Origin of the sequence: Halorubellus sp. JP-L1 (assembly GCF_011440375.1) — an archaeon.
Lineage (GTDB): Archaea > Halobacteriota > Halobacteria > Halobacteriales > Natrialbaceae > Halorubellus.
Genome location: NZ_JAAOIR010000003.1, coordinates 1 through 54,730 on the forward strand (window position 1 = coordinate 1; position 54,730 = coordinate 54,730).

61 protein-coding genes (1 of these 61 cut by a window edge) are annotated in these 54,730 nt (G+C 67.4%); 34 read left to right on the top strand and 27 right to left on the bottom strand.

Translation table 11 applies throughout. The annotated features are described in order from the left end of the window. Together G9C85_RS18965 and G9C85_RS13775 are read left to right on the top strand one after the other, a co-directional pair. Positions 1–292: hypothetical protein (locus tag G9C85_RS18965; RefSeq protein ID WP_240148902.1), on the top strand; the 292-nt coding region annotated here is incomplete at its 5' end. Positions 293–855: 563 nt separating this feature from the next. Further along, the gene (locus tag G9C85_RS13775) at positions 856–1,128 is read left to right on the top strand and encodes a hypothetical protein (RefSeq protein WP_166041003.1); all 273 of its coding nucleotides are present in this window, start codon (positions 856–858) and stop codon (positions 1,126–1,128) included. Between the two features lie 167 nt (positions 1,129–1,295). Here the strand turns inward: G9C85_RS13775 and G9C85_RS13780 are convergent, their stop codons facing one another. Further along, a complete protein-coding gene (locus G9C85_RS13780) occupies positions 1,296–1,937 on the bottom strand; it encodes a helix-turn-helix domain-containing protein (RefSeq protein ID WP_166041005.1) in 642 nt (213 codons plus the stop codon). Positions 1,938–2,248: 311 nt separating this feature from the next. Here G9C85_RS13780 and G9C85_RS13785 point away from each other — a divergent pair, with 311 nt between their 5' ends. The 4 genes from G9C85_RS13785 to otsB all read left to right on the top strand — a co-directional run bounded on the left by G9C85_RS13785 (position 2,249) and on the right by otsB (position 5,595). Then, positions 2,249–2,752, top strand: coding sequence for a hypothetical protein (locus tag G9C85_RS13785; protein WP_166041007.1), 504 nt, complete (start codon positions 2,249–2,251; stop codon positions 2,750–2,752). Between the two features lie 197 nt (positions 2,753–2,949). Further along, positions 2,950–3,129 carry a DUF1328 family protein gene (locus G9C85_RS13790; RefSeq protein ID WP_166041609.1) on the top strand — a complete coding sequence of 60 codons (180 nt, stop codon included), beginning with the start codon at positions 2,950–2,952 and terminating at the stop codon, positions 3,127–3,129. A 125-nt stretch (positions 3,130–3,254) separates the two neighbouring features. Beyond that, the gene (locus G9C85_RS13795; protein WP_166041009.1) at positions 3,255–4,802 is read left to right on the top strand and encodes a trehalose-6-phosphate synthase; all 1,548 of its coding nucleotides are present in this window, start codon (positions 3,255–3,257) and stop codon (positions 4,800–4,802) included. Continuing rightward, positions 4,789–5,595: a trehalose-phosphatase gene (otsB, locus tag G9C85_RS13800; protein WP_166041011.1), complete on the top strand. Its 807-nt coding sequence runs from the start codon at positions 4,789–4,791 to the stop codon at positions 5,593–5,595. The genes G9C85_RS13795 and otsB overlap by 14 nt, the downstream gene beginning before the upstream one ends. A 36-nt stretch (positions 5,596–5,631) precedes the next feature. Here otsB and G9C85_RS13805 read toward each other — a convergent pair whose 3' ends face one another. The 4 genes from G9C85_RS13805 to G9C85_RS13820 all read right to left on the bottom strand — a co-directional run bounded on the left by G9C85_RS13805 (position 5,632) and on the right by G9C85_RS13820 (position 8,229). Beyond that, complete coding sequence (locus G9C85_RS13805) at positions 5,632–5,967, bottom strand: hypothetical protein (protein ID WP_166041013.1); 336 nt, start codon at positions 5,965–5,967, stop codon at positions 5,632–5,634. Positions 5,968–6,121: 154 nt separating this feature from the next. Beyond that, positions 6,122–6,655 (bottom strand): hypothetical protein, encoded by a 534-nt coding sequence (locus G9C85_RS13810; RefSeq protein ID WP_166041015.1) that lies wholly within the window; start codon positions 6,653–6,655, stop codon positions 6,122–6,124. 38 nt (positions 6,656–6,693) lie between these two features. After that, entirely contained in the window at positions 6,694–7,242 is a 549-nt protein-coding gene (locus G9C85_RS13815; protein WP_205254369.1) for a hypothetical protein, read from the bottom strand. Positions 7,243–7,377: 135 nt separating this feature from the next. Next, positions 7,378–8,229 carry a YihY/virulence factor BrkB family protein gene (locus G9C85_RS13820; RefSeq protein ID WP_166041017.1) on the bottom strand — a complete coding sequence of 284 codons (852 nt, stop codon included), beginning with the start codon at positions 8,227–8,229 and terminating at the stop codon, positions 7,378–7,380. Positions 8,230–8,406: 177 nt separating this feature from the next. Between G9C85_RS13820 and G9C85_RS13825 the strand changes: the two genes are divergently transcribed. The 7 genes from G9C85_RS13825 (at position 8,407) to G9C85_RS13855 (ending at position 13,579) form a co-directional block, all read left to right on the top strand. Continuing rightward, positions 8,407–9,375, top strand: a complete 969-nt coding sequence (locus tag G9C85_RS13825; protein WP_166041019.1) for a sugar phosphate isomerase/epimerase — start codon at positions 8,407–8,409, stop codon at positions 9,373–9,375. Between the two features lie 91 nt (positions 9,376–9,466). After that, complete coding sequence (locus G9C85_RS13830) at positions 9,467–9,781, top strand: hypothetical protein (protein ID WP_166041021.1); 315 nt, start codon at positions 9,467–9,469, stop codon at positions 9,779–9,781. A 73-nt stretch (positions 9,782–9,854) separates the two neighbouring features. Next, the gene (locus tag G9C85_RS13835; protein ID WP_166041023.1) at positions 9,855–10,940 is read left to right on the top strand and encodes a hypothetical protein; all 1,086 of its coding nucleotides are present in this window, start codon (positions 9,855–9,857) and stop codon (positions 10,938–10,940) included. A gap of 143 nt (positions 10,941–11,083) precedes the next feature. Next, a complete protein-coding gene (locus G9C85_RS13840) occupies positions 11,084–11,353 on the top strand; it encodes a hypothetical protein (RefSeq protein WP_166041025.1) in 270 nt (89 codons plus the stop codon). A gap of 24 nt (positions 11,354–11,377) precedes the next feature. After that, complete coding sequence (locus G9C85_RS13845) at positions 11,378–12,163, top strand: formate/nitrite transporter family protein (protein ID WP_166041027.1); 786 nt, start codon at positions 11,378–11,380, stop codon at positions 12,161–12,163. Between the two features lie 167 nt (positions 12,164–12,330). After that, positions 12,331–12,540: a DUF1328 domain-containing protein gene (locus G9C85_RS13850; RefSeq protein WP_166041029.1), complete on the top strand. Its 210-nt coding sequence runs from the start codon at positions 12,331–12,333 to the stop codon at positions 12,538–12,540. Positions 12,541–12,715: 175 nt separating this feature from the next. Beyond that, the gene (locus tag G9C85_RS13855) at positions 12,716–13,579 is read left to right on the top strand and encodes a phosphatase PAP2 family protein (RefSeq protein WP_166041032.1); all 864 of its coding nucleotides are present in this window, start codon (positions 12,716–12,718) and stop codon (positions 13,577–13,579) included. A 57-nt stretch (positions 13,580–13,636) separates the two neighbouring features. On the opposite strand, the gene G9C85_RS13860 is transcribed toward G9C85_RS13855, so the two are convergent. From G9C85_RS13860 to G9C85_RS13870, 3 genes are all read right to left on the bottom strand, one after another. Then, on the bottom strand, positions 13,637–15,145 hold the full coding sequence (locus G9C85_RS13860) for a glycoside hydrolase family 68 protein (RefSeq protein ID WP_166041034.1): 1,509 nt from the start codon (positions 15,143–15,145) through the stop codon (positions 13,637–13,639). Between the two features lie 164 nt (positions 15,146–15,309). Next, positions 15,310–16,758: a glycoside hydrolase family 32 protein gene (locus G9C85_RS13865; RefSeq protein WP_166041035.1), complete on the bottom strand. Its 1,449-nt coding sequence runs from the start codon at positions 16,756–16,758 to the stop codon at positions 15,310–15,312. A 451-nt stretch (positions 16,759–17,209) separates the two neighbouring features. Continuing rightward, positions 17,210–18,784, bottom strand: coding sequence for an HAD-IIA family hydrolase (locus G9C85_RS13870; protein WP_369680824.1), 1,575 nt, complete (start codon positions 18,782–18,784; stop codon positions 17,210–17,212). Positions 18,785–19,024: 240 nt separating this feature from the next. On the opposite strand from G9C85_RS13870, the gene G9C85_RS13875 reads away from it, so the two are divergent. Next, positions 19,025–19,873, top strand: a complete 849-nt coding sequence (locus tag G9C85_RS13875) for a manganese catalase family protein (RefSeq protein WP_166041622.1) — start codon at positions 19,025–19,027, stop codon at positions 19,871–19,873. 97 nt (positions 19,874–19,970) lie between these two features. Here the strand turns inward: G9C85_RS13875 and G9C85_RS13880 are convergent, their stop codons facing one another. Further along, positions 19,971–21,350: a CDP-glycerol glycerophosphotransferase family protein gene (locus G9C85_RS13880; RefSeq protein WP_166041037.1), complete on the bottom strand. Its 1,380-nt coding sequence runs from the start codon at positions 21,348–21,350 to the stop codon at positions 19,971–19,973. Beyond that, positions 21,337–22,122 carry a sugar phosphate isomerase/epimerase gene (locus tag G9C85_RS13885; protein WP_166041039.1) on the bottom strand — a complete coding sequence of 262 codons (786 nt, stop codon included), beginning with the start codon at positions 22,120–22,122 and terminating at the stop codon, positions 21,337–21,339. Before G9C85_RS13885 ends, G9C85_RS13880 begins: the two co-directional genes overlap by 14 nt. Before the next feature lie 219 nt (positions 22,123–22,341). On the opposite strand from G9C85_RS13885, the gene G9C85_RS13890 reads away from it, so the two are divergent. Together G9C85_RS13890 and G9C85_RS13895 are read left to right on the top strand one after the other, a co-directional pair. Then, entirely contained in the window at positions 22,342–22,875 is a 534-nt protein-coding gene (locus G9C85_RS13890) for an iron transporter (RefSeq protein WP_166041042.1), read from the top strand. A 291-nt stretch (positions 22,876–23,166) separates the two neighbouring features. Further along, the gene (locus tag G9C85_RS13895) at positions 23,167–24,240 is read left to right on the top strand and encodes a Gfo/Idh/MocA family protein (RefSeq protein WP_166041044.1); all 1,074 of its coding nucleotides are present in this window, start codon (positions 23,167–23,169) and stop codon (positions 24,238–24,240) included. Between the two features lie 135 nt (positions 24,241–24,375). On the opposite strand, the gene G9C85_RS13900 is transcribed toward G9C85_RS13895, so the two are convergent. The 3 genes from G9C85_RS13900 to G9C85_RS13910 all read right to left on the bottom strand — a co-directional run bounded on the left by G9C85_RS13900 (position 24,376) and on the right by G9C85_RS13910 (position 27,293). Next, on the bottom strand, positions 24,376–25,374 hold the full coding sequence (locus G9C85_RS13900; RefSeq protein ID WP_166041046.1) for a hypothetical protein: 999 nt from the start codon (positions 25,372–25,374) through the stop codon (positions 24,376–24,378). 91 nt (positions 25,375–25,465) lie between these two features. Then, positions 25,466–26,293, bottom strand: coding sequence for a ZIP family metal transporter (locus G9C85_RS13905; protein WP_240148903.1), 828 nt, complete (start codon positions 26,291–26,293; stop codon positions 25,466–25,468). Between the two features lie 16 nt (positions 26,294–26,309). Further along, on the bottom strand, positions 26,310–27,293 hold the full coding sequence (locus G9C85_RS13910; RefSeq protein WP_166041048.1) for a TIGR03557 family F420-dependent LLM class oxidoreductase: 984 nt from the start codon (positions 27,291–27,293) through the stop codon (positions 26,310–26,312). A gap of 306 nt (positions 27,294–27,599) precedes the next feature. Here G9C85_RS13910 and G9C85_RS13915 point away from each other — a divergent pair, with 306 nt between their 5' ends. Both G9C85_RS13915 and G9C85_RS13920 read left to right on the top strand, forming a co-directional pair. Then, positions 27,600–28,652, top strand: a complete 1,053-nt coding sequence (locus G9C85_RS13915) for an AI-2E family transporter (RefSeq protein ID WP_166041050.1) — start codon at positions 27,600–27,602, stop codon at positions 28,650–28,652. 129 nt (positions 28,653–28,781) lie between these two features. Beyond that, positions 28,782–28,934, top strand: coding sequence for a hypothetical protein (locus G9C85_RS13920; RefSeq protein ID WP_166041052.1), 153 nt, complete (start codon positions 28,782–28,784; stop codon positions 28,932–28,934). Positions 28,935–29,015: 81 nt separating this feature from the next. Here the strand turns inward: G9C85_RS13920 and G9C85_RS13925 are convergent, their stop codons facing one another. Next, positions 29,016–30,242, bottom strand: a complete 1,227-nt coding sequence (locus tag G9C85_RS13925) for a S1C family serine protease (RefSeq protein WP_166041054.1) — start codon at positions 30,240–30,242, stop codon at positions 29,016–29,018. A gap of 330 nt (positions 30,243–30,572) precedes the next feature. Beyond that, positions 30,573–31,889, bottom strand: coding sequence for a hypothetical protein (locus G9C85_RS18970; RefSeq protein WP_166041056.1), 1,317 nt, complete (start codon positions 31,887–31,889; stop codon positions 30,573–30,575). A 256-nt stretch (positions 31,890–32,145) separates the two neighbouring features. Between G9C85_RS18970 and G9C85_RS13935 the strand changes: the two genes are divergently transcribed. Then, positions 32,146–32,463, top strand: a complete 318-nt coding sequence (locus tag G9C85_RS13935) for a hypothetical protein (protein WP_166041058.1) — start codon at positions 32,146–32,148, stop codon at positions 32,461–32,463. Between the two features lie 34 nt (positions 32,464–32,497). On the opposite strand, the gene G9C85_RS13940 is transcribed toward G9C85_RS13935, so the two are convergent. Further along, positions 32,498–33,427 (bottom strand): diacylglycerol kinase family protein, encoded by a 930-nt coding sequence (locus tag G9C85_RS13940; RefSeq protein ID WP_166041060.1) that lies wholly within the window; start codon positions 33,425–33,427, stop codon positions 32,498–32,500. A 127-nt stretch (positions 33,428–33,554) separates the two neighbouring features. Between G9C85_RS13940 and G9C85_RS13945 the strand changes: the two genes are divergently transcribed. Beyond that, positions 33,555–34,202: a TVP38/TMEM64 family protein gene (locus G9C85_RS13945; RefSeq protein WP_166041062.1), complete on the top strand. Its 648-nt coding sequence runs from the start codon at positions 33,555–33,557 to the stop codon at positions 34,200–34,202. Between the two features lie 63 nt (positions 34,203–34,265). Here the strand turns inward: G9C85_RS13945 and G9C85_RS13950 are convergent, their stop codons facing one another. Continuing rightward, positions 34,266–34,619, bottom strand: coding sequence for a hypothetical protein (locus G9C85_RS13950; RefSeq protein ID WP_166041064.1), 354 nt, complete (start codon positions 34,617–34,619; stop codon positions 34,266–34,268). A gap of 192 nt (positions 34,620–34,811) precedes the next feature. Between G9C85_RS13950 and G9C85_RS13955 the strand changes: the two genes are divergently transcribed. Next, a complete protein-coding gene (locus G9C85_RS13955; RefSeq protein ID WP_166041066.1) occupies positions 34,812–36,467 on the top strand; it encodes an FAD-dependent oxidoreductase in 1,656 nt (551 codons plus the stop codon). Positions 36,468–36,504: 37 nt separating this feature from the next. Here G9C85_RS13955 and G9C85_RS13960 read toward each other — a convergent pair whose 3' ends face one another. Beyond that, positions 36,505–37,143: a phosphatase PAP2 family protein gene (locus G9C85_RS13960; RefSeq protein WP_166041068.1), complete on the bottom strand. Its 639-nt coding sequence runs from the start codon at positions 37,141–37,143 to the stop codon at positions 36,505–36,507. Positions 37,144–37,343: 200 nt separating this feature from the next. Here G9C85_RS13960 and G9C85_RS19270 point away from each other — a divergent pair, with 200 nt between their 5' ends. After that, complete coding sequence (locus G9C85_RS19270) at positions 37,344–38,075, top strand: DUF4112 domain-containing protein (RefSeq protein WP_369680825.1); 732 nt, start codon at positions 37,344–37,346, stop codon at positions 38,073–38,075. Between the two features lie 66 nt (positions 38,076–38,141). Here the strand turns inward: G9C85_RS19270 and G9C85_RS13970 are convergent, their stop codons facing one another. Together G9C85_RS13970 and G9C85_RS13975 are read right to left on the bottom strand one after the other, a co-directional pair. Beyond that, positions 38,142–39,221 carry a S46 family peptidase gene (locus tag G9C85_RS13970; RefSeq protein ID WP_166041070.1) on the bottom strand — a complete coding sequence of 360 codons (1,080 nt, stop codon included), beginning with the start codon at positions 39,219–39,221 and terminating at the stop codon, positions 38,142–38,144. Continuing rightward, positions 39,214–39,411 (bottom strand): DUF4177 domain-containing protein, encoded by a 198-nt coding sequence (locus G9C85_RS13975; protein WP_166041072.1) that lies wholly within the window; start codon positions 39,409–39,411, stop codon positions 39,214–39,216. The genes G9C85_RS13970 and G9C85_RS13975 overlap by 8 nt, the downstream gene beginning before the upstream one ends. Positions 39,412–39,576: 165 nt before the next feature. On the opposite strand from G9C85_RS13975, the gene G9C85_RS13980 reads away from it, so the two are divergent. After that, a complete protein-coding gene (locus G9C85_RS13980; RefSeq protein ID WP_166041074.1) occupies positions 39,577–39,894 on the top strand; it encodes a hypothetical protein in 318 nt (105 codons plus the stop codon). A 103-nt stretch (positions 39,895–39,997) separates the two neighbouring features. Here the strand turns inward: G9C85_RS13980 and G9C85_RS13985 are convergent, their stop codons facing one another. Further along, on the bottom strand, positions 39,998–40,606 hold the full coding sequence (locus tag G9C85_RS13985; RefSeq protein WP_166041076.1) for an FxLYD domain-containing protein: 609 nt from the start codon (positions 40,604–40,606) through the stop codon (positions 39,998–40,000). A 228-nt stretch (positions 40,607–40,834) separates the two neighbouring features. Here G9C85_RS13985 and G9C85_RS13990 point away from each other — a divergent pair, with 228 nt between their 5' ends. The 3 genes from G9C85_RS13990 (at position 40,835) to G9C85_RS14000 (ending at position 42,629) form a co-directional block, all read left to right on the top strand. Continuing rightward, on the top strand, positions 40,835–41,569 hold the full coding sequence (locus G9C85_RS13990) for a GNAT family N-acetyltransferase (protein WP_166041078.1): 735 nt from the start codon (positions 40,835–40,837) through the stop codon (positions 41,567–41,569). 195 nt (positions 41,570–41,764) lie between these two features. After that, entirely contained in the window at positions 41,765–42,067 is a 303-nt protein-coding gene (locus tag G9C85_RS13995; protein ID WP_166040999.1) for a hypothetical protein, read from the top strand. Positions 42,068–42,284: 217 nt separating this feature from the next. Continuing rightward, entirely contained in the window at positions 42,285–42,629 is a 345-nt protein-coding gene (locus G9C85_RS14000; RefSeq protein WP_166041080.1) for a HalOD1 output domain-containing protein, read from the top strand. Positions 42,630–42,979: 350 nt separating this feature from the next. Here G9C85_RS14000 and G9C85_RS14005 read toward each other — a convergent pair whose 3' ends face one another. Both G9C85_RS14005 and G9C85_RS14010 read right to left on the bottom strand, forming a co-directional pair. Continuing rightward, positions 42,980–43,927, bottom strand: coding sequence for a hypothetical protein (locus G9C85_RS14005; protein WP_166041082.1), 948 nt, complete (start codon positions 43,925–43,927; stop codon positions 42,980–42,982). A gap of 296 nt (positions 43,928–44,223) precedes the next feature. Beyond that, positions 44,224–44,949, bottom strand: coding sequence for a hypothetical protein (locus G9C85_RS14010; RefSeq protein WP_166041084.1), 726 nt, complete (start codon positions 44,947–44,949; stop codon positions 44,224–44,226). 36 nt (positions 44,950–44,985) lie between these two features. Between G9C85_RS14010 and G9C85_RS14015 the strand changes: the two genes are divergently transcribed. The 7 genes from G9C85_RS14015 (at position 44,986) to G9C85_RS14045 (ending at position 50,230) form a co-directional block, all read left to right on the top strand. Continuing rightward, positions 44,986–45,480: a CBS domain-containing protein gene (locus tag G9C85_RS14015; RefSeq protein ID WP_166041086.1), complete on the top strand. Its 495-nt coding sequence runs from the start codon at positions 44,986–44,988 to the stop codon at positions 45,478–45,480. 343 nt (positions 45,481–45,823) lie between these two features. After that, positions 45,824–46,717 (top strand): ParA family protein, encoded by an 894-nt coding sequence (locus tag G9C85_RS14020; protein WP_166041088.1) that lies wholly within the window; start codon positions 45,824–45,826, stop codon positions 46,715–46,717. 2 nt (positions 46,718–46,719) lie between these two features. Further along, a complete protein-coding gene (locus G9C85_RS14025; protein WP_166041090.1) occupies positions 46,720–47,361 on the top strand; it encodes a hypothetical protein in 642 nt (213 codons plus the stop codon). 125 nt (positions 47,362–47,486) lie between these two features. Further along, a complete protein-coding gene (locus G9C85_RS14030) occupies positions 47,487–47,792 on the top strand; it encodes a CGCGG family rSAM-modified RiPP protein (RefSeq protein WP_166041092.1) in 306 nt (101 codons plus the stop codon). Positions 47,793–47,905: 113 nt separating this feature from the next. Further along, on the top strand, positions 47,906–48,232 hold the full coding sequence (locus G9C85_RS14035; protein ID WP_166041094.1) for an Htur_1727 family rSAM-partnered candidate RiPP: 327 nt from the start codon (positions 47,906–47,908) through the stop codon (positions 48,230–48,232). Beyond that, on the top strand, positions 48,233–49,441 hold the full coding sequence (locus tag G9C85_RS14040) for a TIGR04347 family pseudo-SAM/SPASM protein (protein WP_166041096.1): 1,209 nt from the start codon (positions 48,233–48,235) through the stop codon (positions 49,439–49,441). It abuts the gene before it with no gap. Between the two features lie 468 nt (positions 49,442–49,909). Further along, positions 49,910–50,230 carry a nickel-binding protein gene (locus G9C85_RS14045; protein WP_166041098.1) on the top strand — a complete coding sequence of 107 codons (321 nt, stop codon included), beginning with the start codon at positions 49,910–49,912 and terminating at the stop codon, positions 50,228–50,230. A 126-nt stretch (positions 50,231–50,356) separates the two neighbouring features. On the opposite strand, the gene G9C85_RS14050 is transcribed toward G9C85_RS14045, so the two are convergent. From G9C85_RS14050 to G9C85_RS14060, 3 genes are all read right to left on the bottom strand, one after another. Beyond that, entirely contained in the window at positions 50,357–51,178 is an 822-nt protein-coding gene (locus G9C85_RS14050) for a winged helix-turn-helix domain-containing protein (RefSeq protein ID WP_166041100.1), read from the bottom strand. Positions 51,179–51,509: 331 nt separating this feature from the next. Then, complete coding sequence (locus G9C85_RS14055) at positions 51,510–52,031, bottom strand: halocyanin domain-containing protein (protein ID WP_166041102.1); 522 nt, start codon at positions 52,029–52,031, stop codon at positions 51,510–51,512. Positions 52,032–52,268: 237 nt separating this feature from the next. Further along, entirely contained in the window at positions 52,269–53,216 is a 948-nt protein-coding gene (locus G9C85_RS14060) for a DUF4268 domain-containing protein (RefSeq protein ID WP_166041104.1), read from the bottom strand. A gap of 277 nt (positions 53,217–53,493) precedes the next feature. On the opposite strand from G9C85_RS14060, the gene G9C85_RS14065 reads away from it, so the two are divergent. Then, positions 53,494–54,183: a YqjF family protein gene (locus tag G9C85_RS14065; RefSeq protein ID WP_166041106.1), complete on the top strand. Its 690-nt coding sequence runs from the start codon at positions 53,494–53,496 to the stop codon at positions 54,181–54,183. On the opposite strand, the gene G9C85_RS14070 is transcribed toward G9C85_RS14065, so the two are convergent. Then, a protein-coding gene (locus G9C85_RS14070; protein WP_193570766.1) for a hypothetical protein crosses the window boundary here: on the bottom strand, positions 54,135–54,730 show its 3' portion. The gene runs 70 nt beyond the window's last position; only the last 596 of its 666 coding nucleotides appear in the window; its start codon lies beyond the right edge, outside the window; its stop codon occupies positions 54,135–54,137. The two genes, G9C85_RS14065 and G9C85_RS14070, sit on opposite strands and share 49 nt — an antisense overlap.

Below are 54,730 nucleotides of genomic sequence, written 5' to 3' on the forward strand. Positions count from 1 at the left end.
CGTGCTGGCCCTGCTGACCGTGCTGGCCCTGCTGACCGTGCTGGCCCTGCTGACCGTGCTGGCCCTGCTGGCCCTGCTGACCGTGCTGGCCCTGCTGGCCCTGCTGACCGTGCTGGCCCTGCTGGCCCTGCTGACCGTGCTGGCCCTGCTGGCCTCGCTGGTTCTGTTGGCCGTGCTGTCCCTGCTGATGTTGCTGGCCCTGGCCTTGCTGGTGTTGCTGTCCCTGCTGACCCTGCTGGCCGTGCTGTTCGTGTCCCTGGCTTCGGTCGCGCGAACTCGATCGGTTTCGTGATTGGTATCGTCTCATGGGTGTATTGGGTGGCGTTATCGCGTGCGATGGACTGAACCCACCGCCGTCTGGGTATCTGACGCCATCGCGTCGTACGGCCAGAGCCAGTATATTCATTATGTGCCTAACGAGCAGCTGGCCTGGGGTAGTCTCCAATTTGGGACAGTGAACGGTTCGGACGAACCCGTGAACGGTCGGGGTTAGAACGATGGATGACCGGGGAACGGCCCTCGATCGTGGGGGCGTTACGGTGGTCATGAGGACATTACGGCGTGCTACCGTTCGGGAAACCGTGGGTTACGCTGCTCGAAAGGCATCTGGATCCCGCATCGGCCGTCCAGAGTGACGTGCCCGTCACCCCGGAACCAGCGCGGCGAGCCATCGGCCGTCGAGCCGTGGCGACGACTCCGTCGACGGAGTCGGCTCGTGCACCGGCGGCCACCTACAGGCTCGAACTCGCTCGAATCCACTCGCCCGTACCCCTAGATCGACTCGTGGACGGGGCTCGGGGACAAGCACACAGGCCCAACAGTCAAGGTGGAGTCCCGCGAACGGTGACGTGTATCATGCCCATCTGTGACGGGTGCGAACAGAAGGTCCCGTATCAGGATCTCGACACCCACCAGCGGTACTGTCGTGGGTCGCAGAACGACGATGACCCCACCACGGCCGAGCGCCTCGATGCGCGAAAGGCCGTGTTCGAGGAGTGCCTCGAACTCGCGAAAAGACGGCTCGCGGAGCGGCTCGACGAGAGGGGCCGAGCGCGTCAGCTACCGGACGACCCCGCGGGAATCGAGGGATCGAACCTCAGGTACACGCGACCACCGAGCCGACGGTAACTCGCGCTCGAGCTGTTCGATCGCGACGGTGCGGTCACTCGGTGTCGACGAGTGGCGACGCCAGCAATCTGACCGCGCGACTCTCTACTCGAGTTCCAACGAGAAGATCGCGGACAGGCCCCCGACAGCGCCAATTATGCGGCGGTTCTGCGTCGTCGCACTCGTCGTTACTTGAGCGTCTGCTGGATGAGCGTTCGATGGCCGCGGCGGAGTCGTTCCGAGAGCGCCTGGTGCGAGATGTCGAGTTCGTTCGCGAGCTCCTCCAGGCTACGGCCACGGGGGACGTGATAGTAGTCGGATTCGATCCCGGCGGCGAGGGCCTCGTACTGTTTGTCCGTGAGTTCCTTCCCGGTCCGGTCTATCGACTCGACGACGCCCTTCACGCGGTGGATCGTGAGGTCGACGCCGTGCTGCTGGCAGATGTCGTACGTGGCCGACACCGAGTCGTGCGACGGGAACAGGATGCGGAGTTCCCACCGGCCGTTCTCGCCGCGTGCGTCGAGGAGCGTCCCGTCCTCGACGCCGAGGAGGTAGACGACGATGCGGATGCGAGCCTGCCACGTGACGTGGTAGAGCGAGCGGTCTTCCTTCTCGAGGAGGCGCTCGACGTCGCGCGTGGAGGAGTCTGCTTCGAGCGCCTCGTGGACGTCGTCCATGTCGGAGGCCGACAACCAGACGAAGGGTGCGACGCTGTCGTCGTCGTTCGCGACGAGCTGGACGGTCTCGCATTCGACGTCGGGGAGTTGCGCGAACGTGTCCGCGAGCGCGAACTGGTCGGCGGGCATGGTTGCATCGACGATTGTTCCCATGCCTTGGTCGTTGGCCGATGACGGGGATTACTATAGGGATGATACTTGTGAACGACGTCGGCGTGGAAAGTACCCGGCTCCGAAAGAGGTGCTTTGCGCTGGTTTCGGTCATCATAATTCGCGTGAATGCCTGTGGCCCGTGATTTCGGCGACCCATCTTGCCAATAACCTGACTGTTCGACCGACGGTACGTGGTGATTTTCCGGGTAAACGAACCGGTTCCGGGCGGGGAGCCGTCCCCGCGGGAGGCGGTCGGGACTGCGGTGTGCAAGCCCAATGGTCTTGGGCGACGCCCGGGTACCTCCGGCGGCATGAACACGCTTGGATCGCAGCGGCCGGCGACCGAGGACGCAGCGGCATCGACGGCGGAGCGACTGCGAGAATCGGCGAAGAAAGCGACGCTCGAAGCACTCGAGGCCGCGGAATCCGTCGAACTCGAGGCCGCGGACGTCCACGGCGGGGTGAGTCGTGGCCGAGCGGGCGACCGTGGGGACTCCTCGCGGAGTCCGAGTGACCGCGACTCGTCGCGTGGGTCGGGCGGATTCCTGTCTCGCCACCCGGGCTTCGGCGCGCTGCTGGCTGGTCTCGGCATCGCGGCTGTAGTAGCGTTCGTGCGCCGACGGCGGTCGTCGAGCCACGACCACGACGACGACGGTGGGGTCGCGGCGACGGTCCCGATCACGGACGACGACGGATCCGGGTCCGCCGACGATGGCAGCGGGACAGGGCCGTCCGACGCCGACGGCGGCGCGGCCGGTGCGACGACCGATCCGGTTCCGGACGACGACACCACGCGGACCTCCGACGACGAATAGACGCGGACAGCGCGACCCAACGGACTCCCGGAAGAGAGGAGTGCGCGAGTACGGCGCAACGAGGTGGTCGCTTCCCTATCGGACTCGGTATCCTGGCAATAACTAACGGTTCGGGGTTGGATGGGAGAGACGAACCAATGTTCATCGAGAGGTTCACTGCCGTCGACCGTGTGGCGTCGCACACAGTACTCCAGGCAATGGAGGGGATCCCGCTCCAGTTCACGGGAGACTTCCTGTACCTCGCCGTCGCGTTCTTCGTGCTCGCGCTCGTCGCCGGGCTCCTCGGCGCGCGAGGGGTCGCCGGCATCAGCATGGAGATCGCTCGGATCTTCATCATCCTCTTCATCATCCTCGCGGTCATCGCGCTCCTCCTGTAGCGGGCGGAGCGGCGCCCGTCACGCGGTCCTGGGGCGCCGAACCTGCCCCTGCAGGCGTCACGGGTTTCCATGGAAGCCCGCTCTCTCCGACAGAGCGCTCGCTGGAGCGCGTGAGTTCCATATCCATGCAACAGGACACGCCGAACGGTAACGCGACAGCGACGGACGAGTTCGGAGACGACGACGCGAGATCGGTGCTCGCGGGACGGGACCTCGTCGTCGTTTCGAACCGGCAACCGTACGCGCACAACTACGACGATGGCGAGGTCGTCGTCGACGCTGCGACGGGCGGCCTGACGAGCGGCCTCGACCCGTTCCTGCGCGAGTCCGGTGGAACGTGGGTGGCGTGGGGCGACGGCGACGCGGACCGCGAGGTCGTCGACGCGGACGACCGCGTGCGCGTTCCCCCGGAGGACCCCGCGTACGACCTGCGGCGCGTGTGGCTCGACGACGACGACGTCGAAGGGTACTACTACGGGTTCAGCAACCGTGTTCTCTGGCCGATCTGTCACGGGTTCCTGGGGAACGTCCACAGCGAGCCGTCGTACTGGCAGCGGTACCGCGACGTGAACGAGCGGTTCGCGGACGTCGTCGCCGACGACCTCGGTGCGGGCGACGACCCGATCGTGTGGTTCCAGGACTACCACCTGGCGCTTGCGCCGCGAATGGTTCGACGTGCTGCGCCCGACGGCGCCGGCCTCCTGCAGTTCTGGCACATCCCGTGGCCGACGTGGGACACGTTCCGTGCGTGCCCGCACGGTCGCGCCATCCTCCGCGGACTCCTCGGGAACGACGTGCTCGGGTTCCACGTCGAGCGGTACAGCCGGAACTTCCTGGAGTGCGTCGACCGTGCGCTAGAGGACGCGGCCGTGGACTACGACCGCGGGCTGGTCGAGTACGATGGCGAGGCGACGGACGTCGTCGAGTGCCCGCTCGGGATCGAGGTCGACCGCGTCGAGGACGGCGCCGAAGAGGGCGAGGCCGCCGGCGTCTGGGAGTCCTTCGCCGCCGAGCACGGCATTCGCGAGGACGCGACGATCGCGCTCGGCGTCGAGCGCCTGGACTACACGAAGGGCATCCCCGAACGCCTGCGGGCGCTCGAGACGGTGTGGGAGACCGAACCCGAGTGGCGGGGCGAACTCACGTACGTCCAGAACGCCTCGGAGAGCCGGTCGCGCATCCCCGAGTACGCGGCCGTCCAGGAGACCGTGGAGTCGGAGATCGCGCGGATCAACGACCGGTTCGGGACCGAGGATTGGACGCCGATCGTGTACACGACCGACCGCCTGTCGCCCGCGGAACTGTACGGGCTGTACCGGCGCGCGGACGTCGGGATCGTCAGTGCGGTCCGCGACGGCCTGAACCTCGTCGCGCCGGAGTACGTCGCGGCACAGGACCGCGCGGAGCCGGGCGTACTCGTGTTGAGCGACCAGACGGGCGTACACGATCGCCTGGGGCGGTCCGCGCTCTCGGTGTCGCCACTGGACTGCTCGGGGTTCGCGGCGACGATCACGGTCGCGTTGAACATGTCCCTGAAGGACCGGCGGCGCCGCCACGCGTTGCTCCGGGACGACGTCGTATCGGACTCGCTGTCCGAGTGGGTTCGGACGTTCGCGGCGGCGGTCGCACGGACCGAACCGGCGCTCCCGGCGGTCACCGATGGTGGACGCTGAGCGACGCCCGCCGCGGATCGACGACCACCTGGAGACGGTGGCGTCCTCTCTCGGGACCGACGGCGGCCTGTTCGTGGGACTGGACTTCGACGGGACGCTCTCGCCGATCGCGTCGACGCCCGACGAGCCGGAGCTCGCGGCGGCGTGCCGCGACGCGCTGGCGGCGCTCGTGGCGCACCCGGGCGTGACCGTCGGCGTCGTCAGCGGTCGCGCGCTCGCGGACCTGAAGGAGCGCGTCGGCGTCGAGGGCGTCGTGTACGCGGGGAATCACGGCCTCGAGCTCGAGCACCGCGGGGAGACCGAGGTGCATCCCGCAGCGGCGACGCATCGCCCTCACCTCCGCGAGGTCCGCCGGGAACTCGAGGGGCGCGTCGGCGACGTCCGCGGGTGCGAGGTCGAGGACAAGGACCTCACGCTCTCCGTGCACTATCGGCGGACGCCGCCGGCGCTCGTCGAGAACGTCCGCGACGGCGTTCGCGACGTCGTCCCCGAGGACGACCCGGACCTCCGCGTCAACGAGGGGAAGGCGGTACTCGAGGTTCGGCCGGCGATCGACTGGGACAAGGGGTCGGCGATACTCTACCTCGTCGAGCACCTCGAGGGCGTGCGACGGATCGTGTACGTCGGCGACGACGTGACCGACGAGGACGCGTTCGACGTGCTCGACGACGAGGACGTCGGCGTCCACGTCGGACCGGGCCACGGGTCGGCAGCGGACTACCGAGTGGACTCTCAGGACGAGGTTGCGCCGTTCCTCTCGTGGGTCGCCGACGTCGTCGACGGGTCGTCGTGACTCACCCCTGCGTCGACGGGTCGTCGTGACTCACCGCTACGGGCGGTCGCGCTGGAACAGGCGGACGGTGTCGGCGTCGGGGTCGTAGTCGACGACGCCGTACGCTTCGAGCGTCGGCAGATGCCCGTGGTGGAGCCACGTGCGGACGCGGCGGACGCTCTCCTCGCCGACGTCTTCGGGCTCGCTGTCGTCGAGGAGTGCGACGCAGCCGCGAGCGAGGTCGTCGAGGTCGACCGTTCCGCCCGTCCGGTAGAGGTACGTGACGGCGGCGCGGCCGTAGGGGTCGGAGAGGACGTCCCTGAGGTCCTCGAACGGCGAGTCGTCGGGTGGAATGCGCTCGAATCGAGCGGGGTCGTCGTCGGGGGCTGGCATTGCTGTAGTCGTCTAGTCCCGTGGTGATACGTCGACTGCCTGCAACGGTCGTGTCGGGGACGCGACGACCGTGCCCGCGGGTGACTTCGAACGGTCCGACGCCCAGTCGCTGCTCTCGCGTGACTTCGAGCGGCTCGACGCCCAGTCGCTGCTCTCACGTGGCGGCGAGCGTTCCGACGTCGGCGTCTGGGCCGCTCTCGGGGTCGCGTTCGTGGACGGTCGCGACGACGTCGAGGAGATCGTCTTCGACGTCGTCGATGGGTGCGGTCGTGTCGACGGCCTCGAGCGCGCCGAGTGCGGTCGCCGCGCCGGTGCCGCGTGCCGCGGCGACGTCGTGGAGAACGCCGCCGTCGCGGTCGACGGTCCGGAGTTCGACGCTCCCCGACGGAGTTCGGCCGGCGACGAGCGCCTCGACGCCCGTCGAGGCCGCGACCTCGCCCGCGAGTTCGCCGACCGCGTCGATCGTCGGCTCCCGGCCGTGGTCGTCCCGGTAGCGGTCGACCTTCGCGTCGAGCGTCCGGGTGAACGCCGCGACGTTCCCGGGGTCGCCGACGGCCGCGCAGAGCGCGGCGCCGAGGTCGTGGATGCGGTCGACCTGGTCGTTCGCGACGACGTCGTTCTGCACGTGTCGGCGGTCGGCTGCGAGGACGACGCCGCCGGCGCTCTCGACCCCGATGATGGTGGCCATACGAGGAGGTTTGGACTTCAGATGGAAAGCGATTGCCCCTACGGGCGTCCCGCGTCGGACCGCGACCGCCCGATGGCGCCGGCGGTCCCGAGCCACGTCCCGAGTGCGAGCCCGTAGACGACGTGACCGACGTGGAAGACGAGGCGTTCCTCGCCGTCGAGGTCGACGTCGAGGAGTCGTCCCAGGAGGATGCGATTACCGAGCACGGAGAGGACGAGAGCGTATGCGACGCCGGCGAGGAGGGTGACGCGATCGTCGCGCTCGCCGGGGTCGTCCCCGAGCCGCGAGAGCGCGAGCCCGAGGACGCTCCCGGCGCCGGCGCCGTAGCCGAAGTGTAGCGCGAGCGCCTGGAGCGGGTACGACGACGGGTCGCCATCGCCGACGTACTGCGCCCAGAACTCGGCCGTCGGCGGCAGTCCCTCGAACAGCGGGATGCGGTACGCGGTCATCGCGAGCGTCCCGACGAGCCCGCCGACGGCACCGCTCGCGACCGCTCGCGCCAGCGAACGGCGGTTCGAGCCGGAGCGGTCCCCTCCGGTCGTGGTCGCGTCACTGTCCTCGTCGGCCGGGCGGAGACTCGTTGGCATCCCGTAGACGATGGCCTCGGCGACCGCTTGAACGTGTTGCCGGGCGTCGCAGGCCCCCGCCGGCGACCGCGCCGAACGTACCTTCGACCTCCGGCGACGCCACGAACGTCCCGCAGTCGACGTCACGAACGTCCCTCAGGCGGCGCCGTACATGGACGTCGCGTTCCGGTCGTCGACGTCGACGGAGCGGACGTCGTTCGAGAGGACGGCGTTGACGACGGCGCCGACGAGCACGATCAGCGAGGCGAAGTACAGCCAGGTGAGGATGAGGATGGCGCCGCCGAGGAACCCCGATCCACCCCCCGACCCGCCGTAGGAGACGTACACCTGGAACAGCGCCTGGAGCACCGCCCAGCCGACGGCCGCGAACAGGGCTCCGGGGAGCGCCGAGCGGACTTCCATCTCGACGTCCGGGAAGAAGTAGTAGATGGGGAGGAAGGCGACGGTGAGTCCGACCACGAGCGCGAGCGGCATCAGTACGCCGGCGTAGGGGACGTCGAGGAACGCGACCGCGGTGCTGGCGACGACGACCGCGACGACCGCGATCAGGAGGCCGCCGAGCGCGGCCAGCGAGTCCGTGGCCTTGTCCAGAAACGACTCGTCTGGGTTCGCGTAGTAGATCTCGAGGAAGGCGGTGTCGAGGCTTATGAACAGGCGGAGCGCGCCCCAGCCGAGGACGACGATGCTGATGATTGACGTGCTCGACACGCCGGACTGTCGACGCAGGGCCGCACCGAGGAGCTCCTGGGCTTGCGCGGGGAGGAAGGAGGCGGTCGCGGCGACGATCTGGTCGATGAGCGCCTGGTCGCCGACGACTCCCAGGACGACGAACAGCAGGACGAACAGCGGGAGCAGCGAGAGAAACGCGGAGAACGCGACGCTCCCGGCCATGAACGAGACGTTCCGTTCGGTGAACGTCTCGTACATCCGCCAGAGGCGTGGCGAGCGATTCCTGAGTCGGGACTCGAACCCGTCGATGACGGACATACGGGTTCAAGCGGCCGCAATCGAATAACGCCCCGGCTTCCGTGTGCGCGGTCGGGTTCGCGCAACCACGGCCGAGGGTAGCGTCGGTGCGGTCGATGTGACCTGAATCCGAGGACCAGGCGGGTCAGGAATTCGCGCCCTGTACGCTTAACAACCGCTGGGGCGAACGTGCAGCGTATGCACATCGGCGTTCACACGCCTCCGCTCTACGACCGGTCGATCGAGGCGGCCATCGAGTACCTGAGCGACCTCGGCGTGACCGCGATCGAGCCCGGCGTCGGCGGCAATCCAGGCTCCACGCACATGCGTCCGGAGACGTACCTCGACGACCCGGACGCCCAGACCACCCTCCAGAACACCCTGGACGAACACGGCATGGAGATCAGCGCGCTCGCGACGCACAACAATCCGCTGCATCCAGACGACGAACGCGCGAGCGAGGCGGACGACGACCTCCAGACGGCGATCGAGCTCGCCGACCAGTTCGACGTCGACTGCGTCACGTGCTTCTCGGGGCTCCCGGCGGGCGCGCCCGGTGATTCGGTCCCGAACTGGATCACGGCGCCGTGGCCGCCCGAGCACGCCGAGGCCCTCGCCTACCAGTGGGACGTCGCGATCGAGTACTGGAGCGACGTCGCCGCGCACGCCGCGGACCGCGACGTCGACGTCGCCATCGAGATGCACCCGAACATGCTCGTGCACGAACCCCACGGGATGGAGCGCCTGGCGTCCGAGACGAACGACCACATCGGTGCGAACTTCGACCCGAGTCACCTCTACTGGCAGGGCGTGGACGTCCTCGAAGCGATCCGCTACCTCGGGAAGCGCGACCGCATCAAGCACGTGCACGCGAAGGACACGGCGATGTACGAGTCGAACGTCCGCACGAAGGGCGTCCTGGACGCGAAACCGTACGACGACGAACTCGAGCGGTCCTGGCTGTTCCGCACCGTCGGGTACGGGCACGGCGAGGAGCACTGGAAGGACGTCGTGAGCGCGCTCCGCATGGTCGGGTACGACGGCGCGCTCAGCATCGAGCACGAGGACGCGCTCACGAGCAGTCGCGAAGGTCTAGAGAAGGCCGTCGACGTCCTCGAGCGCGCGATCTTCGAGACCGAGCCCGACGAGGCGTTCTGGACGGAGTGACGCGTAGCGACCGTGGTCGCCGGGGCCCGTTCCCGTCGACCCTGCACGTGCCACCCCGTTTGCTTTGGACGCTTACTCCGTTCTCGACGGCATGGACGAGGATCTCGCGCCAGCGCAAGCGGCCATCGAGCGCGCGATCGAGCGCACGGACGACCCGACGCTCCGCGAGCACCTGCGGTCGCTCGACGAGGGCCTGACGGCGGTCGCGACGGACGGGGAGGCGGGCGACGGGACGGAGACTGACGCGAAGACCCAGGATGAGGAGTCGCGAGGCGACAAGCTCGAGTCCATCGAGTCCGAGCTCGCTGACGTCGCGGGGGAGGCGGACGAGGTGACGCGCTCGCACCTGGAGACGGCGCGCGACGAGATCGACGAGTACCGGCGGGCGAACACTCGAGACTGGTGACTCCCGCGATGAGACTCTGGGCCGGTCTCGAGCGCGCGACGCCGACGCACGCTCCTGGGCAGAGGACGGACCGATGACGGACGGCGAGAGCACGGGGCGAAGAGGGGAGGGCGACGTGGACGACGCACCGGGTGGCGACGACCGCGGAGACACCGGCGTCCCAGACGAACGGGTCGACGCGGAACAGCCGGAACTCGCAGGGCGCGAGTCCGACCGGAACCGAATCGTCCACTGGCTGCTGGTCAGCGGCGACCGGCGCCGGATGGTCTGGCTGCTCTCAGCGGCGGCGACGGTCGCGTTCATCCTCGCGGACATCGTCGGCGTCGTCGGCGTCGCGAGCCCGAGCTTAATCGCGAGCACGTTCACCTCCGCGATCACGGGCGTGTTCACCATCGTCGCCGTCACGGTCTCCATCAACCAGCTCGTCCTCTCGCGCGTCATCGGGCCTCCCGACACCATCCGGAAGCGCACCGAGAGCGTCCAGGAGTTCCGGACGCACGTCGAGGGCCTGGACGCCGAGCAGACCGTCAGTTCGACGATGCCCGCGGCGTTCCTGCAGTCGCTCATCGAGACGCTCGACGAGCGAACGCGGGCGCTCGAGGACGAATTCAGTGCCGAACACGACGACGACGCACAGACGGACCTCGAGGACCTGACGGGAACGCTCCGGAACATCTGCACGCAGGTGGAGAAGGACCTCCAGCACCCCAGGATGACGCTCTACGAGGTCCTCGAGCCGATACTCACGAACGAGTTCTCGCAGTACCACCACGAGGCTCGCGAACTGAAGGCGTCGACCACGAACCTTCGAGCTGACGAGGAACGCGCGATCGACCGGGTCGTGGAAGCGCTCGAGGAGGTGAACATCACTCGACACTACTTCAAGACGCTGTACGTCCACGAAGAACTGGCGACGGTCTCGCGACTCATCCTCGTCACGGGCCTGCCCGCGGTCATCGTCAGCATGGGCATCATCCTCCTGTACTCGCGGGACGCGATCTTCCTCGGCGACCCGTACATCCTGATCGTCGTCAGCGTCGGGCTCGGCGTCGTCCTCCTCCCGCTGAACGTCCTGTTCGCGTACGGGCTCCGCATCGGGACGATCGCGAAGATGACGACGACGTTCGGGACGTTCACGCCCGTCGACGAGATGCCCTGATCGAATCGGTCGAGCCGACGCGTCGGCGGGCCCGCGACGCGGCGAACCGTCGCGTCGAACCGTCGCTTGACTTCGCTCGTGGCTGTATTCGGCCGCGCCTGTGCAAGTCGAGGACTTTTCGCTCGGGAGAGCCGAGTTCGACCATGGCGAATGTTCCCAGCGTGAAGGACGTCGAGTCGACCGACGAGTTCGTTCACGTCCGCTTCCGCGACCCGGACGACTTCGAGACGATCCGGACGCCGGACTGGGCGGAGAACGCCGCCAGTTCCGTCGTCGAGGGCTCGGAGGTCCGGATGGGCGACGAGAAGGGGAACGAGGACTGGGTGGTCCAGAGCGTCCTCGTCCCGAACGACGTCGACGAGGACGAGGCGACGTCGAAGGCCGAGGAGATAGTCGAGAAGATCGAGTCCTGACGTGGCTCCCGGAGAGCAGGATTCGTGAGCGACGTTCCCGATCCAGGCGAGATCTTCGACCGTGCGGTCGAGGAGGGCGAGCGCCGCCTCGACCAGTCGCTGCTGGAGCTCGTCTCGACGTCGTTCATCGCGGGGTTCACAGTCGTATTCGGAATCATTGCGCTCGGCATCGTCGAGGGCATCGTCCACCCGGTGTCGAGCGAGCTGGCGAAGCTCGCCGGCGCACTCGCGTTCGGGCCCGGCCTCGTCTTCCTCGTCGTCGGGCGGACGGAGCTGTTCAACGAGAACTTCTTCGACCCCATCGCGGCCTCGTTCGACGACGACTCCTGGCGGGTGGGAGCGATCGCGCGACTGTGGGCGGTGACGTTCGTCCTCAACCTCCTCGGTGGCTTCGTGCTCGTAGGCGTGCTCTCCGTCGACGGCGCGCTTCCCTCGGGGAGCGCGGAGGCGCTCGTCCGGTTCGCCGAGGAGGCCGTGCGGCGGCCGGACGTCGTCGAGTTCGTCCGAGCGTTCGTCGGCGGGGCGCTCGTCGCCCTGCTGTCGTTCCTCCTGGCCACCACCAGCGAGACGTCCAGTCGCATCGCGCTCTCGTACGTCGTCGGCGTCTTCCTCGCGCTCGGTCCGTTCGACCACGTCGTCGTCACCGTCCTCCACGTCGCCATCGGGTTCGTCCTCGGTGCGAACGTCGCCCCGGGGTCGCTCGCGGAGACGACCGCGGTCGTCACCGCGGGGAACCTCGTCGGCGGCGTCGGGCTCGTCACGCTCACGCACGTCGGTCAGGGCATCGGCGCACGCGAATCCGAAGACTGACCCGGAGAAGTGAGGCGGAGTCGATCACGCCGCCCCGCGAGAGCCAGGACGGCGTAGCGCGACGGTGGACGTCACGCAGGGCGTACTCCACTCGTGATGGAACAAACGACCATTTGACTGAACGATACTGTTGTCTTAACTAAGTGGCTGGACGATCGAGGAGACGTATGGCGCTTTCCCAGACAGTGCTCAGCGGAGTTCCACTCGTACCGCTACAGTTCGGCGGAGACCTCATCTGGCTCGCGATCGTGTTCCTGGTCCTCGCGCTGGTCGCGGGGATCGTCGGAGCCAGCGGCGTCGCGGGGCTGAGTATGGACATCGCCAAGTGGCTCGTCATCATATTCATCGTCCTCGCCGTCCTCACGTTCCTGTTCTGACGCCCGATGGGGGATACCCCCCGTCCCTGCCGCCAGGTCGTGCGACACCGCAGTGGCGAGCATGGCGCTACCCAGAGCCCCGAGACGGATCGAGGAAGTCGACTGGGTGAACTATCTGGTGCGGGGTTGCACTTGCACCGACACCCTCTTAGTTCGAAAGCCGGAACCTAACGCCGTGAACCTGTACCAGCTCCTCGGGCCCGAGGCGAGCGAGTTCGTACGCGAGCTCGTCCCCGCGTGGCTGCTACCCCTCCTCGCCGTCGTCACGGAACTGGGCAATCCCGGGCTACTGATGGCGGTGTTCGTCCTCGACTACTGGTTCGGCGACCACCGGCGCGGAGCGCACGCGTTCGGGATCGCCGTCGCCGGGTTCGCGCTCATCACCGCGCTCAAGTACTACTTCCTCGCGCCGCGCCCGCCGTCGGAGGTCGCCTTCGTCGCGACGGGCGGCTACAGCTTCCCGAGCGGGCACGCAACGTCCGCCGCGATCGGGTACGGGATCCTCGCCTACGACGGCGAGATCGGCGAGGCCTGGCAGCGGTACGGGCTCGCGGGCGCGCTCGTCGCTATCGTCGCGTTCTCGCGGGTCGCCCTCGGCGTGCACTTCGTCCGCGACGTCGTCGCCGGCGTCGCCGTCGGTCTCGCGTTCGTCGCGCTCGCGGTCGCCGCCACGAAGCACGACCCCCTCCGCGCGTTCGTCGCCGCGGTCGCCGTCGCGGTGGCGGCCGTCGTCGTCAGCGGCGCCAGTCAGGACGGCGTCGTCACGGTCGGCCTCGCCGTCGGCGCCGTCGTCTCCTGGCCGGTGCTCCGTCCCATCCCAGAGATAGCGCGCCGCCGGAACCGCGCCGTCCTCGGCGTCCTCGTCCTCCCGCTCGTCCTCGGTGTCGGCTACCTGTCGACGCTCGAAGCCACCGGCTCCCTGCTCGCGTTCGGCCTGAGCGCCCTGCTCGGCGCCACCATCCTCGCCATCCCAGAAGCAGCGAGTTTCTACGAGATGCGACGCCGCGACGGCATCGAGTCGGGCGACGCGAGTGCGTGACCGCACCGTCGTCCCCGCCACTTCGGCGGTGTCGACCGCTGGAGCGACGGGCGAAGATCAGTTCCCGTCGTCGCTCCCGCCATCGTCACCGTCGTTCCCGTCGAGATCTGAGCACTCCGAGGGCACGTAGCCCGCCGGGAGCTCCTCGACGAACGACGTCTCGGTGCCGTCGATGGAGATGACGATCGTCGGCGCGAGCGTCCCGCCGAACACCTCGCGCTGGCGGTCCTCGGAGAAGTCGCCGACGTCCTTCAGCGTCTTCTCGCCCAAGTCGTGGTAGTTGTAGTAGCTGAGCAGCGCGACCTTGTCCTCGTCATCGTAGGGGACCGGAATCCACGAGTACGCCTGGAACGGTGCCTCCGAGGGGTTGGCGAGAACGAGCCCGGTCCCGTTCAGCGGCTCGTAGTCGCCGTGGATGGAGTCCGCGACCCAGCCGTAGAGGCCGTCGGGACCGTCGATGCCGGGCGCGAACGTGAACTTGTGGCTGATAGCGAACAGGTAGTACCTGTTGTTCATCTTCACGATGTTCCCGCGCTCGAGCTGCTGATTCACGCAGGTCGCGTCGAGGAGCGGCGGCGCGAGTTCCCAGTCGGTCATGCTGCCGTCCTTCGAGACGGCGATGGCGATGTTCCCGTTGTACTGCGCGCCCTCTGCGGCGACGCCGCTGAGGTAGTCGCCCTGGTCGAGATTCTGAGTCTCGCACGGCGTGTTCTCGGGGTCGACGGGCGTGTTCGCCTCCCACACGAGATACTTACAGCCGGTGTCCTCGTCCATGAAGAACCACGGGTCCCGGAACGCGTACACGATGCCGTCGCCCGCCTGGTCCATCGTCTGATAGTACTCGCCGTCCGCAGTGAGCAGTATCTCGTGGTCCCAGCGCCGCTCGAAGTCGATCCCGCTATCGCTCGCGACGACCTTCGCGCCGTGTGCGAGCGCGATGCGTTGCTCGTACGTGATACCGCCCTCGACGGGTGGGTACGTGTCTTCGACGTTCTCCTGGTCGCCGACGGCGGTGTAGTAGAAGTACACCTCCCGGGTCTCGGAGTCGACGACGGCCGAGCTGGCCCACTGACGGTTGCCGAGTGCCCGGTTCGGCTCGAATATCGGCCCGCCGAGCTGCCAGTCCTGGCCGTCGCGAGAGTAGAAGTATCGGATCTCGGCGACGTCGTGGCGCTTCCCGGGGAGCAGGGCGTCCGGCGACGTCAGTGCGAAGATGACGTTCCAGCCGTCGATGCACGCGACGGAGCCGTCCATCTCGCGGAGCGGCCAGTAGTCCCACACCCAGAGGTTCGGGGCGATGTCCGTGAGTTCCTCGATGACGGGTGCGGTGTTGTCTTCGGTGAGTTCGATCTGCCGGGCGTCGGAGATCTCCCAGGTCGCGGTCGGGTCATCCCCGAACGGTTCGAAGCAGTGCTCTGCGTTGGCTCCGGTCGAGGCCGCGCCGAGCCCCGACCCGACGAGCGCGCTCGCGCCTACTGCGGTGGTTCCTGCGAGGACGTGGCGGCGAGAGAACCCGCCCGTCCATGATTCGGTTCGTCGGTCGTCGCTGGCGTCTCTGTCGGTCATGGTGTGTTCGAGCCCTCGCTGGGTACGTTGATAGGAGGCGACGGGGAGGGATACCGACCGGGCCTGCAGTGGAAACTCAGCCGACGGTTACCTGGAGAAACGGGGGGTTTGTCCGAGAGGGCCCTGCGGCCGGCACCCTCGTGGTCGTCTCGGAGTCGGGACAGCTAGCGGTCCGACTCGTGGGTGGCGAGCGTGTACGCGTCGAACGCGGTCAGCTCCGCGGTGCCGCCGTCGGCGAACGCGCTGACGCCGGTGCTCTCGAGGGCGGGGAAGACGAGGTTCGTATTGACGTGGCGGCCGTCGTTCGCGAACACCTCGACGGAGCTGTTGTCGACGAACACGCGGAGCTGGATGCTGCCGTCCGCGCGGCGCGGGAGCGGCCCGGTCGCGACGTCGTAGTGGCCGGGTGCGAACAGGGCGCCGGAGCGCCCTCGGTCGACTATGAGCTCCTCGTTCGGGACGTCGTACTCGATACGGGTCTCCTGGTCGGTCGAGGCGCGAACCGCGAGGCCGACGCTGTCGGAGGTCCCCGGGTCGACGGTCGCGAGTAGCTCCAGCGTTCGCCCGTGGACGCCGGCGTCGCCGACCGGGTCCGCGTCGGGCGCGACGGGTTGCTCGCGGAGCGAGGCGACGCGGCTGTCGCGGAGCGAGGCGACCGCGTCGGTCGGGTGCTGGCGGAGGTCTACGCCGTCGGCGGTCTCGTAGAGCGTCAGTCGCCGCGGGAGCGACTGTGCGCCCTGCCAGCCGTTGCCCGGTACCGAGAGCGCGTACGCCCAGTTGTTCATCCACGCAAGCTGGAGGCCCGGGCCTTCGGGGGCGTTCGCCCAGGACTGCGCGCCGTAGTAATCGAACCCGTGGTCTGCGCGGAACGCCTCCTCGACGATGAACCGCTCCCCGTCGAACCGGCCGACGTGGTGCTCGACGTGGTTCCACTCGACGGACACCGTCATCACCCATCGCGTCTCGTCGCTGCCCACGACCGGGAGCTCGTAGAGGCTCGGGCACTCCCAGGCCGCCCCATCCGACGAGTACGTGCTCACGTACGTCCAGTCGACGAGGTCGTCCGACTCGTAGATCTCGATGCCGCGCGGACGGTCCGCCGTCGGGTTGACGCGAGCGACGACGAGCCGCCAAGAGCCATCGGGCTCGTACCAGAGCGGGTTCGGATCGCGGAAATCGCTCGCCTCGCTCGGGATGATGGGATTGGCCTCGTGACGGACGAGGTCGTCGCCGCCGTTCGCGCTGTACGCGAGCCGCTGGTCCTCGACGCCGTCGTCGTGGTGGCCCGTGAACATCGCGACGAGCGCGTTCTCTCCGAACCCACAGCGGTCCTCGACGTCGACGACCGCCCCGCCCGAGTACGCCTGGAAGCCGTCGTCGGGGACCTTCGTCCCCTCGTGGGTCCAGGTGAGTAGGTCCTCGCTCGTCGCGTGGTCCCATCGCCGTCGGTCCTTGCCGGCCTGGTAGAACAGGTGGTAGCGGCCGTCGACGTACGCCATCCCATTCGGGTCGTTCATCCAACCCTCCGAGGGTGCGGCGTGATACGCCGGCGCGAACGGCTTGCTCGCGTCAGGTTCGGACGGGTCGGCGTCCGCGGTAACGCGATCAGCCATGCTAGCACCCCCAAGGAGTGCGGCGACGCCCGCCCCCAGCGTCGCGAGGTAGTTGCGACGACCTGACCGTCCAGTTCCGTTCGACCTACGTTCCGCGAGGTTGTCTGACGTCATTGGTAAATCCGGCGCAACGCTCCCACCACGACAGACTACGGCCATACCGGCCAACAGCGGGCCGATTAACAACGAATTTCCACCAGTAGCGACACGCTGCGACGTCGACTGGGCTAGCAAGCGGATGGTTGTAACTCCTTCGGTTGTCCCCACCCGTGACCGCTTAGAACCGCCAGACTGGCCGACGGCAGACTCCCGTCGACGAACTTGGAACATCGACCGTTATTATGCACCTATCTGCGACCGCCTCTAGCCACACGCAAACGAACTGGAACGAAACTGACTGTAGCTACACGAACAGATAGGTGAGCATCAGGAAGGGACCGTCGACGAGTCGCTAGCTCGACTCCTGAACGGTGCCGGAAGCGCTCGATTCCTCGCTCGTCGTGAGATCCGGGTACTCGAACGCGCCGACGCTGTCGACGACGAGCGTCGGCGACAGCTCGTGGGTCTCGACGTCGACGCGCGAGGCGTCCCCGGAGAGCACGCAGATGGACTCGCAGCCGACGTTCGCCGCCATCTGGACGTCCGTGTCGAGGCGGTCGCCGACGACGGCGACGTCCGCGGGATCCAGGTCGTGCTCGTCCATGACGGGCGCGAGCATCTCCGCGTTCGGCTTTCCGAACACGCGCGAGGGCTCGCGGTCGGTCGCCGCGGCGACGAGCGCACCGATCGACCCGCAGTCCGGGACGAGTCCGTCCGCGGTCGGACAGACCATATCGGGGTGCGCGAGCAGGAACTCCGCGCCGTCGCGGACGGCGAGCGTCGCCTCGCGAACCTTCTCGTAGGAGAGCTCGGTGTCGAACGCGACGACGACCGCCTCCGGGTCCGACGCGGTCGGGTCGACGCCGGCTTCCGAGAGCGCTGTCCGCATCGCCGCCGTCCCGACCGCGTACGCGTCCTCGGTCCCGTTCTCGGTGAGGTACTCGATGACGCCGTCGGTCGACAGGACGACCTGGTCGGGCGTCGCGGGCACCCCGAGACGGGAGAGCTTCTCCGCGTAGTCGGTCTTCCAGCCCGAGGAGTTGTTCGAGAGGAAGTAGACGTCCGTCCCGCTCGCACGGAGCGCGCCGACGACGTCGGCGGCGCCGTCGACGAGTTCGTCGTCGAGGTAGAGCGTGCCGTCGAGGTCGAAGAACACGGCCTCCTTCGACCGGAGGTCCTCGAAGTCGGAGAACGTCCAGTCCGCCGCGAGGAGGTCGTCGTGGTCGTCGACCTCCACCCAGTTCGCGCCGTCGACGTCCACCGGCCGAACGTCGTGTCGTCCGGACTGGAGGACGCCGTCGATCGCGACCTCCGTCCAGCAGTCGTACGCTTCGTCGACCTCGATGCGTCGGACGATCTCGTCGAAGAGCGTCGCGGAGAACGCCGCCGAGAACCGGTAGCAGTCGATCGAGGTGGCGGCGGCCCGAGACTCCGGGACGTCCTTCGAGATGTGGTCGACGCGGCCGTCGTCGTCGACGGTTACCTTCATCGCTTCCTCGTCGTACGTCGACGCGTCGCACGCGATCGCGCTGTCGGCGTCGGACTCGACGAGGCGCTCGAGCGCGCGCGGTTCGAAGACGACGTCACCGTTCGCGAGCACGAACGGTTCGCCGGCGACGGCGTCCCGGGCCTCGTAGAGCGAGTACATGTTGTTCGTGTTCGCGAACACCTCGCACTCCCTGACGGAGACGGAGATGTCGTCGCGACCGTCGGCGAAGTCTCGACAGCACGCCGCGACCTGGTCGGAGAGGTAGCCCGTCAGGACGTGGACCTCGTCGACGGGTGAGGCCGCGAACGCGCGGAGCTGGTGGACGACGATAGGGTCGTCCCCGACTGTCACGCAGGCCTTGTGCCGCTCGAGCGTGAGCGGTTTCAGTCGTGATCCAATACCGGCAGCGAGGATAACGCCGTGCAAGGTGCTGGTCACTTTGCCGAAGAGACGGGCGAGCGGTGTATGCGGTTGGCTTGCGCACGACGGGTTCGCGCCGGTAAGGACAATGGAATCGGAAGACGGGGCGGCTATGTACTTGTTATAGTTCGATGCGTCCCTCGAGAGCAAGTCGGTGTCGGCGAGGCCGCCAGATTCGCCTCACTGAAGCGGTCGGACTAATGTGGTGTGTTTGCAAGCACCACGACTATCGACGTCTCGGTCGAGGAATCGAGTGCCGTGTTCTACCACGACCAAGAACTCCAGTACCCAGTGGAAGTCGACGAACCGGACCCGGTGTTCGCGAAGATGTTGCAGGAAGCCATCGGTGGCGTCGAGGGCGAGATGCGCGTCTGCCTCCAGTACATGTTCCAGGCGTTCGGCGTCCCCGACGAGCACGAGGAGTACCGTCGCCTGCTCTACGAGACCGCGACCGAGGAGATCGGGCACATCGAGATGCTCGCGACCGCGGTCGCGAAGAACCTCGAGGGCGCGCCGCTCCAGCTCCGCCGGAACATGCAGGACGACCAGGCCGTGAACGCGGCGATGAACGGGATGATGCCCCGGCAGATCCTCTCCTCCGGACTGAACGCGATGCCCGTGGACGCGAACGGGGCGCCGTTCAACGCGAGCTACATCGTCGCGAGCGGGAACCTCGCGGCGGACATGTACGCGAACGTGATGGCGGAGTCGACGGGCCGCCTCCTCGCGACGCGCCTCTGGGAGATGACCGACGACCCAGGGATGAAGGACATGCTCGCGTACCTCGTCGCCCGCGACACCATGCACCAGAACCAGTGGCTGGAAGCGATGCAATCACTCGGCGACCCCGAGGACCCCCAGGACCATCTCCCCGTGCCAGATAGCTTCCCGGACGCGGAGGAGCTACAGGAGTACAACTACGCGTTCCTGTCGACGATGCGCGAGCGCGCCGACTACGAGGCGCCATGGACCGAGGGCGAGTCGTTCGACGGGGAGGGCGAGTACTCGCTCATGCACGAGGACGACCTCGAGGGCATGATTCCGAACGTCGCCAAGTCCGACCCGAAGACCCACAACGAGGTGACGGGGAAGGACGAGGACGACTGACCGTATAACGGAAGCTTACCACCGGCGGGCGCGGGAGTCGGCGGCGGCACTACTGACTACCGCAAGCGATCCTGGCGGTCGGCGGCGGCACTACTGACTACCGCAGGCGGTCCTGGCGGTCGGCGGCGGCGACGACGCGGTAGGTGCGTTCGGCGTGGTCGCCGTCGGGGTGCTCGAAGAGACGGTCGCGGACGGCGGCGCGCTCGGCCTGCCAGTCGTCCGCGGGCGAGTCTTCGTCGTCGAGAACGTCCGCGAGCGCGTCCAGTAGCGCGTCGAACTCCTCGGCGACGGGCCCGGGGGTGACGGCGTCGTAGTCGACGTAGAACCCGCGCGTTCGCTCGTATCGCTCCCGGTCGTAGGGGTAGAAGACGATGGGGCGGTCGACGCGGAGGAAGTCGAACGCGACCGACGAGTAGTCCGTCAGGAGGACGTCCGCGCGGCGAAGGAGGGGATAGACGTCGTTGTCCGGCGGGATCTCGACGATCCGGGAACCGGTCGCGTCGAGGTCGACCGATTCCTTGGGATGTGGCTTGACGGCGAGGGTGGCGTCTCGCTCGGCGAGGAACGCCTCGAGCGCGTCGAGGTCGAGGTGGTGGTCGAACCCCTGTCCGTCGGTCCCGCGGTACGTCGGCAGGTAGAACAGGAGCGCGCCGTCTTCGGCGGCGCGGTCGAGTCGGGTTGTGACGCGGCCGTCGACGCCGACCATCTCGCCGGGGATCGAGCGTCGGAGGGCATCGGTGCGCGGGTAGCCGGCGAGGGCGTGCGCGTCGCGGTCGATGCGGAGGCCGGACGCGAAGACGTCGGCGAGGTCGCTCGCGGTGAGGACGAATTGGGAGACCTGCCGCTGGAGGTGCCCAAGGCAGAGCCGGATCGCGAGCGGGAAGTCGGGGAGTTCGGCGTCCCACCCGATGCGCTTGATGGGGATGCCGTGCCAGAGCTGGACGATGCGCGCGCCGCCGACCGCGGCGACGTTCACGTCCCGGAAGTCCTCGGTGAGGACGACGACGCCTGCGCGCAGCGCGACGAGGACGCCCCGCGGCGAGTGTACGTGGTGGGCGTCGTAGCCGGCGTCCCGGAGGTCGGTGACGACGTCGCGGTCGCGGGTCAGCCAGACCGCGCGGACCTCGGGGTGGTGTTCGACGGCGTGGAGGTAGAGGTACTTCGCGTTGTCCACGAACGCGCTCCCGCCGCGTGCGCCGAACGCCCACACGGACGGGTCGCGGCCGTACCACGCCGAGAGCCGCGCGACGAGCGCGAACAGCGCGGTCGCGAGCACGTACCGCAGCTGCTTCCAGCGCCCGAACGACTCCGGCGACGGCCCCGCGTCGGTCGTCGTGCCAGTTCCGTCGGCGGAACCGTCGCGCCGCTCGGCGGGGTCGCCGTCGTCTTCGAGGCGGTCGTCGAATTCGGCCGTTTCGCCGGCACGGACGTCGGCGCTGGGGTCGGCGGCGGTTCCAGCGTCTTCAGAGGACGGCATGGAGTTTCTCGCGACTGATCTCGAGGTAGTCGAAGTCGAACGTGTACACCTCCAGGGAGAGCGTGCCGTCCCAGTCGTCGTCGAGTGGGGCGAGGGCGGTGGCGAAGTCCGTGGTGCCCGATCCCGTCGGGACGTGCTCGTCGGCGGCCTCGCGGGCGTCGTTGACGTGCACGTGCGAGACGCGGTCGCGGTGCGCGTCGAGGTACTCGGCCATGGCCTGAGCGTCGTAGCCGTCCACGCGAGCGTGGCCGGTGTCGAACGTCATCGAGACCTCGGTCCCCTCGAGCAGCGGGTCGAACGAGGACAGGAGGAAGTAGCCGCCGGGGAGGTTCTCCGCGCAGAGTTCGACGCCGTGGTCGGCGGCGACCGCGTCGAGGTCGGCGATCGCGTCCACGATCCGCGGGACGACGACGTCGCGGTTCCACTCCGGTGGCGTGGCGCGCGAACTCGGGTGGACGACGGCCTTCGCCGCGTCCATGTCCGCGGCGACGCGGAGGCACGCCTCGAGTTCCGCGATGGCGGCGTCGCGAACGCCGTCGCGTGGCGTGCCGAGGTCGAGGTCGACGAACGGGAGGTGGACGAGGACGTCGAGATCGTGGTCGTCGGCGCGCGCCGCGACTTCCTGCGGGTCGAGCGCGCGGCGGTTCGTCGCGCCGTCCATGTACACCTCGACGAAGTCGAAGTCCGCGGCGCCACCGCGAGCGATCCAGTTCTCGAGCGTCGCGTCGCCACTGTGCGTTTGACTGACGAAGCCGGTTCGGGCGGCGGTCATGCCCGACGCTTCGACGCGGAGCCGGAAAGGCGTGCGCCCGGCGAGCGCGAGCGACGGACGGACCGGGAGCACGAGCCACGGACGGACCGGGAACGCAAGCCACGGGCGGACCGGGAACGCGAGCGGCACCGGCGGGAGCACGACCGCCCACGGCGCACCCTCGCCGTGCTTGCGACGGGAAGGGCAACTGTCACGTCCTGACGCACCCAGCTTCCAGACGTGACGCTCACGACCAGCGAGGAGGCCGACGAACGCCAGCTCGAACTCGCCCAGAAGGCGGGCGACGCGTATCAGGAGGCACTGACGTACATGATCGAGGAGGTCGCCGAGACCGGCGACACGCGAGAAGTGAAGGATTACCTCGTCGGATTCGCCCAGGAGGAGGCCGAGGGCATGTACGCGTCCACCGGGGACGGCGACCTGGAGTGGGAGGAGCCGGACGACGAGAACTGTCACGTCGAGGTCGCGGTCTGCGACGGCGACGACGGCCGGTTCCTGCCCGAGCTCGACGTCTCGGTCGCAGTCCTCGACGGCGACGAGGCTGTCGCCGAGTTCGAACCCCAGTTCCTCTGGCATCCGGGCCTCCACCACTACGGAGATAACGTGAAGATACCGGGAGACGGCGCGTACTCGATCCGCGTCGACGTCGAACCGCCAGGGTTCGAGCGACACGACGAGGAGAACGGCGACCGCTACCGGGATGCCGTCCAGGTGACGTTCGACGACGTCCAGCTCACGACCGGGCAGTCCTGAGATGGTACGCGGCGGTCTGACCACGCCAGCACGCCCGTGGCCGGCAGTTCGACGGCTTCGAGACCGCGGGCCGCGACGTCGTCGACTGGTCTTTATCCCGTCATCGGTCGACTACCAATCGCTCGCATCCAGTCAGTACGCGTCCGCTAATGAACAGGAAAACGGGAGCGTAAGCACAGTATCGGACCCCGCAACGGTTATTGATGCGGGGTTCCCCGCTTCTGGTATGGTCGTGCTTATCGCTGGAACTGGAACGCCACGGAACCGATACCGAATCGGGGGGCTGCGTCGATGACCGACGTCCGCGTCGGCGTAATCGGGCTGGGACTGATGGGCCGCGTGCACGCCGGGAACGCCGAGGACGTCGGTGCGACCGTGGTCGCTGGCGCGGACGTCTCCGCGGATCCGCGCGCGGAGTTCGTTGAGGAGTTCGACGTCCCCACCTACGACTCGCACGACGCGATGCTCGAGGCGGAGTCCCTCGACGCGGTCGTCATCACGACCCCGAACCGGTTCCACGAGGAGACGGCAGTGGCCGCGCTCGAGGACGACTGCTACGTGTTCGTCGAGAAGCCGCTCGCGCACACCCTCGAGAGCGCCGCTCGGATCGCGGACGCCTCCCGCGGCTCGGAGGGCTACTGCATGGTCGGCTTCCACAACCGGTTCGCGCCAGCGTCGCGGGCGACGCGCGCCTACCGCGACCAGGGACGGTTCGGGGAGATCGAGCACATCGAGGCCACGTACGTTCGACGCCGCGGCATCCCCGCACCCGGGTCGTGGTTCACGAACCGCGAGCTCGCGGGCGGCGGGTCGCTCATCGACGTCGGCGTCCACGTCATCGACCTCGCGATGGACGTCCTCGACTTCCCGGAGGTCGTCGAGGTGTCGGGCATCACGCGGTCGACGTTCGGGGCGCGCGAGGACTACGCGGACCCCGACGGGTTCGCTTCGTCCTGGGACGCCGCCGAGAACGGGTTCGACGTGGACGACTCCGTGACGGCGTTCATCCGGTTCGCGTCCGGGCAGACCGTCTCGCTCGAGGTCGCGTGGGCGACGAACCGGACGCCGGGGAACGAACTCATCGTCCGCGGCACCGAGGCAGGCGCGCAGCTCGAACTCGAGGGCGAGGTCGTCGAGCTGTTCGAGACGGGGAACATCGGCATCGACCACCACGTCACGAGCACGATCGACGCGCGCGGCGGCCCGGACGGGCACGTCGAGGAGATGCGGCACTTCGTCGACGCCGCCGCCGCGGGCGAGCCGGTGACGATGAACACGGCCGATGAGGGCCTCGAAGTCCAGCGGATCGTCGACGGCATCTATCGGTCGAGCGAGACCGGCCGCGCCGTCAGGTTCGACGAGTAGTCCGGCGGACGCCCCGTCGAAGGACGATTCCATCCTGCAACTCGTCGCTTCCGGGAGTACGTCACCTCGACGGCGCCTATCGTCCGAGGTCCACCGCGTCGCCGGCCGAATCGGGGGCCGCGCTGGGAGCCCCGCTCACTTGGTCGGCGAGAGGAACGGCGTGATGGCGGCGGTACGGCGGGCGACGGTGGCGATGCGGAGGACGTGCGTGATGAGGAGTGCGAGCGGGACCAGCGTCACCGCGACCGACACGGGGATGTAGACCGCGTGAATCGCTGGCGGGAGGAGCGTGACCCGGTAGCCGGCGTAGACCATGAGCGCGAGTGCGACGACGACCGCGAGCAGACCCGTCGACAGCATCAGTCGGGAGACGTTAGCGAGTTCCTGCGTGATATACACGGTCTTGAAGTACTGACGGGCGACGTCGAGCTGTTCGAGTTCGTCCTCGAGCGAGTCCACGTGCTCGACGAGGTCGCCCGGCATCGCACCTTCGTTCGCTCGGACGACCCAGCGTGCGTGGTTGATGTGCGTCGAGAAGTCGGCGTCCAGTATCGTCGTGAGCGCGGAGAACACGCCGGTGCCGGAGGTCTGGAGTGCGTCGAAGGTGTCGTCGAGTTCGGGCTCGAGGTCCGCGACGAGGTCGGCGACGTCCTCGCGGACGGCCTCGTCGTCGATCGAGGGGTAGACGTCGGCGATTGCGGCGACGTCCTCGCGCGTCTGCGACACGAGGAGCTGGAGGAAGTCAGCAGGGGCTTCCGGGGCGACGGGTCGGTCGAGCCCGGACTCGACGTCCGCGCGGAACGACTCGGCGGCGTCCATCTCGGTCTCGAGGTCACCCGGCGACCGGAGTTCGCGGGAGAGCACGAGCTGGTTGATGGAGACGACGATGGTGATGAGGGTCACGTTCCCACCCGCGAGCGTGCTGAAGAGGTAGTAGAGGGCGGTGGTCTCCTGGTCGACGGTCACGACGTTCCCGAGTTCGAGCGCGAGCAGCGGGGCCGAGGCGACGACGAGGAGGACGGCGGCGAACGCGTACCTGTTCGCGTCAACGAGGACGTATTTCAGGACGCGTTCGTACCGGTCCACGAGCCGCTTCCGGGTGGTGGAGCGGTCGTCGTCGTCTCGCGTCGCCATACCGGAGCGACGGGATGGAGGAGGGAAAGCGTCGACCCCGACTTGTGCAACCCGCGGCCGCGGAGCGATCTCGCGACGGGACCGCGGGCGCTCAGACGAGGAGCAGGAGGCCGGCGTAGAGCGCGTTCCCGAGCGCGAACGCCACGAACTTGCTCTCGCGACTCTCCGGGAGTTCCTCCTTGATCGTGTTGAGGACGACGCCGCCGGCGAGGAACGCGAACAGGACGTCGAGCGCGCCGCGGTCGATCGTGGTCAGTGCGCCGGCGAGCGCGCCGCCGAGGACGGCGGCGGCGAGCACCCAGCGGCCGCGGTCGCGGTAGGCGTCCCTGTAGTGGTGGCGGAGCGCGTAGTCGTTCACGAGGAAGTGCAGCGTCATCGCGACGGCGAAGAGCACGAGCGGAATCGTTCCCGCTTCCTCGCGGTGGAAGAGCAGGTACCCGACGAGGGCGTTGTAGCCCGCGAACGACGCGAGGTGGATGCGGTAGACGCCGCGGGACGGCTCCTCGCCCACCTCGTCGTCCCGCGACTCGGCGACGAAGCGCTCGAGACCGTAGAACGTGACGAACCCGAGGAGCGCGACGACGTGCACGGACCGTTCGAGGACCAACGGGTGCCCGAGTGGCGTCTCGTCGAACCCCTCGGTCCGTGCCAGTTCGGGGAGGAGGTGGACGAAGACGTACGCGACGGAGACCCCGCCGCCGAACGAGAGGATGCGGCTCCGAGGGGCGGCGTCGACGAGTCGGATGCGCGTTCCGTAGAGGTGGACGAGCGCCAGAGCGACCGCTGCGCTCGCGGCGACCAGTTCGTTCCCGCTACCGGCCCCGCCGGTCCTGGACCCGAGTGCCGTCGCGATCAGGGGCGCATCCACGGGCGCAAGCTCGGACGTGAGCAGGGGCGCGAACGGGGCCTCGGGGAGCATCGACGACGACGCTCCCTCAGTCGAACGACGGCAGGACCTCGTCGGCGTAGAACTCGAGGAAGTCCGCCTGATCGTCGCCGATCTGATGGAGGTAGACGTGGTCGTAGCCGGCGTCGAGGTACGACTGGATGGACTCGACGAACGCGTCCGCGTCCGGACCACAGGGCAGCGAGCCGGCGGCGTCCTCCTCGGTGACGAGTTCGGCCGCCTGCTCGAAGACGCTCGGCGTCGGGAGCTCCTGGCCGAGTTCGCCCGGGAGGCCGCCGTTCGGCCACTGCTCGTGGACGGTCCGCCGACCCTCCTGCTCCGTCTCGGCGTAGCAGACAGCGGCCTGCCCGATCATGGGAGCGTCGACGTGGTCGGTGTCGGCCTGGTCGCGGTCCGCGTACGCGTCCGCGAACGCGGCGGCGAGTTCGTCGTCCGGTGCGGTGGTCACGAGTCCGTCACCGATCTCGCCCGCGACCGACGCGGAGTCGGTGCCACCGGCGGCGACGGCGACGTCCGGCGGTGCCTCCGGGGTCGTGTAGAGCTTCGCGTTCTCGACCGTGTAGTGCTCGCCGTGGTGGTCGACGACCTCGCCCGTCCACAGCTCGCGGAGGACGTCGACGGCCTCGCGGAGCATCGACTGGCGTTCCTCGTACGTCGGCCAGCGGTCGCCGAGCACGTGCTCGTTGAGGCGTTCGCCCGTGCCGACCCCGAACGTGAACCGGCCGTCGAACATGACGGCGGTCGTCGCGGCCGCCTGCGCGAGTATCGCCGGATGGATGCGGATCGTCGGACACGTCACGCCGGTACCGACGCGAAGCGAGTCCGTCTCGCGAGCGATACCGGCGAGCACGCTCCAGACGAACGGCGACTCGCCCTGCGCCTCGATCCACGGATGGTAGTGGTCCGAGACCATCGCGAAGTCCAGGCCGACGTCCTCGGCCTTCGTGGCGTAGTCGACGAGCGCGTCCGGTTCGTGCTCCTCGCTGGAGAGAGCAATCCCGAACTCAGGCACGGACACCACCCGCCCGGTGGACGGTCGACGGGAGCGCTGTGTTCGCCGGCGGCCACGTCGGTTTCGCGGGCGGTACGACCGCGGTCGGGTCGGAGACGGGATCTGGAGTGGCTCTCGAGTGCATGGTGACGTGCGTCGCGTGCCAAAGGCTCGCGCGACTCACCCGGGATTGGACTGCTCGCGGGTTGAATCTACTGCGCGCAGTAGCCCGGTCCCCCGGCCGAGACGCGACCGAACGGCTGTACCAGTCCGTTACCCGTCCGTCAAAGGCAGATGGCTTTTGCGCCGAGAGGTATGGCAACCGGTATGTTCAGCCGCTGGGACGTACGGCCCGAACAAGTCGCGTGGGTCGCCGTGGGTCTCGTGGTCCTCGTCGTCGTCTCGTTCGTCGTCTACAAGAGCATCGGCGGGATCGTCCTCGGGCTGTTCCTCTACTACGGCACGCGTCCCGTCTACGAGCACGTCCACGAGCGTGTCGGGCGGCGTCGAGTGAGTGCCGCCATCGCGCTGGCGACGGTCGGCCTCCCGATGATCATCGTCCTCGGGTACGCCGCCCTCACGGCCTACCAGGAGGCCGCCACGCTATTGAATTCGCCCGTCGCGAGCGACATCCGGCAGGCCATCCGGCCGTTCGTCAGCGTGCAGTCGTTCGCGAGCCGCGAGACGTGGACCCAGCTGCTCCAGGGGAACACGGCCCTCGTCCGCAGGTACTCGAGCACGCTGTTCGCGTGGGGCATCCGCCTGTTCATCATGGTCACCGTCGCGTACTACCTCCTCCGCGACGGCCACGCGATCGGCGAGTGGGTGCGCGACTCGTTCGACGACTTCGTCGCCGTCGACTTCCTGGAGGGCGTCGACGACGACCTCGACACCATCTACACGGGGAACCTCCTCACGATCGGTATCACGGGCGTCATCGCCGCTGCGACGTTCTACCTGTTCGCGACCTTCGCGCCCGGGGACTCAGTCATCCAGTACCCCATCCTCCTCGGGATGCTCGTCGGCGTCGGGACGCTCATCCCCGTCCTCGGGATGGTCGCCGTCTACGTGCCATTCGCTGGTATCCTCTTCCTCCGCGCGTACGTCTGGAACCTCTTCCCGGTCTGGGTGCCGGTCGCGTTCCTCGCCATCACGTTCGTCGTCGTGGACACCATTCCGGACCTCCTCCTCAGGTCGTACGTCTCCAAGGGCGGCATCAACATGGGACTGATGATCCTCGCGTACGCCCTCGGCGCGGAGGCGTTCGGCTGGTGGGGCGTGTTCTTCGGCCCCATCGTGCTCGTCGTCTTCCTGCACTTCGCGCAGCGAGTGCTCCCGTCGCTCGCCCACGGCATCTCCGTTCACATCCCCGGCGAGTAGCCGACGAGCGCGTGAACTTCGCGGAGGACGGGATACGACCCCGCGAGCACCGGTTCCACGACCGCAGCCATTCGCTCCGGTGGCGACTGCAAGTGGCCTCCCTATCGGTCACGAACGCCAACGTGGCGTATGGCATACCAAACGACCGTCGGCTGGTCGCTCGTCTCGTCGGGTCTCGTCACGCTCCTCCTCGCCGCGATCCCGGGAGACTCCGTCTGGTACGGAATCGTCCTCCTCGTCCTCGGTCTCGCGGTGCTCGTCGTCCGGCACGACGTGATATAGCGTCACTGCGGCGAGCGAGCGAACGTCGGGGAGAACGAGCGGACCGCAGGAGCGTCGACGCGACGCCCCGCGACGAACCCGTCAGCCCGCCACGATCGCGGTCGCCCCGCCGACGGTGTGATGCATCGCGGCGTTCGGTTCCTCCGGACGGTTCGTGAGCGTGACCTCGATCGTCTGGCGTTCGCCGTCCCGGATCACGGTCAGCTGGACGGTGTCGCCGGGGTCGGTCTGCGCGACGAGGTAGCCGATGAGGTCGCCCGCCCCCTGGACGGGTTCGCCCTCGATGGCGACGATGACGTCGCCGTCGACCGGGACCTGCATCCCGCTGACGACCTCGGTGCCGGACGCGGACTGGAGCGACTCCGCGCCGGGCGTTCCCTCGATTCCGTCGGTGACTATGACGCCCTGCGTCGAGTTCAGGTCGTTCGCTTGCGCGACCGCCGGGGTCACGGGCGCGACGCGGACGCCGAGGTACCCGTACTGGGCGGATCCGTTCGCGATCAGTTCGCCGGCGATCTGATCGACGACGCTCGCGGGAATCGCGAACCCGATGTTCTCGGCACCGCCGGCGGTGTTCACGCCGAGGACCGAGCCGGTCGCGCAGTCCACGAGCGGCCCGCCGGAGTTACCCGGGTTGATCGCGGCGTCGGTCTGGATCGCGTTCGGAACGGTCGTCCCGCGCTGCGTGGGTAGCTGGCGGCCGACGCCGCTGACGATCCCGCTCGTGATCGTGCTCTGGAGACCGAACGGGCTTCCCATCGCCGCGACCTTCTGGCCGGGCGTGACGGCCCCGTCGTACGTCTCCAGGGCCGTGGCGTACGACGGCGCATCGTTCACGCGGATGACAGCGAGGTCCGTGATCGCGGCGGTCCCGACGACCGTACCGGTCCGGTTCTCGCCCTGGTTGAACCGGATCTGGGTCGTCGCGGACTCGCCGACGACGTGCTGGTTCGTGACGACGTAGCTCGTGCCGTTGTCGGTGCGTTCGTAGACGAATCCGGAGCCCTGGCCCTCGTTGGCCTGCACCAACACGACGGAGCCGATGGTCTCGTTGTAGAGACTCGTGTACTCGCACGTCCCGTTCTGCTGGACGGCCGACGCGTCAGCGGCCGCATTCGACTGGTCGGTAGTCGCTTCAGCAGCCGCATTCGACGCACCCTGTGCGTCCGCGGTGGCATCGGTCACCCCGTCGTCCGCGGTGCCGGTCGCGCCCGGTGGCCCGATCGTCGCCACGGCGAGTCCGCCGCTGGCTGTCAGGACGAGTAATGCTACTGCGACGACTACCGGACTGGCAAATCGAGACGCCATACGTGCGCTAGCGCCAAGCGGTAGAAAAATGGAGTCGGTCGTTGACCTGCCGTAGCAACGCGTTATCCGGGTAGTGGGCGACATTCGTCCGATGGGTCGGCAGTAATATCGAGTTGACCGCTCGCAGTCAGCACTCGCGGCCCAGTGTCGTGCAACGACCAATTGAGGAGGGACCAGTGGACGAGCGACCAGGGGACGAGGGACCAGAAGCGTCGCGGGGTGAGGCGGGAAGTGGCTCCTGGAAGAGGGACAGGGAGCGTCTCGGGGAGGACTGCTTGGAGGGAAGTGTCGGGCTCGATGCCCGGAACGACGGCCGTCCCAGTCGACGCGTTACTCCTGACCGCGGATGCGGACCTCCGACCGCGTGATCTCGTCGATGCGGTCCGCGTCGAGCGGATAGCTCTCTTCGTCCTTGTCGCCCCAATCGAGTTTCGCGCGAATCTTGTCCGTCAGCGACGGGTGCGGGTCGACGTAGAGCGTCCCCGCCGTCACCTCGGAGACGATCCCGACCTCGTCGCCGGACTGGTCGACGACGGTCTTGCCCTGGTCCGACTCGTCGATCGTGAACGAGGACGCCCTCTCCTCGCCGGCCATTCCGGCGTCGTCGGTGGCGGTTCCGACGCTCCCGCCGGCGGTCGTCCCGCTTCGGTCGTACGCGTCGACGTCCATCTCGCCGACGTCGTACTCGTCGGCGGTCGCCATCTCGACGTCGATCGTCTTCACCTCGCCGTCGTGGACGGAGCGCGTCTCCGCCGCGTCGATCGTCCCGGAGAACTCGCGGTCGAGTGTCATCTCCTCCTCGACGGTCTTCCGTTCCACGAACTCAGTGATGATCGCGTCGTCGTCCGTGTACTCGCTCCGGAACGCCTCCTCGTCGATCGTGTCCACGTCGTGCTTGGACGAGTCGAGTATCCCACTGTCGAGGACGGTGCGCTCGACGTCACCCAGTTCGATCCGGGATTCGATCGTGTCCGACTTGACGTCCGTGCTCTCCTCGACGCTCCGGTCCACGACGCGACTCTCTATCGCGGCCTGCTCGACGACCTCCTTCGTGACCGCCCACACCTCGTCGGCCTCGACCGTCACCGCGAAGTCCTCTTCCGTCGAGTGCCCGACGTCGAACATGCCGGCGTCGTGCATCGTCCGGTGGTCGGCGAGCCCCTCCACGTTGCAGTCGCCGAGCTCGCGAGACACCAGTTCCGCGTCCATGATGGTCTCGCTCACGGTCGACCGGTCGATGAGTTCGCTCTCGATGTCGGCGTGCTCGACGATCGTCTCCTCGACGACGGTCGTCTCCGTGACTTCCGTCGTCACGGTCTCGCCCTCCATGATGCTCGACGTGAGTTCGTCGCGCTCCATCGAGCTCTGGTGGACGGCGTCGTCCTGGTCGAGCACCTGGAAGGACCGGTCTCGGCCGTCGCCGTGTGCCACGACCACTCGGTCGTCGCGCTCCATGTCGTCGAAGAACGCGTCCCAGTCGACGCGCTCGTGGTCGCTCCCGTGCTCCGAGCGCGGGAGGAGTGCGAGGTCGGTCCTGTCGCCGCGTCGGTGCCGGACCGGTTCGGCGTCGGTCTCGTCCGCCCACTCGCGGATGGTCGAACGGTCCGCCGTGATGTGGCTCTCCTTGCGCGTATCGTTGTCTGTCATCGGTCTGCCTCGACCTTCTCCCGCAGCGGGCATGTGGCTGGTCCCTGCATTGTCATCGCTCGCTGGCGAAACCGCTTCCCTCGGTGCGGCCGGGCAGCCGGGCAGACGGGCAGCCGGACGGCCGGTCGGAGGGGCGGACGCATTACGACCCAGCCCGCGGGCACGCACCGGCCGCCACGGGATTCGGTGACTGGACGGGGAGAGAAGTCGTATTGCCGGCAGGTCATTCTTAACCCCACGCGTCCAAGCAACGAGCATGAGCGACGACGCGAGCGCCGGCGACGATCACGCGAACGCCGACGTCAACATCGGAGAGACCGTCTACACCGAAGAAGGGGAACCAGTCGGGGAGATCCGCGGCATCAAGGAGGACGGCCTGTTCGTCTCAACGCTCGAGGGCTACGAGCAGTTGAGCGTCGAGCACGTCCGGTCCGGGCAGGGGTTCGGGGAGGCAGAGTTGATGTGGCGCTGCATGGAGTGCGGAGAGATGGGCCAAATCGAGGACGGTCTCCCGGACGAGTGCCCGAACTGCGGCGTCGAACGCGAGCAGCTGATGTACTGGACGGAGGACTGAAACGGTCGGATCGAATGCGCCGAGCGACCCGCCCTCAGTCCGGGGCGGGGTCGTAGCCGTCGCCGACGGCGACGGCGAGGGCGCTCGGCCGGACGTCGAAGTGCGCCTGCTCGACGGACTCGATCTCGCCGTCGAGACTGCAGTTCGTCGCGCCGTCGCGGACCGCGACGTCGAAGCTGGTCGCCTGGAGTTCGCGGACGTGGTCGGTGTCCCAGTTGAGCAGGCGTTGCTCGATGGCTTCCGTGATCGCGTCGTGTGCCGGCATCGACTCGACGACGGTCACGTCGAGCCGGCCGTCCTCGGCGTTCGCCTGGCCTCCGTCCTTCGCGAACCCTCGGACGTTCCCGACGAGGACGGCGATCGCGTCGCCCGACCACGTCTCCTCGCCAGTCGGCTCGTGCGCGTCGATGGAGACGGAGAGGGCGTCGAACGCGAGCCCCTCGCGGACGCCGGCGACGAGGAACGCGAGCGGGCCGTACGTCTTCTTGAGGTCGTGGGTCGCGGCGGCGCTCGCGTCCGCGGGGAGACCGAGGACGGCCGAGAGCACGAACGGTTCGTCGTTCGCGACGCCGAGGTCGAGGCGTCGGCGCTCGCCGTCGACCGCGACCTCGAACCCGGCTTCCATCGAGTCGATCCCGAGGTCGCCGGCGAGGAAGTTCTCGGTGCCCGCCGGAACGACGCAGACGGTCACGTCCTCGAGTCCGCCGCACTCGTCCAGGCCGACGACGACCTCGTGGAGGGTGCCGTCGCCGCCGCAGACGGCGAGCGTGTCCACGCCGTCGTCGACGGCTGCCTGCGCCAGTTCGGTGGCGTGACCGCGATGGTCGGTCTCCACGACCGAAAATCCGTACTCGTCGGCGCGGCGTCGCGCGTCCGCGACGTGCTCGCCGCGGCCGCTCGTCGGGTTGAGGACGAGCCTGCGCGAGGACGTACTCGACTCCGCGGATCGATCCGGGCGCTCCATGCACGCGGGTTCGACGCGAAGCCGCAAATACGCCCGGTCGGCAGGTGCCCGCGCTCGCGTCGACGACCCGGCGGTTGCTTGCGAATGGTGGCCGAACGACTATTCCTCGATGCGAGGTACAGGAGTCATGGCTTCCGTGAAGCGACGACTCGTCCCGGCCATCGTCGTGGTCGTCCTCGTCGTGCTCGCCATCGTCCTCCGGCCGGCCGTCGTCGTCGACGCGTTCAGTGCAGTCCTCGACAGTCCGTGGTTCCCGGTCGTCCTGCTGGCCGCGTACCTCGGCCGGTCGCTCGTTGCCTGGCCCATCACGCCCCTGGCCGCACTCGTCGGGTTCAAGTACGGACTGGTAGTGGGCGTCCCGGTCGCGCTCGCCGGCGCCGCCATCAGCACGTTCGTCCCGTACGCGGCCGTGCGGTACTTCGACTTCGACGGCGGCGTGCTCGGGTGGGCGGCCGACGAGAGCGACTCGTTCTTCCACGCGACCGGCGACCTCCGGGGGATGGTCGCGGCACGCGTCGCGCCCGTCCCGGCGGAGGCGACGTCGCTCGCCGCCGGCGCCGCGCACGTCAAGCCGACGACGTTCTTGGCCGGGACCGTCCTCGGAGAGCTCCCCTGGGCGGTCGCGGCCGTCCTCATCGGGCACTCGATGCACCGGCTCGCGCTCTCGGAGGTCGAGTACAGCCCCTGGCTGCTCGCGGGGACCGCCGCCGCGGCCCTCCTCCTGCTCACCGGGCCGACGTTCAAGTTCGTGCGCGGCCGGCAGAACGCGAGCTGAATCGGCAATCGGCGAGAGCGGATCCGTATAGCTGCGCGAGCGAACCCGCTCAGCCGACCGTCGCTACGTGTAGTGCTCTTCGGAGACGAACAAGTAGAGGGCGGAGACGACGAAGGCAGCGGTGGTACCGAGGACGAGCGAGGGGAACGGCTCGTCGGGGAGGGTGGTCAGGAGGTCGATCGCGACGCTGCTCCCGAGAACGACCGCGGCGAGGAGGTAGAGGACTGGCTGCCAGTAGCGGGTGAAGTAGACGCCGAGCCAGACGACGAGGAATACCGCGAGGACGAGGGGTTCTCCCTCCATAGTACGGAACCAGGCGCCGACGTGGAGCACGGCGAGGACGCCGGCAAACGCGGCCGCGACCCAGTTCAATGCCTTCGGTCGCTGGTTCCGCCAGCGAACCTCGTCCCTGACCATGCGTCCCGTAGCGAGGACGCGGTAATACGAGGGTGGCTTGTGTGTGACGGGGTGGGTTGCGGTCCGTCGCGTCGACGGCGCCCAAGCGCGCCGCCGTCGATCCGCGTGGGTCGGTGGCACTGGGCACGCGACCGCCGGCCGCGGACTTTTGAGACCGCGAGTGGACGTCACGACGTACCTCGGGATACACGCATGTCTGGACTCACCGACGACGCCGACGAGAGCACGGACGAATCGACGTCGATCTGGCTCGCGACGACCGACGAATCCGACTACGACGAACTCGAGGGCGGCGTGCACGCCGACACGGTCGTCGTCGGCGGCGGCATCGTCGGACTGACGACCGCGTTCCACCTCGACGCCGCCGGTCAGTCAGTCGTCGTCCTGGAGCGCGACCGGATCGTGACGGGCGTCACTGGCCACACGACAGCGAAGCTCACGTCGCTCCACGGCCGCATCTACGACCATCTCGTCGACGAGTTCGGCGAGACTACGGCTCGACGGTACGCGACGGCGAACGAGCGCGCGATCGACGAAGTCGAATCGATAGCCGACGCGCACGAGGTGGACTGCGACTTCGAGCGCACGCCGGCGTACACGTACACCGAGTCGAGCGACGAGGTCGCATCGCTGCGGGCGGAGGCGGACGCGGCGTCGCGAGCGGGCCTGTCGGCGTCGTTCGTGGAGTCGACGCCGCTGCCGTACGACGTCGAAGCCGCGGTCCGCGTCGACGACCAGGCGCAGTTCCACCCGCGGAAGTACCTGCTCGCGCTCGCCGACGCCGTCGATGACGACTCCAAGGGCAACGGTGACCGAGACGGCGTTCGTGACCGCGATGTCGACGGTGACCGTGACGGAGGCGACGACGGCGGAGGAGACGGCAGGAGTCGGATCTTCGAGCACTCGCGCGTCGTCGACGTCGACCCCGGTAGTTCCCGCGAGCCGTGCCGCGTGACGACCGACCGCGGGCAGGTCGCGGCCGACGACGTCGTCGTCGCGACGAACTTCCCCGTCTACGACCATGCGTTCTACTACGCCCGCCTCTCCCCCAAGCGGTCGTACGTGCTCGCCGTCGAACTCGCCGACGACCCGCCGGAGGGGACGTACTACGACCCGTCGGAGCCGTACTTCTCGGTGCGGTCGCGGCCGGCGGGCGAGAGGCGGCTCGCGCTCGTCGGCGGCCAGAACCACCGCACCGGCCACGGCGGGAGCACGGCCGAGCGGTACCGCAAGCTGGAGGCGCGTGCTCGCGAGAAGTTCGACGTCGAGTCCGTCGTGCATCGGTGGTCGACCCAGGACTTCGTCTCCGTCGACGGCGTGCCGTTCGTCGGGAAGCACTCCCCGCGCAGCGACCGCGTGTGGGTCGCCACGGGCTTCGGCGGCTGGGGGATGACGAACGGGACCGCGGCCGGCCGACTGCTCGCGGACCGCATCCTCGGCCGCGAGAACGAGTGGAGTTCGGTGTTCGAGCCGACGCGGTTCAACTTCGGCGCTTCGAAGCGCGACCTCGTGGCGCACAACAGGCACGCGATGTCGCACTTCCTCGGCGACCACCTCCAGCATCCGCGTCCGGCCGCGGTCCGCGACGTCGACCGGGGCGACGCCGACGTCCTCGAGGTCGACGGCGAGTCCGTCGGCGTCTACCACGACCACGACGGCGAGTTCCACGTCGTCTCGGCGGTCTGCCCCCACATGGGGTGTCGCGTCGAGTGGAACGACGGCGAGCGCACCTGGGACTGCCCGTGTCACGGCTCGCGGTTCGACCACGACGGGACCGTCCTCCACGCGCCAGCGGTCGACGACCTCGACCGCTACGATCCCGGCAAACTCTCCAGCAACGACCCGTGAGCCACCGAGGCCACAGCCGTGCTTCGTGGTGTTCGCGCTACGTTCCGATGCCCTGACTCGCGGGCCGAAGCGACCCGCCGTTGGCGTGCCAGTACAGCGCGACGACGACGACGACGGTGAGGACGACCGCGCCGACGACCTGCGGCCAGGTGTGGGCGTCGAGATAGATGCGGTTCGGCACCATCACGGCGGGGATGGCGAGCAGCGGCCAGAACTTCCGGTCGACGAGCGTCAGGTACAGCGTCGGCATCAACGCCGTGATGGTGTGCCCGGAGACGTTCCAGAACGGCGAGAGCGCGGCGTAGGGGACGGTGACGGCCGCGAGGGCGACCATCGCTGGCGGGACGAGCGCCCCCCAGTCGTAGTGACGCCAAACGAGCCACGTGACGGCGGCGGTGATGAAGATGCCACCGGCGACGAGGGCGTCGACCTGCCAGACGTTCCCCTGCGTCGTCTCCCTGATCCCGGAACCGGTGACGAGCATGTAGACTGCGGTCGGCGCGAGCGCGAGGACGCCCGCGACGAGGAAGGCCCCGACGCGCGGCCACAGGCCGGTGTCGGGGTCGTCCTGGTGCGCCCACTCGTAGTGGACGAGGACGAGGATGCCGACGCCGAGGACGGTGCTCGGATGGAACACGTAGGGGTACGCTCGCATGAACTCCGCGACCACGTCCATTTCCGCGACGATACGGCGACGACGCCATTGACGGTCCTGCCTGCTGTTGCCGGCACGCGGCCCGTTCGCCGGCGAACGCTCGCGGCGCCTCGACCGAACGGGGGAATCCCACCACTGGGCGAGCGGGCGCGGCCGCGCTTCGAGCGGGCCTTTCGCCTGCGCGCCGTGAGGTTAACCCCGTGGTTCCGCTCCAGTACGCTGTGACCGACCGAAACACCGACGACGACGAGACACCACACGGCGACGGCGCCGAGACACCTCACGACGGCGACGACGACGCGGAGCCGTTCGACTTCAACGCCAAGAAGGGGATCGAGCGCGGGACGGGCGACGAAGACTCCGACTCCGACTCCGGGAGCGGACTCGAGGAACGACACAGCGCGTCCGATGGCGAGGACGCGAGTGCGCCGGCGGGGGAGCCGGGGTGGTCGTCGGACGACGACTACGGTGACGCCCCGCAGTACTTCGATCCCGTGGCGGAGACGTCCGACGAACTGCCGCAGTCGGCGGAGTCCTCGCGCTCGGAGATGATCGGACTCCAGTCGACCGCGGAGCGACCGCCGATCGTCGAACAGGTCGACGACGAATCCGCGAAGCGAGCGGGACTGGAGCGCGCACGAAAGATGGGGGACCTGCTCGACGACGCGTTCACGGTTCCCGGGACGTCGTTCAAGGTCGGGATCGACCCCATCCTCGGCATCCTTCCGGGCGGTGGCGACCTCGTGGCCGCGGTCGGGTCGCTGTACATCGTCCTCGAAGCGGCGCGAGCGGGCGTTCCGCGGTCGGCGCTCCAGAAGATGCTCGCGCTCGTCGCCGTCGACCTCGTGGTCGGGTCCGTCCCGCTCGTCGGCGTGCTCTTCGACGCGTTCTGGAAGGCGAACAAGTGGAACGTCGCCACCTTCGAGGAGCACGTCGAGGACGACGCGTACTGACGTCCCAATGAGCGACCGCGGGACGCGAACGCATGGCCGCGTCGCGGCCTCGTTCGCGGCCGTAGCTCACTCGAGGAGGAGCGGTTCGATCGTGAGCGTCTGCTTGGCGAGCGTCGCGAGCCGGAGGACGTACGCGACGAACACGAGGAACGGAAGCGTCGACACGGTGAATGCACCGCTGACGACCCAGAGCACCACGTCGACGCCGAGGAGGGTTCCGGAGAACGTCGACGCGTCGACGAACACCACCATCCCGCCGGCGACCGTGAACGCGACGACCGCCGAGTAGAGGATGGCGCGCGAGAGCTGGACGAGCGTCCACTGGATGTACAGGCCCTTGACGTACTCGCGGAGCGGGGCGAACATCGCCAGGACCTCCACGAGCTCGTCGAACGCGGCACGATCGCCGTCCCCGACGCTATCCCCGGCTTTCCGGGCGAGCCAGCGCGTGTTGTGGAGGAGCCGGGTGTACTCGAAGTCCAATGCCGCGGCCACGACGTCGAACGTCCCGAACTCCGCGCCGTCGAGCGCCTCGCGAGCGTGTGCCGTCTTCGACAGCAGATCCTCGAAGAACGCATCCACGTCCCTCTCGAAGTGGTCGGCGTCGCCTTTGAGGTCGTCGACGTCGCCTTCGAGGTCGTCGGCGTCCCCTCGCCGTTCGTCAACGTTCACGGAGATGCCGGACGCGTCCCCGTCGGCGAGCGCGTCGCGGAGGTCGACCGCGCGGATCTCGGTCGTCTCGACGAGCGCGGCGAGGTACCGCGCAGGGTCCGACGGCGACGTCCGCCCGAGGAGGTTGTCGGTCGACCGCCGGTAGTCCATTGCCAGATTCATTCGATTGCGGAGCGTCCCGAGCGACCCGATCTCCTGGGAGAGCACGAGCTGGTTGATGGAGACGACGAGCGTCGTGCTCGTGATGATCGCACCGACGAGGCCCGCGAACACCGTCTCGACCATGTCGCTCGTCTCCATCGTCGTCTGCAGCGAGACTGGTTTCATGATTCCCCACGTCACGAACGCGAGGAAGACGAGGGCGGCGAGGCCGGCGACGACGAACCGTCGGTCCGCGCCGTGGAGGAACCAGAACCAGTACGCGTTCACGTCGACGCGTTCGCGGAGCGTCGTCGCCGTGTCGAACTCAGGCATGCTCGACGGGACGCTTGAAGACGAGTAGTTTCGTGCCGCCGCCGTCGTAGGTCAGGGTCGCGACCAGTTCCCAGCCGTCCGCGCCGAGATGGTTCAGTTCCCGCTTCGGGTCGCTCACCTCGCGGTCGGTCATGCCCGTCGGGGGTTCGAGCGTCTCGTACTCCCACGTTCGACGGTCGGGCGCGTCCATACGTCCCCCTCGGTCGATGCGTGCTTTACTTCCCTGCATGGGGCTGCACGCCGGCCGCGGACCCCGTGGCGCGACTGCGACGACGATGCGGACGCCGCTCCCGGGACCGAACCCCCCGGCAGTCGCCGGCAACAGGGATACCCCACGCGTGTGCCGACGGCCCGTATGGGAGAACACGACAACCGCGAGCAGGGAATCGAGTTCGGATCGCTCACGGACGACCTCGAGGACGAATCGTACCCGATGACCCACGACGAGGTCCTCGACCGCTTCGGCGACCGCGAGCTCGAACTGGAGAACGGGACGACGACCGTCGGGGAGGTCCTGTCCGAGGAGATGGAGCGCGAGTACGAGGACGCGGAGGGGGTTCGACAAACGATCTTCAACATGGTCGGGTCGGCCGCCGTCGGCCGCCAACGGTACTCAGACCGCGGGGGCGAGACACCGAACGAACAGCAGGAGGGTGACGACGCGTCGATGTGACGTTCCAGCAGGACCGTGCGAGCGACGACGGCGAGGAAGAGGTCGTCGCGTCGCCGTGGCGTCGCCGATCGTCGAAGCGATTTCGTCGTCGTTGGCGGGTCAGTCAGGCCGTCGTCTCGGTGCCGGTCCCGGTGCCGTCGACCGCGCCGGTCTCCGCTTCGACCGAGATGGTGTAGGTCGTCTCCGACGTGAGCGCCTCGTCGTCGAACGTCACCTCGAAGTCCCACTGGTCGCCGGGGGCGAGCGAGTCGATCTCCTCGTCGCTCGTGTCGATGAACTCCCCGAGGACAGTGTCGCCGTCGTTCAGCGTCACCTCGACCTCGACGAAGTCGAGCGCCTCGTCGGCCGTGTTCTCGATCGATCCGCGGACGCCGACCGTCTCGCCGTCCCGGAACGCCTCGTGGGACACCACCTCGGCGTTCTCGCTGACGTCGTCCGTCTCGCCCTCGACGTCCGCGGGGTCGACCTCCTCGGAAGCCGATTCGTCGGTCGTCTCCTCGCCCGACTCGGTCGTCGTCACCTCGTCGTCCGCTTCCTCCGTCGTTTCACCGTCTCCGCCGTCCTCACCTTCCGTTTCGTCGGCGCCAGCTTCCGTGCCTTCCGTCGCGCCGGCGCCGCCGGCGGTGCCGGCTTCGTCTGGGCTCGCGCACCCTGCAATACTGATAGTTGTGGCCGTTGTGCCGGCGAGTGCGATGAACTTTCGTCGTTCCATGTGCAGTCGTATCCCGTGCCCTGGCGGGGATAGGGCTTCTACATGGCCCTGCAAGGTGTTCGTGCGGATGCCCGTACATACCAGCGACGGCGGAGGCTGTGGCTGTCAGATAGTGGACTCGAAGAGACGGTACCGTGACCGCGCCGTCGCGGCGACGCGGGCGTCTGGCCGAGGGAGCGGGGACGTTGCAGTGCCATCGCTTTTGGCGCTCGACGGAGAGGGTCACGTATGGACGTCAGATCGGCCACGGCAGCCGACGGTTCGGCGATCGAACGCATCGCACGCGCCTCGTTCCAGTCGTCGTACGCGCTGAGTCCGGGGGACATCGACTCGCTGATAGAGAACTACTTCGCGGACGACGCGTTCGCGGACCGCCTCGACGACGAGGACGCGCCGTCGGTCGTCGTCGCGGCGGACGACGACGGCGTCGTCGGGTTCGCAGAAGTCCACCCCGACGGCTGGCTGGAGTGGTTACACGTCGAACCGACCGAACGCGGCCAGGGTGCCGGGACGGCACTCGTGGAGCACGTCCGCGACGAGGTCCTCGACGGCGAGCGCTTCGAAGCGCACGTCCTGGAGGACGCCAGCGAAGGGAGCGCGTTCCTCGAACGCTTCGGGCTGTCGGCATCCGGAACGACGGACCTCGACTTCGGCACGGACGAATCGTACGCGCAGGAGATCTACACGACCACCAGCAAGTCCCTCGACTCGAACGAGCCGAACGTCGACGTCCCGGAATCGCTCGAGGCCGACGACCAGTCGATGCGCGTCGCGGGAGACGACCCCATTCCCGGCACCGAGGCGCCGTTCTTCGAGGTCCGCGACGGGGACGACGAGGCGTGGGGGTACTTCTGCTCGCAATGCGGGAGCACGGACGTGGTCGCGGACGGCCTCGACCGACTCGAGTGCGACGAGTGCGGGAACGAGCATCGCGCCGACCAGTGGGACGACGCGTACCTCTAGCACTCGAGTACTCCGTGCAGGCACGCAGCCTGCAGTTGCCGGCCGGCAGTCGGTTTGTCGGCCCATACTTTAGGGTGCAGGCAGCGAACGGGCGAGCGCATGAATCCACACGATCAGCAGGGGCGACAGTCCGAGCAATCGATGCAGGGCGGCCCACCGACTCAAGGCGGACAACCGACGCAGGGTGGGCAGCCGATGCAAGGCGGACAACCGAAACAGGGCGGCCAACCGATGCAGGGAAGCCAGGGCCGGCGCGAGACGCTCCAGCCGCCGGGAACACAGCAACAGGCCGCCCCGCAGACGACGCCGATCGAGGAGATGGACGTCGACTCACCGACGCTCCGGTGGGTCTCCATCGAGCACCCACAGGACGCGGTCCCGATCGGGCCGGACGACTACGTGCTCGAGAGCGTCTTCAATCCCGGCATCGACGCCTGGGAGGCCCTCGTGCTCGTCCAGCCCCGCGAGAGCGAGGACGAGGACGAAGACGAGGAGTAAGCGCACTCGAGCGACGACGCGACCTCGGCTCGAGCCCGGCGCTCGAAACGCCCGCTTTCTCTCCCTCGGCTGCCAATCCCACGCTCGGCTACCCATCCCACACCGCGAGTCGCGGGGCGACGATTCCCGCGCCGCGACCGCAGCCTGAAACACGTAAGCCGAGGTTAACGAAGGGACAAGGTTTTGAACTACCAGGCATAGCTTATCAGGTGACGACATGCATCACGTCTCAAGCCAGCCCGCACCTCAATCGCCTCCGCAGGAATACCACGCCTACCACGACCCCAGTGGGACGGCCAAGCTGAGCACGACCGTCATCCACGCGCTCGCCGACGTGATGGGGGAGGACGTCACCGACGCGGGATTCGTCCTCTACGATAGCGTCGACCCCGACGCACTCGACCTGATCTTCTCGAACGTCGACCCCGACACCGAACAGGTTCCCGGGCACGTCGCGTTCACCATCGACGGCTACCAGGTCACAGTGTACAGTACCGGCGAGATAGTCATCACACCGCCCGCACCACGCCCTACGCGGCACGGCGCACCAGCAAACCGCTAGCCAGCCGCGACGCCGTCGGCGTCCTCGATCGGGTACGCCGAGAACGTGACCGTGCGACGTTCCGCGACGGAGCGACTGACGGGCCTCACGGAGGTCCGCGAGCGTCCGCTCGACACGGTTGCGCGTCGTCGCCTGCCCGCACGTCCAGCAGACGCGCTCGTCGAGCGCAACGAGCTGGTTCGTCACGTGGTCGTCGACGTCCACTCGAGCGCGCGTCTCGAACAGTCGTGTAGTGGACGAGTCGTGTAGTGAATGCGTGCCGCGAGTGGGCAAAGAAGCGAGTCGGCGAGTTGGGGGCCGAGCGTGGGGATGACAGCGGGGTTCGAGCGGCTTTGTCGGGTCGTTGGGGGTCAGTGACGCGGGTCGGGGTTCGCGTCGACGAACGGCGGTTGGTCATCCCCGGATTGGAGGTCCCGGGACTCCGACGCCATCTCCGGCGGCTGGGCGCCCGCCTCCTGGAGCGGGGGCGTCGCGCCGGCCTGCTGGCCGGGCGACTGTTCTGCCGGCTGCTGGCCACCCTGCTGCGTCGGCGGCCCCTGCTGCAGGGTCGGTTCCGTGGGAGGAGCCTGCTGGGACTGGGATTGCGGGGGTGGCCCCTGCTCCTGCGGGAACTGCTGTTCTCCCATCGGTCGCTGCCCCTGGGGCTGCCCTCCCTGTTCCATACCGGGTTGCTGGTCCTGGGGTTGCGGCATCTCGGGTTGCTGGCCCTGGGGCTGCTGCGAGTGCTGCCCCTGGGGCTGCTGTCTCTGCTGGATCTCGGGCTGCTGACCCTGTGGTTGCTGATTCGGCGACGTCTGGCCCGGTGGCATCAGGTGCTGCTGCATCCCCGGCTGCTGATCCTGGGGTTGTCGGGACCGAGACTGCTGGCCCGGCGGTTGCTGTCGGGATTGTGGGTGCGTCTGGCCCGTGCGCTGCTGGGTGGGTTCGCTCGACATCTCGTCGGTCACGGCGTCGGTCGCGTGACGGAACCGCCGCGCCGCCGACGTCTGTCGGTCCTCGGTCTCGCGGAGCTCGCGCTCGACCTCCTCGGTGACGTCGGTCGCGGCCGTCTCGAACGAATCGAGGTAATTCTGGAACGCCTCGCGCGTCACCTCCGTCCCCGTCCGCTGGAGCGACTCGTTTAGTTCCAGTCCCCGGAGGAACATCTTCCCGAGGTTCCACTGGGCTTCGGCGGCCTGCTGGAACGGACGCATCGTCGATCGCGTGAGCATGCGCTGGCCGTGCTCCATCGCCTTCAGCTGTTCGTCGAACGTCTCGTTCGTCGGTGTCTCAGTTTCTCGCGTGGGTGTCTCTTTCATGAGTGTGTCTCTCTATGTCGCGTTAGTGTGTATCGTAGCCGAGTCGGTCGCTTCCGGCTACGTAGGACCCACAGCAACGACCCGCTTAAGTATAGTCTACGTTCAAATTCGCTCGCTCGAGGATAGCAAGTGTTACTCGCTCGTGAAGGATTTGAACGCGCGCGAAACGCGACCGCCCCAGATGGCTCGCCGCGTGTCAACGTTCCACATTCAATCGGACCGGAGCGCTGGTTCGACGAGCGCGCTCGCTGGCGGTACGCTCCTCCTGCGCGCCTCAGTGGTTCGGTCACGAACAGTTAATCCACCAGTAGACCGCCGTTGAGAGCCGTTCCAGGCAGACGACGGCTGACCCAAGTCGTGGATTTATGTGTGCTCCGTCGGAGGTTGCAACCAGCGGCCGGGGCGAGAGCGCCGCGGTCACGCCACCCACCATGAGACACAACTCCACCGATCCGAACCGGCAGAATCGTCGCTCGACCACGCCGACCCGAAGCGACGGCGGACGACCGCCGTCGACGAACCGGGGTCCGCCCGAGAGCCGCCGGAAGTCCGAGGGCGACACCGGAGGGCGAGACGAGCTGTCCGAATCGTACGAGCGCGGCTTCGAGCTCCGCGAGCGCAGTGGGGGCGACCAGCGGCAGGCCCAGACACGCGACACCGAGGTGCGCGGCCAGCAGGAGACTGTCGCGGGCGAATTCGCACGACAGCAGTCCCAGGGACGACACACGCAGCACCAGGGCCAGTACGAGCAGCACCACCAGACCGGTCAGCACCGCCAAGAGCAGTCGATGCAGAACCAGCGCCAGTTCCCGCAGCCCCAGGGGCGGCCACAGCAGGGTGGCCAGCAGCCTCCGGGCGGTCGACAGCCCCCGAGTGGCCAGCAGTCTCCGCATGGCCAGCAGTCTCCGCAGGGCCAGCAGCCTCCGGGCGGCCAGCAGCAGTCCCAGGAGCAGTCCGGGCAGCATCAGCAGCCTCCGCAGGGCCAGCAGCACCGGCAAGGCCAACAACAACATCAGGGCCACCCTCAGCACCCCCAGCAGTCGCCCCCCGGTCGGGACGTGCGACAGCAGCAGTCGCGTGGGCAGTTCGGCCAGCAGCAGGGCCAGCAGATGAGTGGACCGAGCCTTCAGCCAGCAGGCATCGACGAGATCATGGCGACGGACGTCGTGACCGCCGATCGCGATACCCCGATCGCGACCGTCGTCGCTGCGATGGACGAGTACGACGTCGGGAGCGTCGTCGTCGTCGAGGACGGCAAGCCGGTCGGCATCCTGACGGACCGACGGATCGCGCTCGCCCTCGAAGACGCCCCCGACGTCACCGAGCGGACCGCCGAGGACCTGCTCTCGGAGTCGCTCGTGACGGGGTCCACGGAGATGACGGTGTTCGAGGCGCTCGACCGCATGAGCGAAGAGAACATCCGGCGGCTCCCGATCGTCGACGACGACGGGTCGCTGCTCGGGATCGTGACGCTCGACGACCTCCTGTTCGTGCTCGGGCGCGAGTTCCAGAAGGCGACGTCGATCATCGAAGCGCAGTCCGAGCGAATGTGAGCGTCGACCCGATCCCGCGGTCGTTCGTTCGGCACAGCGCCCCGATCGTTTCCCATCCACCAGCATCTCGACAGCGAGCGACACCGGGCCATCGGTCTCTGCGACCGATGCGGTCGGTCCTCTCTGACCGAAGTGGTCGATCTTTCTGCACGCTTGCTCATTCCGACGCTTCTACCAGCTGACGTCCGTCGTGGGCATCGGACGTGGCGAACGTAAACGCCCAACCATTTCAAGCGTCTATTACAAACAGTCGTTGCAAACGGCTGTTACAAACGTTAGTGTGAAACAAACGTTTGGAACGACTGGATGAAATATATGTACCAGGAGGCCCTACGCGTCGTCAATGCTACCGTACACGGTATACAGCGAGGCCGGCGGCGTCGGGAAGACGACGCTCACCGCGAACCTCGCCGTCGCACACGCTCGCGCAGGACTGGACGTCCTCGTCATCCCGCTCGACCCGCAGGACGGCGACCTCAGTCACCTCTTCGACATCGACCACGACCGCGCGAACTCCGAGGCGGACCACCTCGTCCGGCACCTCGTCGACCGCCAGAAGGGCCCGTTCGAGGACCTCATCTATCACGACATCGACCACGACGGCGTCGACGTCATCCCCGAGCACAACATGCTCGACGACCTCGAGGACGTCCTCCAGCGCGAGGCCGACTCGCGCTCGGACTTCGGCGAGAGCTTCCCGAAGTACACGCAACTGCTCCGCGTCCTCCGCGAGAACGACGTCGACGAGGACTACGACGTCGTCATCATGGACCCCCAGGCGTCACCTGGCGCGGGCGTCTACAACGCCATCGCGGCCAGCGGGAACCTCGTCCTCCCGGTCGAGCCGAGCGCGAAGGGGCAGGCGTCCGTGAACGGGCTCGAGGACCTCGTCACCGGATTGAGCGAGCAACTCGAGATCGGCGTGGGCGTGCTCGCGGCGGTCCCGAACGGCTTCAGCGGGACGAACGACCAGACGGAGATCCTCGAAGCGGTCCGCGACCTCGGGTACGACGTCCCGGTGGTGTTCCGACAGCGCAGTTCACTCTTCGAGGGGTGCTGGCGTCAGCAGTGCAGCGCGTTCACGTACGTTCGCGAGTACCGCGACCGTCATCGGGACCACGAGATGGAGACGCTCGCGAAGTTCGACGAGCTCGCCCGCCACATCGAGACCCAGGGCGGCCTGGAGGCACCGAATCCGCCGGCGCCAGGCGAACTCGAGGAGCTCGCGGAGGTGTGACGATGGGGGGCATGAAGTCCGGGACCGGCGACGTCTGGGGCGGCGACGACGACGATGAGCAGTCCGAGGCCGAAGCGGACGAATCCGAGGCGGTCGACGCGGAGTCGGGGCAGGTGGAGACCGAGTCACGCGGTTCGGATCGCAGCGAAACCGGGGGGAGAGCCACCGAGTCGCGCAGCGAGGCCGCGTCACCGGGGGGAACGGACGCGATCGCCACGGAATCGAACGGCGAGTCCGACGACGTCGAAAAGAATGATATAGCGAATAGTGGTTCATCGGAAGGGATCGGGTCGCGGAGTGACGACGCCGAGAAACCGGGTGACGACACGGAGCAACCCGGTGGCGACGTCGAGCGATCGGGTGACGACACTGAGCAGTCGGGTGGCGGCACCGAGCAACCGTACGTGGTTCGGCGAATGCTCAAGGACAAGTCGGTGCAGTTCGAGCGCGACGAGCGCCTGACGCTGTTCGTGCACGACGACGTGAAGGTCGGCGAGCAGCAGCTCGAGGCCGAAGCCCAAGAGCTGTTCGGGCGCGACATCCCCGTCTTCGACATCCGCGAAGCGGTGTACCGCGCCGCGCTCCGGAACCGGGACGCCGTCGTCGAAGAACTCGAGACGATGGGGTACACGCGCGAAGATTGAAGGCCATCGTCGGTCCGCTCTCTGGTCGTGGCACTCGTCGAATTGCGGGAGATCCGCGTCGTCGAGCGCCAGCTACGAATATGTTCGCCGACGGGGCTTCGGGGTGTGGCGTCCAACGTACCGGTATGACCGAAACAGCCAGCGAGGACGTCGAGCCGATCACCGAGACGGTCCACGAGGGGTCGTGGTCCGCCAACCTCGAACGCGACCAGTACGAGACCGACCGCGGGCTGCTCGTCGAGCACGCGCTCGACGCCGTCGCGCACACCGCGAGCGGCGTACACGTCAATCTCGTCACGCACGGCACACACGGGCACCCAGAGGACTACCTCTATCCCGTCCTCGACGCCGAACTCGACGCGGACGCCGAGTACGAGTACGTCGAGCAGTGCGGGTGCGGCGGGCACGTGACGCGCGTCCACGTCCCCTGACTGTCGCGGCCCGATCCACAGCGTACTCCCGTCCCCCGAATCCGTTCGGGGGCGTTCCAGCGAGACGAGAACGACCACCAACCACCTACAGATCCCACCGATACCACATCATCATGGAGTCGCCAACGAAGCGAGTGACGGTCGCCGAACGGCCGCGCGCCGACGACGGCACCGCGTTCGAGGTGTTCGTACGCGACGGCCCGGACGAACCGCTCAGGCACGTCGGGAGCGTCACCGCCGACGACGCCGAGGACGCCTACCGACGCGCGACGCGACTGTTCGCGTGGTACGCCGACGAGGTCTGGGTGTGTCCCGCGAGCGGATTCACGCGATTCAGCGCGCACGACCTGGACGAAGCGGCCGAGCCGGCGCCGACGGACGTCTCCGGGTTCGACGGCGGCGACGACTACGACGAACCGCGGAACAGGGAGCTCCCGTAGATGATCTCGGTCAGCAAGCTCCTCTGCGGGCTCGACGCGGAGGGCGACGGCCTCCGGTACGACGCCGCCGACGAGTCCGAGAAACCCCAGATCCGCGAGGAGAAGCAGCGTCGGCCGGTCGTCGTCTGGAACACGACGAAGCAGTGCAACCTGTACTGCGAGCACTGCTACGCCGGCGCGGACGACGGCTGCGCGCCAGGCGAGCTATCGACGACCGAAGGCGAGCGGTTGCTCGACGACCTCGCCGAATTCGGCGTCCCCGTCGTGCTCTTCTCGGGCGGCGAGCCCCTCGTTCGCGAGGACCTGGAGCACCTCGTCGCGTACGCGAGCGACCAGGGCATCCGGCCCGTGCTGTCGACGAACGGGACGCTCGTCACCGAGGAGCGCGCTCGAGCGCTTCGCGACGCCGGCCTGAAGTACGCGGGCGTCAGCGTGGACGGGTTGCGGGAGACGAACGACGACTTCCGCGGCGTCGAGGGCGCGTTCGACGCGGCACTCCGTGGCATCGAGGTCTTCCAGGACGTCGGCGTGAAGACCGGACTCCGGTACACCATCACGGAACGGACCGCACCCGACCTCGAGGACGTCGTCGACCTCCTCCACGCGCAGGGCGTCGACCGGTTCTGCTTCTATCACCTCGACTACGGCGGCCGCGGCGTCCCCGAGGCCGACCTCGACCCGGTCGAGAAGCGCGAGGCCGTCCGGCGCGTCTGCGACCTCACCCGCGAGTACCACGCCGACGGCGCAGAGATCGAGACGCTCCTCGTCGGGAACTACGCCGACGCGGGGTTCCTCGTGGAGTACGCGCGCGAGGCGTTCGGGCCGACCAGGGCCAGCGCTGTCCGCGAGTACCTCCGACGGAACGGCGGCGACCCAACAGGCGAGCGTATCGCGGACGTCGACTACCAGGGGAACGTCCACCTCACGCAGTTCTGGCAGGACTACAGCCTCGGGAACGTCCGCGACCGCGCGTTCGGCGACGTGTGGACGGACGAGACGAACCCGCTCCTCGGCGCGCTCCGCGACCGCGAACGGCACCTCCCCGAGCGCTGCCAGGGCTGCGAGTACGTCGACGTCTGCCGCGGCGGGTCCAGGCTGCGCGCGCTCACGGCCACCGGCGACCTCTGGGGCGAGGACCCCCAGTGCTACCTCACCGACGACGAGATCGACGGTCACGACCACGAGACGGGTCCGGCGCTCGCTGACTGACCAGTCCGGGCAACGGGCTGGCACCAGGGACTCGTGGAGGTTGCGATACACTCCGAAGGCTTGGTGACGTATCCCACTGGCTCAATTGAAATCCACAGAAACGGACACAACAGCCGTGCGGCATCCAGAGGATGAAGTCAGCACGAAGGTCAGGTGTAATCCGGATACGAAACGTGGATCAGTTGTCCAGTAAGTAGAGGATCACCTGTCGAACGGCGGATCTACACCGTTCACCGGACTCCGTATGTTTCGTATAGACAGAGCACTCAGATCGATCAGCAGAAAGTGGAATCATGTGACAAACCCTGTTCGAATCGTTTCGACGGGTGGGGTCGTTCCTCTCTCCGGGGAAATCCCGGAGAATAGCTACATATCTCAATCCTGCGTACGGTTGTTTATGTCTCACCGAGACATCCCGTCGGCAGAACAAATCGTTGAACCACAGCCACAGCGACGGGGGGAAGGCCTATGATCGACCAAGAGCTGGAGGATTACCTCATCCTGCGACTACTGGACCAACCCGTGACTCACGCCGAACGAGAACGCGCCAGTGAGCGGTCGGTTGCGGCGCTAGATACGGTACGTGATGCAGGCACTGACATCGAATGGGTCGAGTCAGAGATCATGACCAACGAGGACAACGAAGTCACCGGCACCCTCTGTCACTTCAAGGCCGAAAACGAAGACGCGCTGCGTGACTACGCCGACTGTGCGGGACTTCCGATAACGCGAATCGAGCGTCGTGGCCAACCCGTCGAGGGCCCGTATCAATCTGGAGACCCACAGTGAGGGTCATGATAAGTGTCCGCCGATTTAAGGACTAATACGAGCACATCCACCAGGTTGACCGATTTTTCACCGTCATACTCACCCTGGCCGGGTCTCGACCGAACCCACGTAGTCTCGTAACTCCGATTATTGGGCGCTGGCCTCCAATGCCTCTCTCAACGCCTTCGGATTGAATCGTTTCAAGTGAACTGCTTCGTTCCAGTAGGACTCGAAAATCGTCTCCGCCCATTCACGGGCCTCGTTCGACTCGGTATCGACGAAGGCCCGAGGAATCCCCGTGTCGGGACCTCGGACGCCGATGCCGATGCAATCGTCCAGGACGACAAGTCCGAAGGGGAGCCCCTCGTGTAACCGCATCTCGAGAAAGTCGCTCGCGCATAATTGAACGCATTTTGCCGGGTAGTTCTCCATAATGTCCTCTGCTACGTCGGGACGTTCGACGACTATCGTCCGCATTCCGTCGAGCACTCGTCCGTGTATTTCGTCGATGTAGGTCGGTGCGATTGCATACGAGTCGAACATGCGTAACGAGTCAGACCCTCGGATGAGAGAGACGAACCGCGCCAACGGCGCAAACGGATCGCCCCGATCCGCAGACGTGACAGTCGCGTTTGCGAAGGCCTCGATGGGGCACGGCGGTTCAATACCGGAGACAGATTCGAACACCGGAGCGAGACGAACGGTCGTGTCCATCTCTTTTTCGTACGCCGCAACGACGTCGGCGACTGCTTGCCCGAACTCGGTGAGTACGAAGTCTCCGTTCGATTTCTTGAGCAGACCTCGTTCGGCCAGCGATTTCGTGTTCCGGTGAGCGGTCGATTTCGAGATATCGAGCCTCGTCTCTAACTCGTGGCGAGCCAACGGCTCTTCTCGCAGCGCAGCAAGCATCGGCGCTTGCTTGACGGCCTTGATGAGTATGTCAGAACCGGCAGGTCCAGAATACCTCATACGGTACCCTATGTGCTCTATCTATAATAATCCGAACTCTCACCCGGTTAACCCCCGAGAATTCGAAGTTGATCCTTCTCAGTTTCGTGCGTTCCAGACAGTGGCCTGCTACCGAACTCCCTGTAGGCTAAGAAAACTGATCCGTAGTACTCGTCGACGGCGGCGTACACGCAACGTGATACGAGGGAACCGGAACGTGTCGGTTCATATATCGTATTGGTTCGAATTGTCAGGTTTAGCCGAGCCAGTGCTGAGTTTGCGCCCTGTATTCAGTACGATCGCAGAAAGAGCAACGGAAGCGGTCGACTACAAAACCCCGTAGGGAGGGACCCTACTCGACGACGACGGCGCCATTCATCCCGAGCGACGTGTGCGGCGTGCACTCGTAGAGGTAGGTGCCGGACTCGTCGAACTGCTGGTCGAACGTGAATCCCTCCTCGGCGGTCGTTTCGCTCTCGAAGTCGCCGCCGTCGTGCGCGACGTTGTGCGTGCTCCCGCGACCGGTCCACTCCCAGACCACCGTCGTGCCGCTGTCGACACGGATCGCGGCCGGACCGAAGCCGTACGCAGCGCCGTTGGCGTCGACGCCGACCTCTACCGTCACCTCGCTCTCGCCGGTGCGGTCCTCGATCCCGTCGTAGTTGGACGTCGATGACAGATAACTGTCGACCTCCGAGTTACCGCCGCCACCGTCGCCGCCGTCGGTACCGTCGCCGCCATCGCCACCGTCTCCGCCGTCACCGCCGTCGCCGCCGTCGCCGCCATTCGACGAACAACCGGCGAGCGTCGCAGCGACCGTCACGCTACCGACTCCTTTGAGAACTGTACGACGGTCGACGTCCGAACGTTCCATGATCTCGATCACCTGCGCTACTCTATAGTGCGCCAGCGTGCGGAGTTAAGCGATTTGTTATCACGGTTCGAGAACGACCGGACGGGCTTTATGGGTCGAACTCGGAGGCGGACCGTTTTCCCTGTACTTCCATAAATACATCAGGTATTCGAGGATTCGACAGTAGCGTTTCGTGTTTCGAACGGCCTGGTTCGATTGCCTCCCGAAGTTGGGAAATCTCCTACTTGGAGTTGGTCGTTAGTACACCTGCAGCCGGTCGTAGAACACGTGGTGGAACTGTTCGCCCGCCTGGAGCATCCACTCCGTATACTCGTCCCAGCGTGCTTCGTCCTGTACCTCAGCGTGCTTGGTTACAGTGATTTTGCTGCGGGCTTTGCCTGCCCGTGTCTCCTCGGGTTCTTCCCATACCACCTCTTGTCCAAACTGGCTATCGATCGCTTCACGGTCGCCGACGAGGTGCTGGTATAGTTCGGCGTCATCCCGAATGACCAGTGCGACACCGAGTTCGTTCTCGGTGGCTTTGATAGTGAATTGGAGTTCGACACCGGCCTTCCCGATGGGGTTGTTGTAGTAGTAGTCGGGGAATGGTTTACGGGCACTCAACACCGAGTTCTCCTCTTCGATTCGGTTTCGGAAGGTCGTCCAGTACTCTTCTCGCAACGTCTCCGTGTCGCTCAGTTCGTTCTGGGGTCGTTGAGCTTTCTCTTTCCACTCGCTTGGCTCTGCGACCGGATTCAATCGCACTGCTGGCTCGGAATCGCCGATTCGCCACACTTCCAGCCGAATCGCGAAGAGGTCGACGCCCTCTCGGCTGTTTTCGTTTAGCCACTGCATCGCATCTCGATGCTCGTCATAGAATCGTGGAGCAATCCAGACGATGATATCTGCATCTACGCCCGAGGCGTACGCGATCGATTTCCCGAGATGGTCATGGTCAGAGGACCCGAGTTGATTTTCGATGATCACTTTGCGGTTGTCATCGACCACCTCTGCAAAGATGTCGACGTTGTATCGACCGACGCTCTTCTCCTCCTCGAGCACCGCCAAATCCAATTCCAATGCTTCTTCCAGCTTCGAAGCGGGTTCGGCTCGAATCTCCGCTGCTAACCATGGAGTGAAGTCGTCTGCTTCGTGTTCCCAGTACGATCGTACCTCCTGTGATTCTAGCGACCCAAACTCGGGCATACTCCACTTTTACCAGCCAGTAACAGATGCATCTTCCTACTGCAGAATAGTGTAAATTTCAAGACTAGAAGCCCGCCATTCAAGCCGGGATACAGCAGATTACACCTACGCGACCCACAAAACGCCCTCATCTGTCACCCCGTCGGCGCCTCCTCGCCAGCGTTCCAGCAGTTGTTTGCCAACGCCTGGTTTCCGGTCGACCGTTCGGCATCCGGGGAGAGACCAGGGCCGAAGGGGCGGCGAGTCACTCAAGGACGTCGCCAACGGACGGACTGGTATGCTCGGTCCGATCCGTCCGCTCTCGCTCGCACTCGCCGACGCGTGTTTCGTCCACTGGCCGGTCTCGCCGGCGCGAGTGCGGGCCACGGTTCCGGACTGGACCGAACCGGACACCGTCGCCGGGTCCGCGTGGGTGTCCGCCATCGCGCTCACGATCGACCGGTTCGACGCCTTCGGCGTCCCGCTCAGGGAGAACGTCGAGACGGTCGCCCTCCGAACGTACGTCACGACCCCCGACGGCCAGCGAGCCATCCACTTCCTCTCGGCGGACGTGAACGACCGCGTCGCGGCCGACGCGGCGCGAACGCTCTTCCGCGTCCCGACCTCGCACGCCCACGTCGACCGCCGCACCCGTGGCGACCGTACGGAGGTCGACGCACGCCGCCGGGACGGTTCCGGAGCGAACCTGGCGGTCGCGTTCGAGCCAGCGGGCAACCCGGCGACGACGGCACCCGATACGCTGGCGTCCTTCCTCGTGGACCGCGAGCGCTACGTCGCGACCGGGCCGCTCGGAACGAGACTCGTCGGCTCCGTCGGCCACCCGCCGTGGACCGTCCAGCCCGCCGACGCGACCGTCACGGACCGGACGCTCCTGGACGCGGTCGGCCTCGACGCGCCCGACGAGCAGTCGCTCGTCCACTACAGTCCGGGCCTGGAGATGACGCTCGACGCGCCACGACCGCTGTAGGCGTCGCTGGCGCTCTCGTCCATTCTGCTGGCAGTCTCGTTCCCCTCGCCGTCGCTCCCCTCACCGCTCGTACTTCCACCACCGCTGGCGCTCCCGCCGCTCGCGCTCCCGCCACCGCTTGCCGAGCCGCTCAGGGGCGAGCTGTTCGAGTCGCCGTAGATCGTCGAGACGTTCTCGCCGTCGTGCTGGACGACGATCCGCCAGGGGTCGTCGCCGGCCGGGATCCGCATGGTCGCGTTGTAGCGAGCGACGCCGGGGCAGTCCCTGGAGGCCTTCTCGGTCTCCGCCGTCGAGATCGAGAGGACGTACGTCGATTCGTTCACGCGCTCGAACGTCGCGTTGCCGACGTCACGCGACGGGTCCGAGAGGGAGACGTTCTGGCTGTACGTAACCGCCGTGTTCGCGCCGCTCGCGTGGATCGACGTGGAGGTGTTCGAACTGAAGTCGTCCGTGCAGTGCGCGTCAGCCGATTCGAACGACTGAAGCGTCGGCGGTTTCGCCTCCCCGCTCTCGACGAACGACGGCGCCAGTCCGACGCCGAGCACGA

Excerpts from the sequence above, each read along its gene's own strand:
- G9C85_RS13775 (WP_166041003.1), top strand. The coding sequence starts at position 856 with ATGCCCATCTGTGACGGGTGCGAACAGAAGGTCCCGTATCAGGATCTC.
- G9C85_RS13780 (WP_166041005.1), bottom strand. The coding sequence starts at position 1,937 with ATGGGAACAATCGTCGATGCAACCATGCCCGCCGACCAGTTCGCGCTC.
- G9C85_RS13785 (WP_166041007.1), top strand. The coding sequence starts at position 2,249 with ATGAACACGCTTGGATCGCAGCGGCCGGCGACCGAGGACGCAGCGGCA.
- G9C85_RS13790 (WP_166041609.1), top strand. The coding sequence starts at position 2,950 with ATGGAGGGGATCCCGCTCCAGTTCACGGGAGACTTCCTGTACCTCGCC.
- G9C85_RS13795 (WP_166041009.1), top strand. The coding sequence starts at position 3,255 with ATGCAACAGGACACGCCGAACGGTAACGCGACAGCGACGGACGAGTTC.
- otsB (WP_166041011.1), top strand. The coding sequence starts at position 4,789 with ATGGTGGACGCTGAGCGACGCCCGCCGCGGATCGACGACCACCTGGAG.
- G9C85_RS13805 (WP_166041013.1), bottom strand. The coding sequence starts at position 5,967 with ATGCCAGCCCCCGACGACGACCCCGCTCGATTCGAGCGCATTCCACCC.
- G9C85_RS13810 (WP_166041015.1), bottom strand. The coding sequence starts at position 6,655 with ATGGCCACCATCATCGGGGTCGAGAGCGCCGGCGGCGTCGTCCTCGCA.
- G9C85_RS13815 (WP_205254369.1), bottom strand. The coding sequence starts at position 7,242 with ATGCCAACGAGTCTCCGCCCGGCCGACGAGGACAGTGACGCGACCACG.
- G9C85_RS13820 (WP_166041017.1), bottom strand. The coding sequence starts at position 8,229 with ATGTCCGTCATCGACGGGTTCGAGTCCCGACTCAGGAATCGCTCGCCA.
- G9C85_RS13825 (WP_166041019.1), top strand. The coding sequence starts at position 8,407 with ATGCACATCGGCGTTCACACGCCTCCGCTCTACGACCGGTCGATCGAG.
- G9C85_RS13830 (WP_166041021.1), top strand. The coding sequence starts at position 9,467 with ATGGACGAGGATCTCGCGCCAGCGCAAGCGGCCATCGAGCGCGCGATC.
- G9C85_RS13835 (WP_166041023.1), top strand. The coding sequence starts at position 9,855 with ATGACGGACGGCGAGAGCACGGGGCGAAGAGGGGAGGGCGACGTGGAC.
- G9C85_RS13840 (WP_166041025.1), top strand. The coding sequence starts at position 11,084 with ATGGCGAATGTTCCCAGCGTGAAGGACGTCGAGTCGACCGACGAGTTC.
- G9C85_RS13850 (WP_166041029.1), top strand. The coding sequence starts at position 12,331 with ATGGCGCTTTCCCAGACAGTGCTCAGCGGAGTTCCACTCGTACCGCTA.
- G9C85_RS13860 (WP_166041034.1), bottom strand. The coding sequence starts at position 15,145 with ATGACCGACAGAGACGCCAGCGACGACCGACGAACCGAATCATGGACG.
- G9C85_RS13865 (WP_166041035.1), bottom strand. The coding sequence starts at position 16,758 with ATGGCTGATCGCGTTACCGCGGACGCCGACCCGTCCGAACCTGACGCG.
- G9C85_RS13880 (WP_166041037.1), bottom strand. The coding sequence starts at position 21,350 with ATGCCGTCCTCTGAAGACGCTGGAACCGCCGCCGACCCCAGCGCCGAC.
- G9C85_RS13885 (WP_166041039.1), bottom strand. The coding sequence starts at position 22,122 with ATGACCGCCGCCCGAACCGGCTTCGTCAGTCAAACGCACAGTGGCGAC.
- G9C85_RS13895 (WP_166041044.1), top strand. The coding sequence starts at position 23,167 with ATGACCGACGTCCGCGTCGGCGTAATCGGGCTGGGACTGATGGGCCGC.
- G9C85_RS13900 (WP_166041046.1), bottom strand. The coding sequence starts at position 25,374 with ATGGCGACGCGAGACGACGACGACCGCTCCACCACCCGGAAGCGGCTC.
- G9C85_RS13905 (WP_240148903.1), bottom strand. The coding sequence starts at position 26,293 with ATGCTCCCCGAGGCCCCGTTCGCGCCCCTGCTCACGTCCGAGCTTGCG.
- G9C85_RS13915 (WP_166041050.1), top strand. The coding sequence starts at position 27,600 with ATGTTCAGCCGCTGGGACGTACGGCCCGAACAAGTCGCGTGGGTCGCC.
- G9C85_RS13920 (WP_166041052.1), top strand. The coding sequence starts at position 28,782 with ATGGCATACCAAACGACCGTCGGCTGGTCGCTCGTCTCGTCGGGTCTC.
- G9C85_RS13925 (WP_166041054.1), bottom strand. The coding sequence starts at position 30,242 with ATGGCGTCTCGATTTGCCAGTCCGGTAGTCGTCGCAGTAGCATTACTC.
- G9C85_RS18970 (WP_166041056.1), bottom strand. The coding sequence starts at position 31,889 with ATGACAGACAACGATACGCGCAAGGAGAGCCACATCACGGCGGACCGT.
- G9C85_RS13935 (WP_166041058.1), top strand. The coding sequence starts at position 32,146 with ATGAGCGACGACGCGAGCGCCGGCGACGATCACGCGAACGCCGACGTC.
- G9C85_RS13940 (WP_166041060.1), bottom strand. The coding sequence starts at position 33,427 with ATGGAGCGCCCGGATCGATCCGCGGAGTCGAGTACGTCCTCGCGCAGG.
- G9C85_RS13945 (WP_166041062.1), top strand. The coding sequence starts at position 33,555 with ATGGCTTCCGTGAAGCGACGACTCGTCCCGGCCATCGTCGTGGTCGTC.
- G9C85_RS13950 (WP_166041064.1), bottom strand. The coding sequence starts at position 34,619 with ATGGTCAGGGACGAGGTTCGCTGGCGGAACCAGCGACCGAAGGCATTG.
- G9C85_RS13955 (WP_166041066.1), top strand. The coding sequence starts at position 34,812 with ATGTCTGGACTCACCGACGACGCCGACGAGAGCACGGACGAATCGACG.
- G9C85_RS13960 (WP_166041068.1), bottom strand. The coding sequence starts at position 37,143 with ATGGACGTGGTCGCGGAGTTCATGCGAGCGTACCCCTACGTGTTCCAT.
- G9C85_RS13970 (WP_166041070.1), bottom strand. The coding sequence starts at position 39,221 with ATGCCTGAGTTCGACACGGCGACGACGCTCCGCGAACGCGTCGACGTG.
- G9C85_RS13975 (WP_166041072.1), bottom strand. The coding sequence starts at position 39,411 with ATGGACGCGCCCGACCGTCGAACGTGGGAGTACGAGACGCTCGAACCC.
- G9C85_RS13980 (WP_166041074.1), top strand. The coding sequence starts at position 39,577 with ATGGGAGAACACGACAACCGCGAGCAGGGAATCGAGTTCGGATCGCTC.
- G9C85_RS13985 (WP_166041076.1), bottom strand. The coding sequence starts at position 40,606 with ATGGAACGACGAAAGTTCATCGCACTCGCCGGCACAACGGCCACAACT.
- G9C85_RS13990 (WP_166041078.1), top strand. The coding sequence starts at position 40,835 with ATGGACGTCAGATCGGCCACGGCAGCCGACGGTTCGGCGATCGAACGC.
- G9C85_RS13995 (WP_166040999.1), top strand. The coding sequence starts at position 41,765 with ATGCAAGGCGGACAACCGAAACAGGGCGGCCAACCGATGCAGGGAAGC.
- G9C85_RS14000 (WP_166041080.1), top strand. The coding sequence starts at position 42,285 with ATGCATCACGTCTCAAGCCAGCCCGCACCTCAATCGCCTCCGCAGGAA.
- G9C85_RS14005 (WP_166041082.1), bottom strand. The coding sequence starts at position 43,927 with ATGAAAGAGACACCCACGCGAGAAACTGAGACACCGACGAACGAGACG.
- G9C85_RS14020 (WP_166041088.1), top strand. The coding sequence starts at position 45,824 with ATGCTACCGTACACGGTATACAGCGAGGCCGGCGGCGTCGGGAAGACG.
- G9C85_RS14025 (WP_166041090.1), top strand. The coding sequence starts at position 46,720 with ATGGGGGGCATGAAGTCCGGGACCGGCGACGTCTGGGGCGGCGACGAC.
- G9C85_RS14030 (WP_166041092.1), top strand. The coding sequence starts at position 47,487 with ATGACCGAAACAGCCAGCGAGGACGTCGAGCCGATCACCGAGACGGTC.
- G9C85_RS14035 (WP_166041094.1), top strand. The coding sequence starts at position 47,906 with ATGGAGTCGCCAACGAAGCGAGTGACGGTCGCCGAACGGCCGCGCGCC.
- G9C85_RS14040 (WP_166041096.1), top strand. The coding sequence starts at position 48,233 with ATGATCTCGGTCAGCAAGCTCCTCTGCGGGCTCGACGCGGAGGGCGAC.
- G9C85_RS14045 (WP_166041098.1), top strand. The coding sequence starts at position 49,910 with ATGATCGACCAAGAGCTGGAGGATTACCTCATCCTGCGACTACTGGAC.
- G9C85_RS14050 (WP_166041100.1), bottom strand. The coding sequence starts at position 51,178 with ATGAGGTATTCTGGACCTGCCGGTTCTGACATACTCATCAAGGCCGTC.
- G9C85_RS14055 (WP_166041102.1), bottom strand. The coding sequence starts at position 52,031 with ATGGAACGTTCGGACGTCGACCGTCGTACAGTTCTCAAAGGAGTCGGT.
- G9C85_RS14060 (WP_166041104.1), bottom strand. The coding sequence starts at position 53,216 with ATGCCCGAGTTTGGGTCGCTAGAATCACAGGAGGTACGATCGTACTGG.
- G9C85_RS14065 (WP_166041106.1), top strand. The coding sequence starts at position 53,494 with ATGCTCGGTCCGATCCGTCCGCTCTCGCTCGCACTCGCCGACGCGTGT.